The sequence below is a fragment of the Paenibacillus massiliensis 2301065 = DSM 16942 genome, from assembly GCF_000377505.1.
In the GTDB taxonomy this organism is placed as follows: Bacteria; Bacillota; Bacilli; order Paenibacillales; family Paenibacillaceae; genus Paenibacillus; species Paenibacillus massiliensis.
On the sequence record NZ_KB898192.1, the window covers coordinates 230,685 to 288,355 of the forward strand.

Annotated in this window: 65 protein-coding genes and 1 pseudogene (2 of these 66 cut by a window edge); 10 read left to right on the forward strand and 56 right to left on the reverse strand. The window is 47.3% G+C overall.

From position 1 onward, the window contains the following. The 3 genes in view from D328_RS0117530 to D328_RS0117540 are tightly spaced (at most 26 nt apart) and all read left to right on the forward strand, a layout consistent with a single transcriptional unit that may run on beyond the window. On the forward strand, positions 1-770 hold the 3' portion of the coding sequence (locus tag D328_RS0117530) for a carbohydrate ABC transporter permease (protein ID WP_018886336.1). The gene continues 67 nt to the left of window position 1, outside the view; only the last 770 of its 837 coding nucleotides appear in the window; the start codon falls outside the window, past its left edge; it ends in the stop codon at positions 768-770. A gap of 20 nt (positions 771-790) precedes the next feature. Continuing rightward, positions 791-1,621: a glycoside hydrolase family 43 protein gene (locus D328_RS0117535; RefSeq protein ID WP_018886337.1), complete on the forward strand. Its 831-nt coding sequence runs from the start codon at positions 791-793 to the stop codon at positions 1,619-1,621. Between the two features lie 26 nt (positions 1,622-1,647). Then, positions 1,648-2,946 carry a Gfo/Idh/MocA family protein gene (locus tag D328_RS0117540; protein WP_018886338.1) on the forward strand — a complete coding sequence of 433 codons (1,299 nt, stop codon included), beginning with the start codon at positions 1,648-1,650 and terminating at the stop codon, positions 2,944-2,946. An 84-nt stretch (positions 2,947-3,030) separates the two neighbouring features. On the opposite strand, the gene D328_RS0117545 is transcribed toward D328_RS0117540, so the two are convergent. The 8 genes and pseudogenes from D328_RS0117545 to D328_RS31055 form a co-directional block, all read right to left on the reverse strand. Beyond that, the gene (locus D328_RS0117545; RefSeq protein WP_018886339.1) at positions 3,031-3,966 is read right to left on the reverse strand and encodes a VOC family protein; all 936 of its coding nucleotides are present in this window, start codon (positions 3,964-3,966) and stop codon (positions 3,031-3,033) included. Positions 3,967-4,012: 46 nt separating this feature from the next. Continuing rightward, complete coding sequence (locus D328_RS0117550) at positions 4,013-5,119, reverse strand: GerAB/ArcD/ProY family transporter (protein ID WP_026281244.1); 1,107 nt, start codon at positions 5,117-5,119, stop codon at positions 4,013-4,015. A 34-nt stretch (positions 5,120-5,153) separates the two neighbouring features. Beyond that, on the reverse strand, positions 5,154-6,332 hold the full coding sequence (locus D328_RS0117555; RefSeq protein ID WP_018886341.1) for a Ger(x)C family spore germination protein: 1,179 nt from the start codon (positions 6,330-6,332) through the stop codon (positions 5,154-5,156). A 12-nt stretch (positions 6,333-6,344) separates the two neighbouring features. Next, positions 6,345-7,856, reverse strand: coding sequence for a spore germination protein (locus tag D328_RS0117560; RefSeq protein ID WP_018886342.1), 1,512 nt, complete (start codon positions 7,854-7,856; stop codon positions 6,345-6,347). Positions 7,857-8,199: 343 nt separating this feature from the next. Further along, positions 8,200-9,924 carry a GMC family oxidoreductase N-terminal domain-containing protein gene (locus D328_RS0117570; protein ID WP_018886344.1) on the reverse strand — a complete coding sequence of 575 codons (1,725 nt, stop codon included), beginning with the start codon at positions 9,922-9,924 and terminating at the stop codon, positions 8,200-8,202. After that, complete coding sequence (locus D328_RS0117575) at positions 9,911-10,582, reverse strand: hypothetical protein (protein WP_018886345.1); 672 nt, start codon at positions 10,580-10,582, stop codon at positions 9,911-9,913. The genes D328_RS0117570 and D328_RS0117575 overlap by 14 nt, the downstream gene beginning before the upstream one ends. A 136-nt stretch (positions 10,583-10,718) precedes the next feature. Beyond that, positions 10,719-11,279 carry an SMI1/KNR4 family protein gene (locus D328_RS0117580; RefSeq protein WP_018886346.1) on the reverse strand — a complete coding sequence of 187 codons (561 nt, stop codon included), beginning with the start codon at positions 11,277-11,279 and terminating at the stop codon, positions 10,719-10,721. A 197-nt stretch (positions 11,280-11,476) separates the two neighbouring features. Continuing rightward, a pseudogene (locus D328_RS31055) lies at positions 11,477-11,611 on the reverse strand (DNA-binding response regulator); the annotation flags it as partial. Positions 11,612-11,892: 281 nt separating this feature from the next. On the opposite strand from D328_RS31055, the gene D328_RS0117590 reads away from it, so the two are divergent. After that, the gene (locus tag D328_RS0117590) at positions 11,893-12,861 is read left to right on the forward strand and encodes a cation diffusion facilitator family transporter (protein ID WP_018886348.1); all 969 of its coding nucleotides are present in this window, start codon (positions 11,893-11,895) and stop codon (positions 12,859-12,861) included. Between the two features lie 168 nt (positions 12,862-13,029). Here D328_RS0117590 and D328_RS0117595 read toward each other — a convergent pair whose 3' ends face one another. Continuing rightward, positions 13,030-13,851: a DUF2785 domain-containing protein gene (locus D328_RS0117595; protein ID WP_018886349.1), complete on the reverse strand. Its 822-nt coding sequence runs from the start codon at positions 13,849-13,851 to the stop codon at positions 13,030-13,032. Positions 13,852-14,030: 179 nt separating this feature from the next. Here D328_RS0117595 and D328_RS30730 point away from each other — a divergent pair, with 179 nt between their 5' ends. Together D328_RS30730 and D328_RS0117605 are read left to right on the forward strand one after the other, a co-directional pair. Beyond that, a complete protein-coding gene (locus D328_RS30730; protein WP_018886350.1) occupies positions 14,031-14,201 on the forward strand; it encodes a type II toxin-antitoxin system HicA family toxin in 171 nt (56 codons plus the stop codon). A gap of 21 nt (positions 14,202-14,222) precedes the next feature. After that, on the forward strand, positions 14,223-14,606 hold the full coding sequence (locus D328_RS0117605) for a type II toxin-antitoxin system HicB family antitoxin (protein ID WP_018886351.1): 384 nt from the start codon (positions 14,223-14,225) through the stop codon (positions 14,604-14,606). Between the two features lie 414 nt (positions 14,607-15,020). Here D328_RS0117605 and D328_RS30360 read toward each other — a convergent pair whose 3' ends face one another. The 13 genes from D328_RS30360 to D328_RS0117675 form a co-directional block, all read right to left on the reverse strand. Beyond that, positions 15,021-15,482: a hypothetical protein gene (locus D328_RS30360; protein ID WP_018886353.1), complete on the reverse strand. Its 462-nt coding sequence runs from the start codon at positions 15,480-15,482 to the stop codon at positions 15,021-15,023. A gap of 139 nt (positions 15,483-15,621) precedes the next feature. After that, on the reverse strand, positions 15,622-15,999 hold the full coding sequence (locus D328_RS0117620) for a GNAT family N-acetyltransferase (protein WP_154659157.1): 378 nt from the start codon (positions 15,997-15,999) through the stop codon (positions 15,622-15,624). A 16-nt stretch (positions 16,000-16,015) separates the two neighbouring features. Further along, a complete protein-coding gene (locus tag D328_RS0117625; RefSeq protein ID WP_018886355.1) occupies positions 16,016-16,282 on the reverse strand; it encodes a hypothetical protein in 267 nt (88 codons plus the stop codon). A 74-nt stretch (positions 16,283-16,356) separates the two neighbouring features. After that, the gene (locus D328_RS0117630; protein WP_018886356.1) at positions 16,357-16,908 is read right to left on the reverse strand and encodes a hypothetical protein; all 552 of its coding nucleotides are present in this window, start codon (positions 16,906-16,908) and stop codon (positions 16,357-16,359) included. Next, positions 16,905-17,357, reverse strand: coding sequence for an ATP-binding protein (locus D328_RS0117635; protein ID WP_018886357.1), 453 nt, complete (start codon positions 17,355-17,357; stop codon positions 16,905-16,907). Before D328_RS0117635 ends, D328_RS0117630 begins: the two co-directional genes overlap by 4 nt. Positions 17,358-17,359: 2 nt before the next feature. Beyond that, the gene (locus tag D328_RS0117640) at positions 17,360-18,097 is read right to left on the reverse strand and encodes a tRNA(His) guanylyltransferase Thg1 family protein (RefSeq protein WP_018886358.1); all 738 of its coding nucleotides are present in this window, start codon (positions 18,095-18,097) and stop codon (positions 17,360-17,362) included. Positions 18,098-18,197: 100 nt separating this feature from the next. After that, positions 18,198-18,656, reverse strand: a complete 459-nt coding sequence (locus D328_RS0117645) for a GNAT family N-acetyltransferase (RefSeq protein ID WP_018886359.1) — start codon at positions 18,654-18,656, stop codon at positions 18,198-18,200. 76 nt (positions 18,657-18,732) lie between these two features. Next, the gene (locus D328_RS0117650) at positions 18,733-19,077 is read right to left on the reverse strand and encodes a hypothetical protein (RefSeq protein ID WP_154659159.1); all 345 of its coding nucleotides are present in this window, start codon (positions 19,075-19,077) and stop codon (positions 18,733-18,735) included. 377 nt (positions 19,078-19,454) lie between these two features. Further along, a complete protein-coding gene (locus D328_RS31905) occupies positions 19,455-19,826 on the reverse strand; it encodes a ribosomal-processing cysteine protease Prp (RefSeq protein ID WP_018886361.1) in 372 nt (123 codons plus the stop codon). A 53-nt stretch (positions 19,827-19,879) separates the two neighbouring features. Then, entirely contained in the window at positions 19,880-20,326 is a 447-nt protein-coding gene (locus tag D328_RS0117660) for a hypothetical protein (RefSeq protein WP_018886362.1), read from the reverse strand. A 49-nt stretch (positions 20,327-20,375) separates the two neighbouring features. Beyond that, on the reverse strand, positions 20,376-20,939 hold the full coding sequence (locus D328_RS0117665; protein ID WP_018886363.1) for a GNAT family N-acetyltransferase: 564 nt from the start codon (positions 20,937-20,939) through the stop codon (positions 20,376-20,378). Between the two features lie 155 nt (positions 20,940-21,094). Continuing rightward, positions 21,095-21,541, reverse strand: a complete 447-nt coding sequence (locus D328_RS0117670) for a hypothetical protein (RefSeq protein ID WP_018886364.1) — start codon at positions 21,539-21,541, stop codon at positions 21,095-21,097. A 135-nt stretch (positions 21,542-21,676) separates the two neighbouring features. Beyond that, positions 21,677-22,198 (reverse strand): GNAT family N-acetyltransferase, encoded by a 522-nt coding sequence (locus tag D328_RS0117675; protein ID WP_018886365.1) that lies wholly within the window; start codon positions 22,196-22,198, stop codon positions 21,677-21,679. Between the two features lie 749 nt (positions 22,199-22,947). On the opposite strand from D328_RS0117675, the gene D328_RS0117680 reads away from it, so the two are divergent. Together D328_RS0117680 and D328_RS0117685 are read left to right on the forward strand one after the other, a co-directional pair. Continuing rightward, positions 22,948-23,847 carry a hypothetical protein gene (locus D328_RS0117680; protein WP_018886366.1) on the forward strand — a complete coding sequence of 300 codons (900 nt, stop codon included), beginning with the start codon at positions 22,948-22,950 and terminating at the stop codon, positions 23,845-23,847. 98 nt (positions 23,848-23,945) lie between these two features. Beyond that, complete coding sequence (locus D328_RS0117685; RefSeq protein WP_018886367.1) at positions 23,946-24,731, forward strand: GNAT family N-acetyltransferase; 786 nt, start codon at positions 23,946-23,948, stop codon at positions 24,729-24,731. Between the two features lie 136 nt (positions 24,732-24,867). Here D328_RS0117685 and spo0A read toward each other — a convergent pair whose 3' ends face one another. The 29 genes from spo0A to D328_RS0117830 all read right to left on the reverse strand — a co-directional run bounded on the left by spo0A (position 24,868) and on the right by D328_RS0117830 (position 51,249). Continuing rightward, positions 24,868-25,671 carry a sporulation transcription factor Spo0A gene (gene spo0A / locus D328_RS0117690; protein WP_018886368.1) on the reverse strand — a complete coding sequence of 268 codons (804 nt, stop codon included), beginning with the start codon at positions 25,669-25,671 and terminating at the stop codon, positions 24,868-24,870. A gap of 202 nt (positions 25,672-25,873) precedes the next feature. Next, positions 25,874-27,055 (reverse strand): SpoIVB peptidase, encoded by a 1,182-nt coding sequence (spoIVB, locus tag D328_RS0117695; RefSeq protein ID WP_025681658.1) that lies wholly within the window; start codon positions 27,053-27,055, stop codon positions 25,874-25,876. Between the two features lie 98 nt (positions 27,056-27,153). Then, positions 27,154-28,893 (reverse strand): DNA repair protein RecN, encoded by a 1,740-nt coding sequence (gene recN / locus D328_RS0117700; protein ID WP_018886370.1) that lies wholly within the window; start codon positions 28,891-28,893, stop codon positions 27,154-27,156. 22 nt (positions 28,894-28,915) lie between these two features. After that, positions 28,916-29,365 carry a transcriptional regulator AhrC/ArgR gene (gene ahrC / locus D328_RS0117705; protein ID WP_018886371.1) on the reverse strand — a complete coding sequence of 150 codons (450 nt, stop codon included), beginning with the start codon at positions 29,363-29,365 and terminating at the stop codon, positions 28,916-28,918. Positions 29,366-29,391: 26 nt separating this feature from the next. Beyond that, positions 29,392-29,871, reverse strand: coding sequence for a hypothetical protein (locus D328_RS0117710; RefSeq protein ID WP_018886372.1), 480 nt, complete (start codon positions 29,869-29,871; stop codon positions 29,392-29,394). Positions 29,872-30,251: 380 nt separating this feature from the next. Next, a complete protein-coding gene (locus tag D328_RS0117715) occupies positions 30,252-31,181 on the reverse strand; it encodes a TlyA family RNA methyltransferase (protein WP_018886373.1) in 930 nt (309 codons plus the stop codon). Positions 31,182-31,200: 19 nt separating this feature from the next. Further along, positions 31,201-33,099, reverse strand: a complete 1,899-nt coding sequence (dxs, locus tag D328_RS0117720; protein ID WP_018886374.1) for a 1-deoxy-D-xylulose-5-phosphate synthase — start codon at positions 33,097-33,099, stop codon at positions 31,201-31,203. 137 nt (positions 33,100-33,236) lie between these two features. Continuing rightward, a complete protein-coding gene (locus tag D328_RS0117725) occupies positions 33,237-34,142 on the reverse strand; it encodes a polyprenyl synthetase family protein (protein WP_018886375.1) in 906 nt (301 codons plus the stop codon). Beyond that, on the reverse strand, positions 34,139-34,396 hold the full coding sequence (xseB, locus tag D328_RS0117730) for an exodeoxyribonuclease VII small subunit (RefSeq protein WP_018886376.1): 258 nt from the start codon (positions 34,394-34,396) through the stop codon (positions 34,139-34,141). The genes D328_RS0117725 and xseB overlap by 4 nt, the downstream gene beginning before the upstream one ends. After that, positions 34,374-35,750 carry an exodeoxyribonuclease VII large subunit gene (gene xseA / locus D328_RS0117735; RefSeq protein ID WP_018886377.1) on the reverse strand — a complete coding sequence of 459 codons (1,377 nt, stop codon included), beginning with the start codon at positions 35,748-35,750 and terminating at the stop codon, positions 34,374-34,376. The genes xseB and xseA overlap by 23 nt, the downstream gene beginning before the upstream one ends. 10 nt (positions 35,751-35,760) lie before the next feature. After that, positions 35,761-36,618 carry a bifunctional methylenetetrahydrofolate dehydrogenase/methenyltetrahydrofolate cyclohydrolase FolD gene (folD, locus tag D328_RS0117740; protein ID WP_018886378.1) on the reverse strand — a complete coding sequence of 286 codons (858 nt, stop codon included), beginning with the start codon at positions 36,616-36,618 and terminating at the stop codon, positions 35,761-35,763. A gap of 146 nt (positions 36,619-36,764) precedes the next feature. Continuing rightward, positions 36,765-37,217, reverse strand: coding sequence for a transcription antitermination factor NusB (nusB, locus tag D328_RS0117745; RefSeq protein ID WP_018886379.1), 453 nt, complete (start codon positions 37,215-37,217; stop codon positions 36,765-36,767). Positions 37,218-37,425: 208 nt separating this feature from the next. Continuing rightward, complete coding sequence (locus tag D328_RS0117750) at positions 37,426-37,659, reverse strand: DUF2273 domain-containing protein (RefSeq protein WP_026281248.1); 234 nt, start codon at positions 37,657-37,659, stop codon at positions 37,426-37,428. A 14-nt stretch (positions 37,660-37,673) separates the two neighbouring features. Next, on the reverse strand, positions 37,674-38,216 hold the full coding sequence (gene amaP / locus D328_RS0117755; RefSeq protein WP_018886381.1) for an alkaline shock response membrane anchor protein AmaP: 543 nt from the start codon (positions 38,214-38,216) through the stop codon (positions 37,674-37,676). Between the two features lie 69 nt (positions 38,217-38,285). Further along, positions 38,286-38,696 (reverse strand): Asp23/Gls24 family envelope stress response protein, encoded by a 411-nt coding sequence (locus D328_RS0117760; RefSeq protein ID WP_018886382.1) that lies wholly within the window; start codon positions 38,694-38,696, stop codon positions 38,286-38,288. 216 nt (positions 38,697-38,912) lie between these two features. Then, a complete protein-coding gene (accC, locus tag D328_RS0117765; protein WP_018886383.1) occupies positions 38,913-40,256 on the reverse strand; it encodes an acetyl-CoA carboxylase biotin carboxylase subunit in 1,344 nt (447 codons plus the stop codon). A gap of 48 nt (positions 40,257-40,304) precedes the next feature. Continuing rightward, entirely contained in the window at positions 40,305-40,784 is a 480-nt protein-coding gene (accB, locus tag D328_RS0117770; RefSeq protein WP_018886384.1) for an acetyl-CoA carboxylase biotin carboxyl carrier protein, read from the reverse strand. Between the two features lie 255 nt (positions 40,785-41,039). Further along, positions 41,040-41,840, reverse strand: coding sequence for a SpoIIIAH-like family protein (locus D328_RS0117775; RefSeq protein WP_018886385.1), 801 nt, complete (start codon positions 41,838-41,840; stop codon positions 41,040-41,042). A gap of 210 nt (positions 41,841-42,050) precedes the next feature. Further along, positions 42,051-42,701 (reverse strand): stage III sporulation protein AG, encoded by a 651-nt coding sequence (spoIIIAG, locus tag D328_RS0117780; RefSeq protein WP_018886386.1) that lies wholly within the window; start codon positions 42,699-42,701, stop codon positions 42,051-42,053. A gap of 28 nt (positions 42,702-42,729) precedes the next feature. Continuing rightward, the gene (spoIIIAF, locus tag D328_RS30365; protein ID WP_018886387.1) at positions 42,730-43,641 is read right to left on the reverse strand and encodes a stage III sporulation protein AF; all 912 of its coding nucleotides are present in this window, start codon (positions 43,639-43,641) and stop codon (positions 42,730-42,732) included. A 4-nt stretch (positions 43,642-43,645) separates the two neighbouring features. Then, complete coding sequence (spoIIIAE, locus tag D328_RS0117790; RefSeq protein WP_018886388.1) at positions 43,646-44,836, reverse strand: stage III sporulation protein AE; 1,191 nt, start codon at positions 44,834-44,836, stop codon at positions 43,646-43,648. Between the two features lie 27 nt (positions 44,837-44,863). Further along, entirely contained in the window at positions 44,864-45,253 is a 390-nt protein-coding gene (gene spoIIIAD / locus D328_RS0117795; protein ID WP_025681649.1) for a stage III sporulation protein AD, read from the reverse strand. Between the two features lie 9 nt (positions 45,254-45,262). Further along, positions 45,263-45,466 (reverse strand): stage III sporulation protein AC, encoded by a 204-nt coding sequence (spoIIIAC, locus tag D328_RS0117800; protein ID WP_018886390.1) that lies wholly within the window; start codon positions 45,464-45,466, stop codon positions 45,263-45,265. A gap of 137 nt (positions 45,467-45,603) precedes the next feature. Next, the gene (gene spoIIIAB / locus D328_RS0117805) at positions 45,604-46,122 is read right to left on the reverse strand and encodes a stage III sporulation protein SpoIIIAB (protein ID WP_018886391.1); all 519 of its coding nucleotides are present in this window, start codon (positions 46,120-46,122) and stop codon (positions 45,604-45,606) included. Then, positions 46,115-47,104, reverse strand: coding sequence for a stage III sporulation protein AA (spoIIIAA, locus tag D328_RS0117810; RefSeq protein ID WP_154659178.1), 990 nt, complete (start codon positions 47,102-47,104; stop codon positions 46,115-46,117). The genes spoIIIAB and spoIIIAA overlap by 8 nt, the downstream gene beginning before the upstream one ends. A 233-nt stretch (positions 47,105-47,337) precedes the next feature. Then, entirely contained in the window at positions 47,338-48,591 is a 1,254-nt protein-coding gene (locus D328_RS0117815) for an aspartate kinase (RefSeq protein WP_018886393.1), read from the reverse strand. Between the two features lie 249 nt (positions 48,592-48,840). Further along, a complete protein-coding gene (gene efp / locus D328_RS0117820) occupies positions 48,841-49,398 on the reverse strand; it encodes an elongation factor P (protein ID WP_018886394.1) in 558 nt (185 codons plus the stop codon). A 72-nt stretch (positions 49,399-49,470) separates the two neighbouring features. Further along, complete coding sequence (locus D328_RS0117825) at positions 49,471-50,541, reverse strand: M24 family metallopeptidase (RefSeq protein ID WP_026281249.1); 1,071 nt, start codon at positions 50,539-50,541, stop codon at positions 49,471-49,473. Positions 50,542-50,694: 153 nt separating this feature from the next. Next, entirely contained in the window at positions 50,695-51,249 is a 555-nt protein-coding gene (locus tag D328_RS0117830) for a YqhR family membrane protein (protein WP_018886396.1), read from the reverse strand. Between the two features lie 190 nt (positions 51,250-51,439). Here D328_RS0117830 and D328_RS0117835 point away from each other — a divergent pair, with 190 nt between their 5' ends. Then, positions 51,440-52,432, forward strand: coding sequence for a DUF1385 domain-containing protein (locus D328_RS0117835; protein WP_018886397.1), 993 nt, complete (start codon positions 51,440-51,442; stop codon positions 52,430-52,432). 4 nt (positions 52,433-52,436) lie between these two features. Further along, entirely contained in the window at positions 52,437-52,766 is a 330-nt protein-coding gene (locus D328_RS0117840) for a hypothetical protein (RefSeq protein WP_407667802.1), read from the forward strand. A 246-nt stretch (positions 52,767-53,012) separates the two neighbouring features. On the opposite strand, the gene D328_RS0117845 is transcribed toward D328_RS0117840, so the two are convergent. The 5 genes from D328_RS0117845 to murB form a co-directional block, all read right to left on the reverse strand. Then, complete coding sequence (locus D328_RS0117845) at positions 53,013-54,002, reverse strand: patatin-like phospholipase family protein (RefSeq protein ID WP_018886399.1); 990 nt, start codon at positions 54,000-54,002, stop codon at positions 53,013-53,015. Between the two features lie 108 nt (positions 54,003-54,110). Then, the gene (locus tag D328_RS29370; RefSeq protein ID WP_018886400.1) at positions 54,111-54,629 is read right to left on the reverse strand and encodes an RDD family protein; all 519 of its coding nucleotides are present in this window, start codon (positions 54,627-54,629) and stop codon (positions 54,111-54,113) included. A gap of 315 nt (positions 54,630-54,944) precedes the next feature. Beyond that, complete coding sequence (locus D328_RS0117855; RefSeq protein WP_051091166.1) at positions 54,945-56,429, reverse strand: DHA2 family efflux MFS transporter permease subunit; 1,485 nt, start codon at positions 56,427-56,429, stop codon at positions 54,945-54,947. A 108-nt stretch (positions 56,430-56,537) separates the two neighbouring features. Then, the gene (locus D328_RS0117860) at positions 56,538-57,122 is read right to left on the reverse strand and encodes a TetR/AcrR family transcriptional regulator (protein WP_018886402.1); all 585 of its coding nucleotides are present in this window, start codon (positions 57,120-57,122) and stop codon (positions 56,538-56,540) included. Between the two features lie 164 nt (positions 57,123-57,286). Next, positions 57,287-57,671, reverse strand: partial view of a UDP-N-acetylmuramate dehydrogenase gene (murB, locus tag D328_RS0117865; RefSeq protein WP_018886403.1) — the 3' end only. Its footprint extends 527 nt past the window's final position; 385 of the gene's 912 nt are visible here — the last part of the coding sequence; its start codon lies beyond the right edge, outside the window; the stop codon is at positions 57,287-57,289.

The following is a 57,671-nucleotide window of genomic DNA, read 5'->3' on the forward strand; positions in this document are numbered from 1 at the left end:
TCTATCCCATCATTTGGCTATTGCTCGGCAGTTTTAAAGCCAATAATGAAATTTTCACAGTAACAAGCCTTTGGCCAACTCAGTTCCATTTCAGTAATTATGCAAAGGGCTGGGATGCTGTTCCGGGTTACACCTTTGGCAATTTCATCATCAATTCGCTAACCATCTCACTTTTATCAGTAGTTGGGTGTATTCTCTCCAGCTCACTCGTTGCCTTCCCTTTCGCAAGGATGAATTTCCCGTTGAAGAAACTATGGTTCTCCATTCTGCTTGGAACCTTGATGTTGCCTACGCAGGTGCTGCTGATTCCGCGTTATGTCATGTTTTCTAATCTGGGTTGGATTAATACGATTCTCCCACTTGTTTTGCCATACTTTCTGGCCAGCAATGCCTTTTTTGTATATCTGATGATTCAGTTTTTAAGAGGGCTGCCCCGGGATTTGGACGAGGCCGCTCTGATGGATGGCTGTGGTCCCTTTCGTACATTCTTTAGCATTCTGTTACCGAACTGTAAGCCAGTACTCTACACCATGGGAATTTTTTCATTCCTATGGAGCTGGGATGACTACTTCGACCAACTGCTCTATTTGAACGAAGTGCGTAAGTACACCGTGCCTTTGGCTTTGCAAATGTTTGTGGATAACGCTGCTCAGATCAACTGGGGATCTCTGTTCGCCATGTCCATCGTAGCTATTATTCCCCCAGTCATTATCTTCTTCATTGCGCAAAAACACTTTGTCGAAGGCGTTGCAACTAGCGGTATTAAATAAAAGAAAGACATGAGGATATTATGTACTTACTTAGTTACTTTAAAGAAGAAGCGGAAAGTCTATTTCTCGCAGAGAGTGTGGACGGCCTATCTTGGACAGAACGAAACGGCGGCCTTCCTATACTGACATCGTCGATTGGGACTGGACAAATCCGTGATCCCTTTATTCTTCAGGACAAAAGCGACAGGTTCCATGCGCTTTGGACGGATGGCTGGAACAGTCTTAGCATCGGCTATGCAACAAGCCTCGATTTGAACAACTGGGAGGACATGCGACTTATTCCGCTAATGCACCAGTGGCCAGATACTCAGAACGTGTGGGCGCCGGAAGCCTTCTATGACTCCGTTCATGACTTCTACCGGATTATTTGGTCCTCCACCGTAAAGCCAGGTCCACGAGATCATCGAATCTGGTCCACGACCACTCGTGATTTCAAATTATTTACGGAGCCAGCCCTGTTTTTCGACCCTGGATTTAACGTGATTGATGCTTCGGTTGTGACAGTAGATGGCGACCAGCTTCTACTATTTAAGGATGAGCGGGGACGGAATGAACCTGGCACCGACTTCAAAGCGATTCGTTCATGCCGAATGGAGATTACATCAGATAAAGTTGTTTTCGGTCCACTCTCGGATCTGCTAACTCCTCCCCTCTTGGAAGGACCGACGGCTTACATGCTTCCGGAAAATAATCAACTCCCGTGGAAATGGGTTCTCCTGGCTGATGGCTTTCATGAGGGATATTATGCTGCTTTCGGATCCAATGATCTAGCCAGCTGGAACCGGCTCTCTAAAGATATAATCCGACTTCCTGCCGGAATTAGACACGCTTCTGTACTCTGTCTGATGTAAATATGAAGAAAGAAGGCGCATAATCTATGAAAAAATATGCTATATGTGGAGTCAGCAACCGCGCATTAATCATGTTTATAGAACCCATGCTTACCACTTATGCGAAGGAACATCAGATCGTCGCCTTGCTGGATCGTGATCCCCTTCGTTTTGATGTAGCAGTAGCTCAGTTTCCAGCTTTGACCCAAGTGCCGACCTACGGCCCGGAGGAGTTTGAACGGATGCGGCAAGAGACGGGCGCAGATACGATCATCGTTACTAGCAGGGATGATACTCATATTGATTACATCCTTGCTGGTCTCAAGCATAACCTGGATGTATTGTCCGAAAAACCGATGGTCACAAACGCTGCGGATGCAGTAAAAGTGATGGAAGCCGAATCACGGAGTAAAGGAAAGGTAACGGTCTTGTTCAACTACCGTTACAATCCGATACATCTTCGGATCAAAGAAATGATTCGGGACGGTAAGCTTGGCCGGATTACCTCTGTCGATTTGAACTGGTACGTGGATACCTTTCATGGCTCCAGTTATTTCCGCAGATGGAACAGAAATCGAGAAATCTCGGGAGGTCTTTCCGTTCATAAATCAACGCATCATCTTGATCTTGTGAATTGGTGGCTAGACCAGCAGCCAGAGGAAGTGTTTGCCTTCGGAGCCTTGAACTATTACGGTGCAAATTCTGAATATAATCCTGCTCAAGTGGATGGACGCTACTGTGAAACGTGTGATGTCCGTGAAGACTGCGCTTATGTTATGCGTTGGTCGTCGGCAGATGTCCGTGACGACCACCTGCGTGCGGAAGACAACACCACACCTAAATACACCAATTACCGGACAGACGCATGTATCTTTGATTCTGAGATCGGGATTGAGGACACATACACAGCTACCATACGATATAACCAAGGTGCACTCCTGAGTTATTCCATTAATTTCTCGGCGCCTTATGAAGGATACCGGCTAGCAATCAATGGTACAAAAGGTCGAATTGAAAGTACTGAATACCACGAACCTAGCCGGATCTCTTTTCCTATTCCACAACAAACGATTGACTATTACCCTCTATTCGGAGCCAAGGAAATCATTTATGTGGTCCGTGGTGAAGGTGGGCATGGCGGCGGTGATCCAGTGTTGCTTAATGACCTGTTTGGGCGACCGGACAAGCACCGAGGTGACGATATCCTTGCTGGATCGCTAGCAGGAGCTTGCTCTATTGCTGCAGGTGAGGCAATGTGGCGGTCCATTCAGGAACATCGATCCGTTCCGATCCAAGAGTTGCTTGCTGGATCGACTGGAATACGTCCCATAATCCATTCTGTCTGACCCCTACTGATAGAAAGCATGTGGTACAGTTCGATAGATAATCCTCCCCCCAATACCCATAGAACTGGGTATTGGGGCTTTATTTTATTGTGGACCATCAAAGGCGGCTTGCAGTTCAGCCAGATTGAACTTCTTCATGCTCATGAATGCTTTCGTTACTCGCTCACGCTGCTCTGCCGTACCCTTGTTCATAAAGTCATCCATATTGGCAGGAACTACCTGCCACGAAATCCCGTACCGATCCTTGAGCCAGCCGCACTGCTCGGCTTCTGGTACAGCAGATAAAGCCTCCCAATAATGATCAATCTCCTCTTGAGATTCACAGCGAATCATAAAGGATATCGCTTCATTGAAGCTGAATGCGTGCTCCATGGCACTATCCATAGCCGCAAGCCAGGTTCCCTCCAGCATGAAGTCGGTGAACATGACCGTACCTGCTTGATTGGGCTCCTGACCAGGTCCATAGTGCTGCAAGGAGCCTGGGGTGGAATGCCGAAAGATGGAGAGGTAGAATTCGCGTGCTTCCTCTGCTCTGCCAACATTTTCACCAACGAACATAAATGAAGGGACAATCGGAGGACGGGGTTCGCCCGCGGGATTCGTCAGCATCAACTGCCAGGTAACACCATATTTATCCTGTATCCAGCCGAAGCGCTCACTGAACGGATACTTGTCCAGCGGCACTAGCGGCGTACCTCCATCGGACAGCTTGGACCATACCTCGTCCAGCATAGCGCTTGCGTTCGCTTCGCGGGATGGATCAAAATTGACAATGAAGGAGATGGACGGGTTGAGCTTGAAATAAGGCCCTGCCGAGATTGCCTGAAAAGGAAGTCCCCAGAGGGTGAAGGAGACGAGATCACAATCACCTGAGGGCGTATTCTGCAAGAGCGTTGTATGGGTGACCTCTGAATTCGGAAATATCGAACAATAGAACGCTGCAGCATCGGTCGCTTCTCGATCGAACCACAGATGTGGAATCAGTTTGTGACGCTGTGAATCGTTTCTAACATTGGACATGATCTTTCCTCCTCACGAATTGTATAAGCTGATTGTAGCATGATCATTATGCATGGCGAGAACGAGTCTTCCTCCTGCGTTGTCTCCACTTCCCAACTACCAGCAGCAGCAGGGGCAACCCGAGCATGTTGATTGGTAGCGCGATCGGCACCCAATAGTTGATCAGATAATTGGTGGAGGCTTGCGATACATCCTGTGGAATCAAGGCGAACGCAAACATCACCGGGGCAAGGATCCATATTAGATTTCTCCAGTTACGAATATTCAGGAACTTGGCTGTTCCATAGCAGGCAACGAAGAAATAGACGGACAATTTGATGAAGACACTCGCAATCCAGACCACGACAGGCACAGCATCAAAATTGTCAATAAAGCCGAAGAGTGAGATTTTTCGAGCCAACTCAAAAAAAGGGTACCACATCGTAGAGGCCAGCGTACTTCCAATGGTACAAATTATAGTTACGGTCGTAACGAGCACCATGAAGCTAGCCAATAGTACAGCCCAGAATACGTAGGAAGACTTATGCGGCTGCTGTTTCACGAACGAAGCCAGCATTAGATATTCTATGGAATGTCCCAGATAGGACGCAGGGGCAAAGGCTCCCTTCACAATCTTCAGCATGCCACTGTCTGCGTAGACCGGTAGGATCTGACTCCCATGAACATTAAAAATATTCGCAACTAGCACCACGGCTACCATGATCAATATGATGGGGCCCAAAAATTCGCTGCATCGTCCAACTCCCTCAATCCCCCCTATGTAGGTCACATATACAATCAGAAGCACCATCAAGGCAATGATCGCTTCTTTAGGTGTCTTTTGCAGCAGCATGACTTGAGCCAAATCAGAGAACTGACGGAGCACAATCGGGATGATGGTGTACCACTGAATAATGTACGTGACAATCACCAGCTTGCCGAGCCATGACCCCAGGATCTTCTGACTGGACTCTACGAGAGTTAGAGCGGGCTGCAGCTTGGATGCCTGGGTAGCTAGTAGGGCTACGAGCATGGCGATGCCACAAGCAACAATGATAGACATCCAAGCATCCTGAGAGTCGACTTGCAAAGCAGGTGTAATTGTCATCACCAGGCTCATCCCCAAGTTCATCGTCATGATCATCCAGAATACCTGAATACCTGTTAGCTCCATCTTCACTGTTCATTCACCGCCTCTGCTTCGTTAATCATTTCGAACTACCTGCATGTGCAGGCTTTTCAGTCTTCCCGGTACGTACAATCTTGATCTTACTCACCACTTGCACAGGGGTCGTCGGGTACACATCGATCCACTGAGACTTCAATTTTTTCCAGATGTAAGGCCGCCTGTGATGTACGATTTCACCTAATCCGAAGATATCGGATTTCAGTTCATTTTTGATATGCCGAAGCAACCCCTCCATGTCCTGCGTGATCTGTGTGGACAGCAGCATTTCAATCTTTCGCATATTCTCCTCCTGGGTTACGTCCAGACTGGAGTCGTTATCCACAGCTCGCACAGTTGACTTGAGTTCAATTCGGAATTCAGGCATACCGTCCCGGATATTCAAGTGTATTTTTTTCTTGCTGTCAACGAGCTCCACTCCGATAATGCCTTTATATCTTTGACTTTCCGGCTCGACTCTTACTGTAAATCTTGTCTTGTATTTCTGCTCAGACCACCAGCGTAGCAGCTTCGCTTCTTCCCCTTCGAGGAAGCCCACCAGCCTATTACCCTGGTACATTGCGATTTGGTCAATGATGAACGTCCTATTGGAGGGGTCCTGCTCCATCAACCGAATCCCACCTGTGGTAGCTGACCTTCCCTCGGTTGCAAGTGCAGATGCGTATTGATCAATTTTCACACCAAAGCTGATGTTGTTGGATTGAATCTTGGCCATTCCGATACCGGAAATCAGCTCAGGAAGGTACGGAGTTGACAGAACTTCTTTGGCAGTTGCCCCTTTTGCTGTCAGTACATAGCTGTTGTACCGGCTTTCAGGCAGTCGGGTAAAGGTATCTAGCACCTGATTCACCCCTTTTCGGGCGTATCGTTCCCCAAAGACAATGACGCTCCGGTGCCCAAAATGAATGGTACGCGACATTTGCAGTTGCATTTTACCTAGAATGTCAGATGAATTCCTTCCTTTGGAGGATAGGACAATAATGGGCTTTTTCTCTTGTCCACCAGACTTTACAGCACTGGGAATTCCTGTTGGCAATGCGATCTGAACAGTGATCTCCAACTGCCCATCCTCTGTCAGATCAACGCCGCTCGCCATGACAAGCGCTAATTCATCCATCTCTTTGCGGTCCCAGCAGCCCGTAATCATGCCCGGTATCAACAATATCAGTAAAAATCGCAGGACTAATGGTAATCGGGCCATCCCATCTCCTCCTTAATCCATTCGATGCTTACTGTAGTGATGTCGTTTGCGTAGCACTCTCCATGGGGCACGGATAATAGAGTCAGCCAAGCCCGCCCATTGAAATGGCGCAATCGGTGTCATATAAGCTGTCCCGAAGGAGCTCATGTTGACCAGATGAATGAGCACAGCTAGCAAGCCAACCGCCACCCCATATAAGCCAAGGGTTGCCCCCAGAATCATGAGCGGGAATCGGATCAGGCTAATGGCTTGACTCATGCCAGGATTGGGAATGAGAAATGAAGCAATCCCGGTCGTGGCAACCACAATGATCATAGGAGCAGATATGATGCCAGCCTGAACCGCAGCCTGTCCAATAACCAGTGCTCCAACGATACTGATCGTCTGACCGACCGGGCGTGGCAAGCGAATACCCGCCTCGCGAAGTGCCTCGAAGGTAATCTCCATTATGAGTGCCTCCGCCATAACGGGAAATGGTACGACCTCCCTGGCTGCTGCAAGGCTAAGCGCAAGAGAGGTCGGAATCATTTCCTGCTGAAAGCTGGTTATCCCTATATACATGGCAGGCAGTGCCATCGCTAAAAAAGCAAACATATAACGCAGCCAGCGAAGCATCGTTGCGAATATGAAGCTCATATAGTAGTCCTCGGCTGTCTGGAAGCCGAACCAAAAGGTGATGGGAAGCACAAGCGACATGGGTGTACCGTCGATCAGCACAGCGACCTTTCCTTCGATCAGAGAGCCTGCTACTACATCCGGCCTTTGGGTAGATTGAATGGTCGGAAAAGGAGAATTGGGATGGTCGTCAATGAACTCTTCCAGATATCCCGACTCCAGTACACTATCCATATCAACCTTGGAGATGCGCTTCTTTACTTCATCAACCACGCTCTGTTTTGCATAGCCTTCTATGTATACAATCGCGATATCGGAATGTGACAGACTACCCACACTCATTCTTTCCATCTTAAGCCTTGGGGTACGTAGTCGTTGGCGCAGTATGGCAATGTTGATGTCCAGCTTCTCAATGAAGCCGAAGCGAGGTCCGCGAATGATTGCTTCGGTCGTCGGCTCCTCCAGATTCCGGTGCAGTTTGTTTCCAATCTTGAAGGCATAGGCTTCTGAGAAGCTATCGACGAACAGGATAATTTCTCCCTTGACAATCCGTTGTATAATATTCCCCATATTGCGAATCATTTCTGGCTGTACCGTGGATGCCAGCTTGTGACCTAGCAGCTCATACAACTGGGCCGGACTCTCGACATGGGATCGGTCCTGTAGCATTAAAGGCTGCAAAAAACCGATATCCCACATTTCACTATCGACCAATACATCCAGATAGATGGCAACTCCAGGCATCGATCCAAGGACCTGCAATCGGCGTATGACTAGATCAGAGCAATTAGCAAATTGTTGCTTCAGCAGATCAATATTCTCATCCATCTGGGAGGAAATATCCACATGTATTGCAGATTCCAGTCCCTTCAACTTTTTTTCGAAAGGATCTTTTTTACCCCGTCTCATCCTTCTCACCCCCTGTACTCCAAGCTTAAGCTTAAAATGTCCTTTTTTTACTAATTTATGCAGAGGCAAAAATCAACTTAACTTCAAATAGCCCCACCAAAGGGTGAGGCTGCCGCTTAACTTCTATCGTATGCTTTTCCTTGGCTGAACATTATTCATGATGATGGAGTCAGAGTATGGATGAAGGGCAAGCATGTGTATACTGAAATACTGATATATTTCTGTTTCTGTTCAATCTCCTAGAGAGTGGTGAGCTGATGCGAACGGTTGGGAAGGCGATCGTCCTGGGGCTTTTGCTGGTGCTCGCAGGCATGGTCATGTATTTTGTCGTTGGTGCAGGCAATTAGGAAAAATATTTGTGTGCAATGGCCTCGGCTGTTCTGGTGGCTAATGCTTGTGTGGTTAATGTCGGGTTTGGGCCACCAATGCCATTAAAATGCACACTATTATCCGCAATGAATAGCCGTTTGACCTGGTAAGCTTCACATTGACTATCCGTCACAAATCCCATTCGCATCGTGCTCTCCAGATGTAGCATGAAGGAGAAAGGAGTGTCGGATCGAATAATCGTTCTCGCTCCCGCCTTCCGCAAGGTCTCTGAAGCGTACTTGGCCAGCTGGTCTCGTCGTTGTAATGTCTTGATGCTCGGCCTGTAATGAATGACCGGAATCGGGCCATGCTCGTCTTTCAGAATGGGGTCAATGCCTACTCTGTTATGGTACTGTGTCTCGTCATCGGTGAGCAGTAGCATCGTCATCGTCCGGTTGTAATTCATCATCAATTCCTTCAATTGCGGACCGACAACTCTGCCCCGAATATCCCATGGCTCTCCCTGCACAGGTGGATTCAAAGCATCATAGCCCGCTTCACTAAAACCATAGGTCAAATAAGACATTAAGCCTGGACTCAGACAGGACACTTGGAAAATACCCGTTCCCGGAATGTCCACTCTGGCGCCCGAGGTGTGTCCAGCATACGGATAGACATCATTCGTGCCGAGGATCTTCATCAGATCCTGTTCATCGAAGACGCCTCCTACCCAGTCAAAGCAGTGATTCGTAAGTCCCCTACCTACCCATTCATTATGCGGCAGTTCCGAATTGAGCCATAGACGCGGCGATTCGATGCAGCCTGCTGCCATGACGACCGTCCTGGCTGTCAGCTCCCCTATCTCACCCGTCCACGTATCCCGAAACTGTACACCTGTGGCCCGAACTCCACCTTGTGCATCATGTCCGGTCAGAATCTTGAAGACATACGAATTGGGACGAATAGCTACATTTCCGGTCTTCAATGCAAGAGGAACGTAACTGACCAAGGTGCCACGCTTGGCAATTCGATCTACGGAGGGGCCAACACTACAGCCATTCACACAATTCCCCTTCAAAGTGCAGCCTTCCATATGGGATAATTGCTCCAATGAATAGTTCGGGTCCATGAGATGCTCATTGACCGGCAATATAGCATTAGGGTTGGGACGATAGCCAGGTGTAGTCACATTCAGGGTGGGATTCAGCGTCCAGCCTGCTTTTTTCGCTCCATAATAGAATAGCTCTTCCTTGGGAGTCGTTGGTGAAAATTGTACTGGCAGCGTTGCCTCCACACGCTCATAGTAGGGCATTAGCTCACGATAGCTGATGGGCCATATTCCATCAACCGCCGCCGGAAATGCACGAGGGGATTGACTCCAGTAATGCTGAGTCGTCCCACCAACTCCAGCAATTTGCCAGATCGCTCCCTTTTGCGGCGTCACCCGATTCCAGGGAACACGACTTCGATCAGCTGGGCCAAAGCGAAATACGCCAGAGATCAGATCGTTCATATTGTTCTCATAGGCGTTATAGATGTCCTTATAGATGCCTACATCCAGATCTTGATAACTGGAGCTCCATTCACCGCCACGGTCACTATTGGGATGCGGCCATTTCTTGTTACCAATCCAGGGGCCTGCTTCAAGCACGAGCACCTTTAGTCCCAGTTCCCCAAGCTCCTTGGCAACTACGCCTCCTCCGCCTCCAGAGCCAATAACAATAACGTCCGTATCGAAAGCCGAATCAGTTGGATACAACTGTGGATGTCCCCCCTTCCCGAACGATCGTTAGCTCATACCCCATGAACACGCGGTAGCCCGGCTGTACACCAGGGTATTTCACCTGCCTCCAGCTTATCGGAAAGTATTCCAGTCTTCGCTTGGTAGGCGTCAACAATCGAGTACTTCCATAGGCGTTCCACTCCGAATAGTTGCCGAACATCAGTTGTCTGTTCAGGATACTCACCATGAACCTGACCCAGCCACCATTGTAGGTGTACGGTAGCGGTAAGTCACCCAGGTCGATCTGCACCTCTTCCAGCATAGAAAGCACACGAATACGATCCATTGGTGTTAACGATGCAAACGGGCTAATACCCCAAATCTGTGGATTCGGTGGGCACTCTGTCTGCTGCGCTTGCGTAAACTGTACAGCTCCGGAATTGAGCAGATGAGCCGTTGGTCTTGATAGCGGTATAACCGATGGCCCGAGGCCAATCACTACCGAGAAGGCATGATCCAGCTCCCAGATCATATATTCGTGAATGCATAATTCAGCTGCCCCAGGCACCTGTTCAGCCCCATAGACGGCGAGCGCTGGCGTGTTCGGAATAAGTGCTTCGGCCAGTGCCCAAAAGGTTGTGACAGTACAGACATCGACGCTGGTAGCATAAGCTTGAGCCGGATGCATATTCATCCTTTTCCCCTCCCTAACGGTCCAAGCATAGACGAGCCGATTATGAAATAGCGTGATTAGTAATAACTATTCCAGGGAAGAAGGATTATGCTTCGTACTATGTCCCCCATCTCTACTCCTAACTCTACTTCTGGTGCTATTCTTCTACCAGCTCTGTCCAAAACGGAATACGCTTGATTCTATCAAATTCGATGAGGTTGTATGGCTTTTCCCCGAACTCTACCTTCAAGTATTCCTCAAGATTCTCTCCATAGTAGATGATGTCTGTCTGATACACAGAAAATACTGGGTTCCCTGCCTCCGTGGGAGTGGAAGGAATGTAGCGGTGAGAGTAGATCGGTATGAGTCTCGGCACGCTCCTGCATTCATGGATGCAGATTTCCTTTGCAGCAGCTACATTGTCTGGTCTGCTTCCCCATGATGGATGCCAAAAATTATTATGCTCGACATCAAACAGCATGCCATCTAACGGCCACTTCAAGCGGGTACGAAGGCTATGAACATTCGACTCCGAAAAGTCCCGCCAGTTGGGGAATTTATCGCCACTAGGCAATGCATGCTGCAATAGCTCCTTCAAATCTGGGGGGAAATCTATCTGGTATGTAGTCTCAATCAGCTGAATTTCATCCTGTGTCAGACCCTCTGTCAGTTGAACTCCATGTTCTCGTAGTCTGTTGCATATCTTCTTTACATTCATTTTCGTATGTCTCCTAATATGGATATAACTAAATTAATCCCAATCCATGAATAATCGCACATCCCAACAAATACATCCTTCTGATAGGTACAGTGTCCACAGCTCAAGTACATGATGTGAATTTCCAATACCCTGAAGGACCATTCCTCCATGCTATCCAAGCCTTGGAGCATGGGATCCAGCAGGATCACATCCTATTCGGATGAGGTCGCAAGCTCTAGCCCCGTTAATCCATCATAGGCTACCGTCACCTCAAATGACTCATGCTGGAGCTCCAGCTCGATAAAGCGGGACAAAGGTTTTTCGTCTTCTATTACAAGTACTCTCTTCATCAGTATGCTAGCCCTCTCCTGCTCCAAATTCCGCGTATTCTCTACCTTTTACCGTAGTACACAGTATAGCGTATGAACTCCTAAGTGAAAATCCTCTCAATTAGATTCTATTCTCTATATTTTTTATAGATGCGTTGACACTGCGAGTAGAGCGTCATATAATGTGGATATCAAAAACATATGAACAATTGCTCATGTGTTATTTTATTATTTAAATTCTACTTATAACTTTCCACATTATGACTCATGTTACACCTACATACTAAAGGAGATGAATCTCTATGTCTGGACAGCACCACGGGCACGACCATGCACACAGTCATAATCACAGCAGTAACAAGAAAATACTTCTCTTCTCATTCATCATCATCACGGGTTACATGTTCATTGAGGCTGTTGGAGGATTTATAACGAACAGTCTGGCCCTGATCTCGGATGCTGGTCACATGCTGTCCGATTCCATTGCACTTGGAGTTGCCCTATTGGCCTTCACCTTCGGGGGTAAAGCTGCAGATGCCACGAAGACCTTCGGCTACAGACGATTTGAGATTCTGGCTGCCGTACTAAACGGTGTCACACTGATTGGCATCGCATTGTACATTTTCTATGAAGCAATTCAAAGATTCGCCAACCCGCCAGAAGTCGCAACCGTTGGCATGCTGATCATTAGTGTTATTGGGCTGCTCATTAACATTGTGGTGGCCTGGATGATGATGAGTAAGAGTGATACCGAGAAAAACTTGAATATGCGTGGCGCCTACCTACATGTCATCAGCGATATGCTGGGGTCCATTGGTGCGATTGCGGCAGCGTTATTGATGATGTTCTTTGGCTGGGGCTGGGCTGATCCGCTTGCAAGCGTGATTGTTGCGGTGCTTGTGTTACGCAGTGGCTTCTTTGTCACCAAATCATCCCTGCACGTACTGATGGAAGGTACACCGAAAAGTGTAAATATGGAGGAAATTGTGCAGACGATCCTGCAGGTGGATGGGGTCCAAGACGTGCATGATGTACACATCTGGTCTATTACCAGCAACTACAATGCTTTGACGGCACATATCGTCGTTGATGGAAGCATGGATGTGTATGGAACGGAAGCTCTGATCCACAAGATTGAGCATATGCTGGAGCACAAGGACATTAAGCACGTCACGCTCCAGGTGGAATCCGAGAAGCACATGCATGATAGCTCTGTTCTATGCACCCTCAAAGCCGATGCCCCGGATGCGCATGCCCATCATAATCATTAAGAGAATACAAGAAAGCCAGTGACACACGAGGTGCTCGCATAATCAAGCGACCGCTCGTACTGTACACTGGCTTTTCCTTTAAGAGAAACAGTCTTCTGCATGGTACTGTTTGCCTTTATTGTATTTGGAGTAGAGACAGGCAAGTAAGAGTACTTTCCCCGTACTTAATTAGGAATAGTATACTTGTTCTGCTTTATATAAAGTATGCTCGATAATTGGGCAGAGATCAGCATCCACTTTGTAAAATTTAATTCGAAAATATAAACTTTTCAAAAAGTTCTTTATATTATTTTTTTGCTTAAAGGCAAGCAGAAACTCTGAGGGCTTTTCCACATCACCAAAGCTTTGAATCCACTCTTCTACAGCAGTCTGACTAAGCATTTTTCTATTTAAAACACTGATTATAGATCTTACCATTCTTTCATCTTCCCCGTCGGAATACACTCGATCTGTTATGGTCATCTTTTCGTAAACCAAATCGAGGATGGCTAGGAGGTCATTCTCATTCAATTCAGAACATTGGGCCAAATCGTCTAAAGCGTCTGCTGCATGGGCTATCGCATGAGCCCAGCCTTTTTCTTCGTCATACCCACGGTAATCTCGCTCTTGCTGTATATTGTAAAATACCTTCTCCTTTATCAGATGAATACGCTCACCTGAGAGAAATGGAAATTTTTTATGCCTCATCAAGAGGAGTGGTATCACTAGCATAGAGAATGATCGGGTAAAGACTGAATCTGTATTTGTTTCACCAAGCCTATACAGCAAATGGTCATCATCCAAAACAATGGATAAGAGTTGTTCGAGTTCATAGGTTGTTAGCATATTACCCGGAATCCAGTTGGATAAGGTTGTATAAATGAGCTCATCACGTAGCTGGGCATCCAAAGAACCGATATGCTCCATCATTTCTTGTATCAATTGGAAAGTGTCTTGGGGTGGTTGATAGCTATTTTCTTTGATTTCAATTAACTTTTCCTTCAAATTCATTTTTCACACTCCTACTATAATCCATTCACTTGGTAGAACACTACACAAGCAACTATTTAATATTCCCTAAGTACAGTCAGGAATAATCATTCTGCCCAGTTGTTACTCATAACTGTGCATAAAACAATTGAAACGCGCATCAATGCGCGTTATAATATTTACAGAGGTGAGTAACAGGAATGAAGGGTTATTCTTCAAGAGAGATAATTAAAATCTTGAAAGCTAGTGGATGGTACCTTGTACATACTGTGGGCGATCACTTCCAATTTAAACACCCTACAATTAAAGGAAAAGTTACAATAACCCATCCAGTTAAGGATGTTGCAATACACATGGAAATTAATTGCTAATACAGAAAGGATGATTAGTGAATGAAGAAGAACTACACCTATCCTGCGATTTTAAGTTTCTCAGGAGAACATATTGAAATTTCTTTTCCCGACTTAGAGGAAGCTTTATCACAAGCTGATACTATTGAGGAAGCTGTCAAACGAGCAAATGAAGTATTAAAACTCACTATTGAAAGTCGGCTAGAAGATAAAGAAGAAATTCCCTCTGCTACACCTCTTAATGAACTGGAGCTCACTACTGGCCAGCGTACAATCGTAGCTACTGTTAATCTAAACGAAAAAATTAGATACGTGAGCAAAAACCTAACGATCCCAGAAGACCTGAATACAGCTGCAATGGATGCTGGCCTTAACTTCTCCCAAGTACTGCAGCGTGCACTTCGTGAAGAACTTAGTAACAAGTGATAAGTCACACAATAGACCCATCGACTATTTGTTAGTGGGTCTAATTTTACTATAAACAACATTTTAGTTCCTCGCATAAGCTCATATAAAATCTATAAGACTTTCTAGCAGTCTAACAACCACACTTGCACAAAACCACGGTTTCGTTAGTATACATCCTGTTCAACACGCTTTATCTCACAATTGTAATAAATTCTTTAATCCTTCTCTTGTATTATTACTACTCACTAGGCTCTTCCCATTCCGTATCCAGCACTAGGGCGCCACTTCCTTCATGGGAATCAACCGCTTAACGATCTGATCCGCAGATAGATGGAAGCTCTTACCACTCTTGTTGTCAGCCATATGATCACTCCCATGTGCACTTAAAAAGGATTATCTTACCTAATCTATTTATGAAGAAAATTCTGCAATTCAACCATTTCTTTCGAGCATATCCGTCAGATGCCGTAGCTCCTCCCCATATTGCCGCCTATCGAATTCCAGCGGAGCAAGCTTCGAATAATCCCAGTGCCCGCCCGCTGATTCCTCATTTCTATATGGCTGCTCATAGTCGCTCCAGACAATAGTATCTTCATGTACAGTGATCTTGACCAAGAAGGGCCAGCAGCTCGGTATTCCGCAATTGCAGCCCAGAAGCTGTATCTTGCCTTCCATGTTGAATCGATCGTCCTCTGTAAGTCTGCCTAGGAAATGTCCTTCAATATCTACCAAATCCTCTATGTCTAATCCCTCGTACCCGCCAGCAATATCCGGTTCAAACTGCATTTCGTAGCTTTTTACCCATTCAATGAACGGTTGTTGATTCACGTAGATATTTAAGACGGTATAATCCGACTCCTGTGAGGGCTCTATTTTAAATTGTATTACGTCCATCTGCTCAGCTCCATTAGGATATTAGGCCGCATACTGGCCAATCCAACTCTATCTGCAAATACTATAGCAAGTACTGTCCCCTTATACATTTCCCAGTACTTAAATCTCGTGGCACCTGCAATTCCTCATATTAATAACTTTAGAGGTCATGAATGGGGATCACATAATATTGATACTCTGCTACAATCTCGAATCCAACCGTCTGATATAGCTGTAGGGCATGTCTATTCTCTGTGACTACCCCGAGCCGAATTGGGGTCTTTTTTTGCTCCAGTAGTAGTGTCACAACCTTCATCAGTATTTCACGACCATACCCTTGACCCTGACAAGCTGGCAGTACGCAGAAGTCATGAATAACTGCCGTGGCGGGATTAAGATGATTGACTCGAATCATGCCGATCAGCGAGATGCCCTTCATAGCTATGTATGTCACACGTGTAGCTTCCGAAGTGCGACTGAGATAGTTCCTCGTCCAGATTTCCGTATCTCCAAAGGCATCGGCCAAACACCTAACCATAAATTCCGTATCGCGCTCATTCGCAATCCGCAAAGTTATATGCCGGGACCATAGCGTTCACATTGGCTTCTGTACCATCCGAGCTATACCAGCTGAGAAAACCAATCAGCTCATCATTGAGATGACATAGATAAGCCTCATCGCCATCCTTCTCCTTAAGACTATCAATGCCTACTCTTAGGCTAGACTGGTCTAATGTCTTACAATGCTGCTCTAGCTCACGAATAGGTTGAATGTGCTGGTCTGTGAAATCATTCATTTTGGTAAATTTATAATTATACATGGATATCAGTTGTCCTCATTCAAAGTCATGCTTGTCGCTCGATAATAGATTCAATAATTCGCTCATGATATGTTCTATTTACCCCACAGACTTTCATTGCTTTCACCGAGGTAATCATAGACATACAACAGCTCTTCTCCATTGTTCTGTAAGTACAGCTTGCTCGTGAACTCGACTTTGTCAATCTCCTCATCATAGGAGATCTCTTGCGAATATCCGTGGATGACGATCCATTGCTCCTCAGCATTGATCTCAGTAACTGAAAAATCAGCAACAGTTAACATTTGTCCATTCTTCACGCCGATCTCTTCCTTGCCATCCACTAGTCGCAAAGAAACATCCTCTTGCTCCTTACTGGTCCAATCGCCATAGAAGCGCTGAATGAATTCCTTCTCCTCTTCCGTTGCAGCAATATTTGTAGCTTGGCCTGCCTCAGCTTCCTCTTGTTCTGTATCCGCCATACCTTCATCGACCTGTTCTTGTTCACTCTCTAATGCTGGACTGGACAAGGTCGCATCATTTACCTTTACTTGCTCTGTGTTGTTAGCATTGTCAGGGTTAGCATCTTTAGTACAGCCAGCTAGCAGTAGGCACAGCAACGATATTCCTATTAACAACAATCTCACTCTAGGTCCTCCTGAATCATGTCTGTGACTTCAAATCCATTATCCAATGATCTTACCATATATAGTTCGTCAAACGCTTCAGCATAAGAAGGAATCTGCAAGTTCTTCAAAGTGCTCTTGATACCGATCTCAGGGATTTTCGCCTTCCCTTGTCTCTGTTCATTTCGGTGTATAGATAGCTCATAATCCGGCTGAAAGTAGTAACCAACCACTTGAAAATCATGCTCCTTGGCAGCAGCGATATATTTTTGTCGATCAGCCACTGCTGGATTGGTATTATCCACTACAAATGCCTGCTTCCCCTTCAAGGCTGCATCGACAAATATGTGCTCACGATACCTCGTCCTCAGCATATCCAGATTGATCCTCATATGTGTGGTGAAGAATCGTTCTTTATAGAACGTGGACTTTCCCGAAGCCTGGATCCCAATGAAAATAACGCATTCCATAATCATTCATCCTTCGTGATATAGATGTGTTGATCAATATAGTCCCGTTGCTGGCTAAAAATTGGTGTATCCAGGTCAACCTCCCACTTGCGGCGGATGGCTCCACCTTTATTATAGTCTTGCTTGGTAATGCATACTCCGCGCTTCTGCCAGATCGGTAGGTCATTCCAGTTAATACCCTTTTCGACGAATAATTTGTCCTGCAGTTGCTTCCCATTCAGACCCTGAAGCTCCTCATGCGCGAAATGAGCCTGCGCAACCATGGAAATGCTATTCTTGGTAGCATCCTGTTGTCTCCACAGAAAGTAATTGGCGACCTCATCCTGAGGCAGCACCCACGCCCTGCTATCAAAGGTAGCCAGTGGCTTATCTGGATGGGTCTTCGTGATCACCTCATTGAACTTGGCTGTCGCCATTGAGGCTGATATGGATACGATTTTTTGCAGATTATTCTCGAACCATGATTGCGTGGTTAACTTATCATAATTGGTCAGCAGGATCGAGATTTCATCACTTTGGTGGTAGATCAATTTACAGCCCATAATGTTCTGCCCTAAATATTTGCACGTCTCCCAGAACGCCTGCATAAGTCCTTCATCAAATGGCTTGTTCATCCCACGAGTATAAGTGTGGAAGTGCGAGCCGTCGATGCGGATTATTACCGGAAGTCTTTGCGGTAGAGTCTGTCTGAAAATATTCTCATAGCCCTTCATTCGATTGCCAAAATCATCTTTATGCATGTGGATCTCCTTTTTTTGCTTGGATAACTAGATTCTAATACCTGGACCATTCAAATATGAGTATAAAGCTGCTGCGAGCTGCTTATGATTGACTCGTTACTCACAGATCCATGCTCAATCTGATCATATCTCGACAGTGAATTCCGTTCTCGTAGATTTCTTCATCATAATGTCTTACGAAAAAATCCCGATCTATTCCCGTAATCCGGAATCCACACTTCTGATAGAGAGCTAGCTGCTGTATACTAGAATTCCCGGTTCCGATCTCTAAGGTTGTGGCTTCTTGCTCCTTCGCCTTGGCTATTGCCTGCTCCACAAGCTGTCTACCTATCCCTTTTCCCTGATAATCTTCTCGCACGGCAATATTTACAATTTCAACGGTCTCCGGTCTGGTTCTAAGCAGTACAAATACTCCAATGATCTCCTCCAACCATGTGGCGACATAGCAAGTACCTCTACCGACATATTCTCTTACAATCTTCTCCGATGGATCTGCCAGAAGTAATAAATCTAATGGGAGCTCCTCGTTATCCTCTACTACATGAATTTTAACATTCATATTGATCTCCCCTTGGTTTGTAATCGCAATGCCTAATGGCAATCATGCATAGTCATTGCTCCATCGCTTCATTGCTTCATTGCTTTTGTGCCCAGCCCTCGTTACTTCTGTGTTTGTCCAGTCCCACTGTAGCAAATTCATCTTGAGGCTCAGCCTTTACAACTCCCAAGCCTAGCAGCACTTTATTAATAGCGTCTTGCTCCTGTACATACTGTAGAGTCATCGCTGAATTTCGATACAGCAATCCATTCTGATACCCGGTTCCACCAAAATATTCAGCTTCAATATAGCCAATATCAATCTCACGGGAGAGCTCACTCAGCAACTTTAGCAGTGTATCTGTTAAGCAGTCGAAGCCTTCAATGTCGTTAGCTGCGCACACATGAATCTCATCATATAGCTCATCGGTCAGCGGGATCAATAGCATCCCTTCCTTTAATGTTGCTAAGCATATATTTTTATAGGGTAGCATTGCTTGAATACTTGGGAAGCTAGACTCCCTTAATATGAATCCTTGTATCGTATAAGCCATGTATGAAGCTCCTTTTTGTATTCTATGAGGACTACAGTGCCTTACACAGATCAAATGAGTATAGAGCCGCTGCAAGCAGGGAGCCCTGTCGACCGCTGTTAAGCTTGTTGTTTCTTTGATCTTTGATGTAAAGTAGTTGAACAACAAACTTAAAGGCGAGCACTTCGTTTCTCTAGGGCTTCCCTGCTTTCCGCTGACCTCTGCGCTCCTCATACATTTAACCTCAAATAATATTCGGTCATGGTGCTTGCTAAATATGAAATGGTTCATTTAAACAATTTGAACAACCCTGCTTTTTGTTTTTCGTATATTTTTTCAATAGTTATTAACTTCTCTCCATATGTATTTTGCAGACTATGGATTCCAATTTCGAGTGACTGTAACAAGACAGTAGCTTCTTTACTCCCCCGATTTTTGGTCTGTAGGTCAGGCAGAATACATTTACAATAGTTTTTTTGGAGATCTGCCTCCATAAGCTCTTCTGTCAAGTACTCCAGACTATGCATAGTATTGATAATCAGCGCTGAGACTCCTGCAGCGATAATATCTAAGCCATACTGGGTAAAACCCGTCTCCCCACTTGCATTTGGCTGCTTCTTATCTTCTGCTGCGAATACCCCAAATTTCCTTCTATGCAAAATTTTAGGAGCAAGGCTTAGAAGATTTCGAGCAACTTACCCTTCCAAATATATTATTGATTATCGCCCATCCCGAGCGTATCACGAATGGCCTTCTGATATGGCTCCCATTCAAAATAGAAGGGCCCTACATGGATCTGCTTCGTATCTGGCTCTAACCTGAAATCCTTCCAGATGACAAGGTCACCTTCTCGATCAATTTTCACTGAGATGTAACCACACTCTTCGTCACCGCACCAAGGACATACAAGGATGGGATATCTGTAATACATTTGCGGATGTGGCTTTTCCAGCAAAAAATATTGAATTAGTAGCTTCTGATATTCTTCAACTCCCCATCCTAAGGACGGGACCATATCATGCTTTTTAAGTCTTTCATAAAGGGATTTTCCATCAATAATTATATCTGCAAATTTCGTATTCTTATTTCCTTCTTTTTCAGGATCAAGCTCCTCATAGCGACTGGACGGTTGGGTATGTAGATTATTTATGGTTATCATTGGATTCTCCTCGGTGAAATCTCTCTGCTCTTCATTTCCCCTGCTTGCGTTACTTCGTTCTACTCAGAGGCCTTCTCATATAAATAGCTACTTCATCGTCATGGTTACGATTATTCGAGTACAACGAGATGTCTATTCCTTCAATCTGATAACCACAGTGTCTGTAAAAATGAATGGCTGGAACGTTCGTATTCTGTGTCTCGATCGTTGTTGCCCTGAACCCTTTTTCCTGAGCCATATCATTTACTTGATCGATCAGTAGCTTACCGTATCCCTGTCGTTGGTACGTCTTATGCACCTGGACATGCCAGATCATCAGTGTGTTATTCCAGTGCTGCGGCTCTGCAATGACCAGGGCAATGAGACCTCCATCCCTATATGCACCGAATGAATATCCCAGCTGCAGCATTTCCTGATAGCGTGCCAGATCCTCCTCGTCGTTCATTTCTACTTTCTCATACACAGCTTCCAGGTCGATCAAGCTTAGATGCATGCTGAAGGAGCCTTGGGCTTCCTGTTTCGTAAGTTCATATTTCTGAATGGACCTATAGCCGAAATTACCGAGTTCAAGCCAATCCGCAGATGTCAATTCCTTGACTGCTCTAATCTCCATTCCCATCACTCCCATGCTGATGTTTGCGGGTCTCTTACCTTTTCAACACAGTTAATTCGTCATTAATGTTCCATCGTCATTTTCACTGAAGGGATGTATCCTTTCTCCAGAGCGATTCCAATCAAGATAATTAGAATGGAGATTCTTTAACCAATTTAAAATCTTTGATCGAACTTCCATTCTCCATCCATTTTAATAATAGAATATGAAGTTTGATCAGTCTCTCCATTTTCCCATGCCCTAGTGACATGGATATTTACATGGTCGGCACTGACCTTCTCAACTTCATCAAGTTTACATTCATTAAGCTGTAAGCTGTGTTTATTTATATCAGCAATAATAGCTTTCATTTCTTCAATTGTTTTGGTTTCGGTTGTATCTCCTGAGCACAACCAATACACTTGTTTGACAAAATCATCTGAAGAATATGCGCTCCACTCATTAATATGATTAAAGCTTTGGAAATACTTATGTATGGTAGTATCGAGTTCAGCAATTCCCGTATCTGGTTCTTGAACGACAACGACGGCTGCTTCACGAGTAGTGCACGAGCATAAAAGAATAACCATGATCACACTGAGAAATAATAACTTCAACTTCATCAACTTTCGTCTCCTTATCTATTCACTAACACGATTAAAAGTATCATCTGTGTAATAAAATAACCGAATCAAATTACGCTCCCTCATAGCCTGATCAACAGCCTCCTTGTAGGCCTCCTAATTGACCGTTCTGTTTCAATTGTCGATCCAATATCTCTTAATTACGTTCCCATCCTCTTCAATAAAATCCGTATCTGCAATTCCACCATTACTAATAATAATTCGTGCTGAAGCCACATTAGCCTCATCACACACAACAAGAACTTTTTCTATCCCTAAGGCTTTTGCTTCTTTCAAGGATAAATACAATAATTGAGTCGCATAGCCTTTTCTTCTCTCTGATGGACGTATTCCATATCCAATATGCCCGCCACTACTGATCAAAAATTCCGTCAACTCATGTCTTATGTTTACTGCACCTAAAATTCTATGGCTTGGCGCAACTAACCAATACGTCGAATTTGAAACCCAGCCTTCCTTAAGGTGTACCCCTCTTTCATTATCATTCAGCCATGTTATCATTTCTTCAAATGTAGATGGATCTCTACTAACAACCCAGGGAACTATCATTTCGCCACTTTGTATCCATTCCTGATAAAAGTCCAAATATTCATCCTTCAAATGCATTGAAGGTTTTGATAGATATATTCTCTCCATATATTAATCCTCCTACTATATTTGTTAGACGAAGTAATGGCAATGCAACTCTCTTACGCTAAGGATTGCTCCACCTCACGGCCCTGCCTTTTTCATCTTAAACCTGCCTTGGGTGTATCACGAATATGAATTTTGGCAAAAAGGTAACCATGTTCTCCACAGCACCTCCAGATCACGAATTAAGATTTTTCTGTTGTAGTGTGCTTCGTTGCTCTTTATGGTGTGGCTTAAGGAATCTGCTAAATAAAAATACTCTTCATCGTAGCCTACACCGGAACGAAATGTAAGTAGCGCTGTTCAGCAAATACACGAATCAAAAGGACAACTGGTTTAACTGTACCATCCAATAATTTCCCAGGGAATTTTTTGTATAATTCGATTACCATCAGCCTGTATTCCAAAGTGCCTCAGAACATATGCACTAGAGAATGTAGCACATTCATAATGATTTTGAAGCTCTACTTTGTCTTTCTTGGGCATGTGCCAATCCAAAAAAACGAGACTATACACAGCGATACCAATAAATAAATAAATAAATAAATAAATGTATCCGTTGTATTACTCTGGAAATAAGTTCTGCCTTACTTGGCACTTATAACATTACAATGGAAATATGAAATATAGATATAGATATAGTTAGATAGTATTGCAAAAATCAAAAAAATCCCAGTTTTTATATGATACACTAATACAACGGAATTCAACATCCACTTTATTCTACAATATCGCATTTTTTCAAGGAGAACTCTATGATTAAATCCATCTTCGCAACTGACACACTAGAGGAACTTACGAAGCAGATTCAAGCGGCTTCTGACGTGAACGAGCTTCGGACGCAGCTAATCGCAGAATACCACCGGCTCTTCCACTATACGAACATTATTGAATGGAATGAGCTTGTACGGGTGTGTGAGGCCTTGGCCATCATAGGCTGGGGTCAAGACCTGACACCTGTAGAAGCCATCGCGGAAAAATGGATCAACGGCGCTTATTATACGGAGCTGCGCACACGTACCTTCCAGGAGCTTGAGGGGTGTACTCGCGGCTGGAGCAAACACAAAGATAGCTATGTCATCTCTGATGGCAGTGATCGAACAGATTATGGAATGCCAAGTCTGGACTCCCAGAGAAACCGACTTCCGAAGAATCCGTTGCGATTAGTACGCTCAGGGAACTATCAGCGATCAGCCCAACCATTCATTGATCGTTTGAGTTCACTGCGAAGTCTGCTGGATGAGCATATGCGCCCAGAATTGTACGGGGATTCTTTTAGCTACCTCGGCATCTCCTGCTATTTTAGCCATCATGACGAAACAGAGCCTTCACTACGCTATGAGTATTTTCATGAATCAAGTGACGTTCCGGAAGGTTTTGAGCAAGGACACTTCATCAGGTCAAAATATGATGTTGGAAAGCTATCCACCCGTAAAGGGGAGCTCAAATTGGAGATCACACGTCATTTTACAAGAGCAGAGGGTGAGCTGCCTTTAGAGGAGCAACAGAAGCTGTTCCAGATAGATCTGCTTCACATCATTGATGTACTGGAGGAGAAGCTTCGCAAGAAAAAACTCAACTACCGCGTGGATCTACTAAAACAGGATGCGGAGCAGATTCTGGATCAATGGATACACCTCAGTGACATCAGGTAATTGTTGTACAGTTGTACATTTATAGCTTTGCCCAGTGCAATGAAGCTCCATAGAAAATGAATATTTAACGCTGCATCGTGAAAGAAAGCTTGTTGGATATGTTAGAGAACGTGGTTATGATCGGCAGGAATATAATTGAAGAAAATAAGGATCAGGTTCTCCCTACTTTTGCTTACTCTGTACTAGATAATTATATTGCTGGAAATATCGTTAGCGACGAGGGTTCCTTATTGATCGGGACTAATTCAGGTATATATGTAGCTGTGGGGGACGAACAAAATGATCACTTTTCTGACCTACTTGTACAAATATTTATGCAGAGAAAGAATTCTAACCAGAGATTCACTCTATTTTCTCCGACCCAGGCATGGGATGACAGGATTAATGAATTATTTGCGGGAGAACTAAGGTCACTACAAAGGTACTCTTTTCGTTTTAATGAGAGCGACTTTGTAAGGAGAAGCATTTCAAGGTTAGCGAGCGATTTTCAATGTAAACAGATCCATGAGGATACCCTCCGGCACAGTAGTGACTTTAATGAGTGTTATATAATCACATATTGGGGCTCAGTAGAACGTTTTTTGGAAAAAGGCTTCGGTTATTGTATAACTCAGAGTGACATTACTCAAAGCTTCGTACATGCCAGTGAATGTATCTCCATTTTCTCATCCACAGCCTTTGCAGAAGTAGATATTGCGACAAATGATCAGTTTAGAGGTAAAGGACTGGCTCAGCACAACGCAGAAGCTTTTATAATGGAGTGTCTACAGCGAGAGTTAACACCAAAGTGGGACTGCGATATTCATAATACGGCCTCTATTCGACTGGCTGGAAAAGTAGGTTTTGCAAATCCAGAAAGATACTCTGTGTTCGTAAGAAAGTAAGCCAGTACCCAACCTAAAAACCCGTCAATGATGCTTAGACATTCTAACCATCATTGACGGGTTCTATTGATGAGCAAAAAACTCAAATAAAAGACCGAAATATATATTTCAATGTTATGCGTTGAAGCTAATCCTTTCAGCTCACCTTATGCTCAATTCTCAGCTTGTCAGCAACCATCGCGATGAATTCGCTATTCGTAGGTTTGGACTTGCTGATGTTGATGGTGTAGCCAAACAGGTGGCTGATGGAGTCGATGTTACCACGTGTCCAGGCTACCTCAATGGCATGGCGGATGGCACGTTCAACGCGGCTTGGCGTTGTTTTGAACTTCTCTGCAATGGCTGGATACAAGGTCTTCGTGATGGCACCCAGGATCTCAATGTTGTTATACACCATCGTGATCGCTTCACGTAGATACTGATATCCTTTAATATGCGCAGGTACGCCGATTTCATGTATGATGGAGGTGATACTCGCATCCAAATTTTTGGTTTTGCCCATTGGAACCACATTCGACTTCAGATTGGAGATCGAAGCTGAAGCCGAGCTTACAGATTGCAGACCCACCAGCTGTCTTACGCGGTTCGCCAGTACCTCCATATCGAATGGCTTGAGGATATAATAAGATGCTCCTAGTTGGACAGCTCGCTGTGTAATATTCTCTTGCCCAAAAGCTGTCAGCATAATGATTTTGGGCTGAGGAGAAAGATTCATCTCGCGCAAGCGCTCGAGGACACCAAGTCCATCCAGATGAGGCATGATAATATCCAGAATCAGCACATCAGGAACCTTATGCAGCTCCTCAATCCGCTGTAGTACTTCTTCACCGTTAAAGGCGATACCCGTTACTTCCATATCTTCTTGATCCGATATATATTCAGCAAGCAAATTCGTGAACTCCCGGTTGTCATCAGCCAACAGAACTTCGATTTTTTGCAATGTGCTTCCTCCTTTATTCTCTGACAGGAATTTGGGTTATCATGTATTTTTCTTCGGAGTATATAGTTTCGACATTAGTTATTGAATTCCTTCTGTCGAAAATTATTTTTATTTATTTTTTTCGCTACTTGTTTTATAATAAATAATTTATTTGAAATTTCGATCTTATCTGTAGCATTTCGACAAAAAAAATCTTAAGGCATCAGCTCGCCTTAAGATTTTTGAGTGCTCCTTGCTTGTGAGTAACTACGCCTGCGTCCTGTAGCATCCATTCGATGAAGCATCCATAACCGGACTTAGGATCATTCACAAATACATGAGTCACAGCCCCGATGAGCTTGCCATTCTGAATAATAGGGCTACCGCTCATTCCCTGCACGATGCCACCAGTCTTTGCAATGAGATTGGAGTCAACAATGCGAACTACCAGACCCTTCGTTGCCGGTGAGCCTTGATTGGCTACATGAACGATTTCTGCCTTAAAGCGCTGAATGGACTGACCGTCAACAACCGTCAATATTTCAGCTGGACCTTCCTTTACTTCCTCCGCCCAACCTACCGGTATGGGTTGCTTATACAGGCTATGCTCAGGCTGAAGTGCCATTTTACCAAATATGCCGAATTGCGTATTACGTTCAATCGTGCCTAAGACCTTATTATTCTTCATAAAATGAGCTCGTTTTTCGCCTGGCTCTCCATTTTGGCTCTTGGAGATGGAGGTTACATTCGATTGTACAATTTGACCACTACCTACGACAATTGGGGTCTGCGTATTCATGTCTGTAATGACATGGCCAAGTGCCCCATATACACCGTGATCAGGAGCAAAAAAGGTCAGCGTTCCTACCCCTGCTGCAGAATCCCTGATGTACAAACCTAGGCGCCATGCCTTGTCCTCACGGTCATAAGCCGGCATCAGTTTAGTCTGTATACGTTCACTGCCACGTTGCAAAGTAATTTGAAGCGGGATATGCTGTTTTCCAGCCTGCTCTACTGCCTGAGATACCAACATCAGATTATCTGGAACTGTACCGTTAATACGTGTGATCCGATCTCCAAGTCGGATGCCAGCAGCTTCACCGGGAGATAATGGTTCTTTATCGCCTTTGACCAGATGATGTCCTACGACCAGGATGCCGTCAGATTTTACCTTGACACCAATTGTTTGTCCACCAGGATACACCTTTATTTCTGGCAGTCGGCTTAGCTCGGCTCTTCCACTGGAATGTTGTAATAATAATTTCGGAATGGTCCCCCACGTACTCGCACTATGAGAACTTGCTGCGGCAGATGCAGTACCGTGCTGGGACATGAGGATACCCACCATACATAATAGCAGGACAAGCAAAAGACCGGGCAGGTTGTTCCTGGAGTTGAAATTCAATGGCTGTCACGCTCCCTTTGCTTCTTTCGCTTGACGAGAAAAGGTCGTCGCCAATTGCGTACCTATAAGGTAACCTCGCCCCCAGGCTTTTATTACTGTCAATCATTGTCCCGGTGCCTGTTTTCCTCCTTTTTGGCTGCAGCCAAATTGAGCATTTCTTGCGCGTGATGTAAGGTTTTTTCAGTGATCTCGACACCGCCCAGCATTCGGGCCAACTCCTTGACTCTGCCCTGCTCAGACAGTTCCTCTACATGCGTCATGGTGCGATTATCGGATATGTTCTTCTCGATTAAATACTGACTGTCAGCCATGCAAGCTACCTGCGGCAAATGTGTGATGGAGAACACCTGACAGATCGAAGACAGACGGAACAGCTTTTCCGCAATGGACTGTGCCGCTCTTCCGCTGACTCCGGTATCAACTTCGTCGAAGATTAGTACTGGCACTTGATCGTGCCGAGCAAATATACTCTTCAGCGCCAACATAATTCTGGACATCTCGCCACCAGAAGCAATCTTGCTGAGCGGCCGCATCGGCTCACCCGGATTGGCCGAGATCAGGAACTCTGCATTATCAGTTCCCTGCTTGGTTGGACGCAATCTTCGTCCATTCCATTCATAGCCTCTCGGATCCTCCATAGGCTCAATGCGTACTTGCAGAGATGTTCGTCCCATTTGCAGATCCTTGAGCTCTTGCTCGACCTGTGCCGCTAATTCTCCAGCGATCATCTTTCTAGCCTGTGTAAGTTCATCAGCGGTGCTTAATAGCCCATGTAGCAATTCGTCGCGACGCTTAGTTAACTGGTCCAGCCGCTCATCTTTGTTTTCCAGCGTATCCGTCTCCTGCTCAATTTGCTGGTAATATTGCAATATATGCTCAACACTTTCGCCGTACTTACGCTTTAGTCCCATAATCATATTCAGTCGCTGTTCGATCTCCTGCAGTCGAATTGGATTGAATTCAATATTCTCCTGATAGGACCGGAGCTGAAAGGCTGCATCCTCCAGTTGGTAAAAAGCAGATTGAATCTGCTCCGCAATGGGCGCCAATTCCTTGCTGTCATACGAAGCAATATCCTGTATCATGATGGCTGCATGACTTGCCGCGTCTAATCCACGACTATGCAATAGATCGTACGCTCCTGCCACGGCTCCCATCATTTTCTCACTATGAGATAGCTTGACCCGTTCTTCGGTTAATAATTCATCCTCACCGGATTGTAGCTGAGCTGCAGCAATCTCCTCCAGTTGAAAACGATACATGTCAAGTAATTGAAATGACTTCTGGCTAGAAGCCTGCAGCTCCCTAAGCTCCCTCTCCGCCTGTACAAAGGACTGATATTGCTGTCTATAGCGCTGCTTCACGGGTCCGATGGTTGGCTCCCCGTATGTATCCAGCAGCGCCAGATGGCTGTCAGGCCGCAGCAGATTCTGGTGCTCATGTTGACCATGAATATTCACCAGCTGCTCGCCGACTTCACGAAGCATGCTCAGATTCACCATTTGTCCGTTAATCCGGGATGTGCTCTTGCCTTGGACGGTAACTTCCCTTCTTATAAGCAGATGCTCCTCGGGGGTGCCCTGTATACCAAGATGCTCGAGTGTATGCCAGACCGGATGATTGGAGGGCAGCTCGAACAGGGCCTCCATCTCCGCCTTCTCACAGCCGAAGCGAACCAGATCTGCAGTCGCCCGCCCGCCTGCGATTAAAGCTAGAGCATCTATAATAATGGATTTACCTGCGCCGGTCTCTCCGGTAAGGACATGAAAGCCCTGATGAAAATGAACATCTACCGATTCAACAACAGCCAAATTACGTATGGACAATAATACCAGCAAAGTCTAGTCCTCCTCTAGCGTGTCAGGAAATATAAGCCATAATCTGTTCCCGGACAGTTACACTATTCTCATCTGTACGGCAAATGATCAAAATCGTATCATCGCCACTGATCGTTCCCATGACCTCAGGCCATTCGATATTATCCAGCAGAGCTGCAATCGAATTTGCCGTACCAGGCAAGCATTTCATGACGATCAGATTCCCCGTAATATCAATATGCAGGAAGTTATCTACCAAGGCCCGCTTCAGCTTATGTACGGGATTGTAACGCTGGTCCGTCGGAAGCGAGTATTTATACCTGCCATCATCCATGGGGATTTTGATGAGCAGCAGTTCCTTGATATCTCTAGATACCGTTGCCTGCGTTACCTGAAATCCTGCAGCACGCAACGCATCCACCAGCTCGTCCTGTGTCTCAATCTCTTGATTCGTAATAATCTCTCGGATCTTGATATGTCGTTGGCCTTTCATATAATTCCTCCCGTGTTCATTCTGTTCTACTCCGTATCATACATATCGAGGTCATGGTCCTCCGCAAGGACTATTCGCTTGATGCTTTCCTGATCTGTATCGACATACAGGATTCCTGCACAGCTGGGATAGATCAGCATGAGCGATAGATACTTATCCCTCATCTCTGGTCCGCTCCATTCCATCGGCTGCTTGCGTCTTGAGGTCTTCACCATATATGTGTCGTCATCCATTACAGCTATGTAATCCATATATAGCCGACTGTGCACCGTCTCCTTGTCGATAAGAAAAGCGAGCGGAATCCTCATCTTGCCGCCTACCACTTCATAACCAGCCTTCTCCAGTATATCGACTGCAGGCCCGGGCTGAATCTCGTTATTAAGGGGAATCGCTTCCATCTGGCGTCGTCGTGGCTGCTCTAGCCAGTATCTCAGTCCAACATAGCCCCAGATTAGTAAGCCTGCTGCTATGCACACCATGAGTATTGAATCATAACCCGTGTCCATTCGACTGTATCCACCTTTTCAGCTTAGTTAGCAGTCGTGCTTGCTCATCTTAGTTGCCAATCTGCGACCTCGTCTTTCCAAGCGCTTCTATTCAAGCTATGTCCAGATGTGATAGAGAATATGTGAACGCATGACATCATTGGTATAATTATTCACCATTATGCACTGCGTTTTCTACCATATCCTTATACGGATGACTTCTTACTAATCTAGCTGCCCACCTAGTATTCATTCTAGGCAGTTCGTCCGAATTCCTTGTTCTCTTGAATCATATTATAAGCGAACATGCGTTCTTTTATCAACCACCAAACTGAATTGCTTTTTTCTTTACAAAAAAAGAGCTCTCAAGAGCCCATAACGAGAACCCTTGAGAACCCTTGTTACTTCGTGCGTGAACCACTTGCCTGAAAAGTCTCACTAGCTTGCCGGATAACCTGATCAATCAGTTCCTTCCGGTGATGAACTGCAGTATTCTGAATAATTGCTTCATCATTTTCTGTAATCATATCAACATCTGAATCAGAAGCAGTGTGAATCTCCGAACCCTCACCCTCCGTTATATCCTCCGGCTCCAATCTCCAATGAGCAAGGAATTCAATGTTACCTTCGCCGCCAGTAATCGGTGAGAAAGTAAGACCTTGAAGTGACAATCCAAGCTCCGAAGCATAGTTCAGAATCGTTGTCAGAACCTCGCGGTGCGTCGCTGAATCACGCACGACACCGGATTTTCCAACCTTCTCTCTGCCCGCCTCGAATTGTGGCTTGATGAGAGCCGCAATATCCGCCGGGCGCTTGAGCAGGTTCATGAGTGGAGGAAGTATGATTTTTAAGGAGATAAACGAGACATCAATACTCGCAAAATCAGGAGTGGGGCCCGTCAAATCCTGCGGCTGTGTATATCGGAAATTCGTTCGTTCCATGACGCAGACCTGCTCATGATTGCGCAATGACCAATCCAATTGATTGTATCCAACGTCAATGGCATACACATAGGATGCGCCGTGCTGAAGCGCGCAATCCGTGAAGCCACCAGTAGATGAACCGATATCCAGCATCACTCTTCCATCCATTTGAAGCTGGAACTCCCGAATGGCCTTCTCCAGCTTCAATCCCCCACGACTGACGTATGGGTGCACTGCACCCTTTACCTTCAGCTCACTATCGCGTGGAACCTTCATTCCTGCCTTCTCAATCCGTTCTCCTCCGGCCAGCACAAGCCCGGCCATAATTGCCGCCTTGGCTTTCTCACGGCTGTCATAGAAGCCTTGCTCAACTAACAGAATATCTATACGTTCTTTAGGAACTGACATATTTAACCCCTATTCTTGCTTATACTGACTGCCCGTAGCCGAAGGTCTGGGTTGTAGCAAGGGATCGTATTTCTGCACATACTGACTCTACTGTAAGTCCTGCTTCTGCCCTTTGCTCCTTGATGGAGCCATGCTCAACAAAGCAATCCGGTATGCCCAGCAAACGAATATGCATATCGAAGCTTGCCTGTCTTGCATAGAATTCCAGCACAGCGCTTCCCAGACTACCCGCCTCGGACGCTTCTTCGAGAACTACCAGCTTCGTTCCCTGGCGGGCAAGCTCCAGCAGAAGCTCCTCGTCGAGCGGCTTGAAGAAGCGGGCATTAATAATATGCACCTGTAGACCTTCACGCTTGAGAATATCTGCAGCTTCCGTCGCAACCTGCAGCATCGGCCCTGCGGCGATAATTGCATAACCTTCGCCTTGCCGCAGATACTCCCATGAACCGATTGGAATCGCCTTTAGCTCCTCATCCAGTGGGACGCCCAAGATATTGACACGAGGGTAGCGATATGCGATCGGTCCGTCATTATAATCCAGAGCTGTCTTCATCATGTGACGCAGCTCATTCTCATCCTTCGGCATCATCATGACCAGATTCGGAATATGACGCATGAAGGCCACGTCATAGACCCCGTGATGGGTCTCTCCGTCAGCACCGACGAAGCCTGCACGGTCAATCGCGAACATGACATTGGCATTGTGCCGACAAATGTCATGAACGATCTGATCGTAAGCGCGCTGCATGAAGGTAGAATACACCGCATAGACCGGCTTCATTCCCTCCATCGCCAGAGCTGCACACATCGTCGCAGCATGCTGCTCGGCAATTCCCACATCAATCATCCGGTCGGGAAACTCCTTCGAGAACGGCACCAGACCTGAACCGCCTGGCATTGCTGGCGTTACTGCGACAATGCGTTCATCCTGCTTCGCAAGCTCAATAAGTGTCTGACCAAATACCTCGGTATACATCGGGTTACCCACAGACTTGAGCACCTGACCAGACTCGATCTTGTAAGGCGAGATGCCGTGCCATTTATGCGAATCTGCTTCCGCTGGCTTGTAGCCCTTGCCCTTAGTTGTCAGCACATGTACCAGCACAGGGCCATTCACATTATCCGCTTGGTGGAAGGTCTCAATGAGCTTTGGCAGATCATGACCATCTACCGGACCTAGATAAGTGAAGCCCAGCTCCTCGAACAACACACCTGGTACCATCATGTATTTCAGACTATCCTTGACCCGTCCAGCGGACTTGGCGAGCTTGCCCCCGATCGCTGGAATACGCTTCAATAATAGCTCCAGCTCATCCTTCGCTCTTAGATAATGCCGGTCAGATCGAATCTTGCTCAAATAATTATGCATAGCCCCGACATTTGGGGCAATGGACATCTCATTATCGTTAAGAATGACCATGAGCTTCTTGCCTTCGTGACCAATATGATTCAGGGCCTCAAAGGCCATCCCCCCTGTCAAGGCTCCATCACCAATGACAGCTATGACCTTGTTGTCCTCACCTTTAAGGTCACGGGCCAAGGCCATCCCCATCGCAGCAGACAGGGAAGTACTGCTATGACCAGCCTCCCATACATCATGCTCACTTTCATTTCGCTTGACGAAGCCGCACAATCCTCCATGCTGGCGAAGGGTATCAAAACGGTCCATACGGCCCGTCAGTATCTTATGCACATAAGCTTGATGCCCGACATCATAGATCATTTTGTCCTGTGGACTGTCATAGCAATAATGCAGGGCGACCGTGAGCTCAACCACTCCCAGGTTCGATGCCAAGTGCCCTCCGGTGACAGACAGCTTCTCCACCAAAAATGTCCGGATTTCCTCCGAGAGAGAAGCCAACTCATCAACAGACAATGATTTCAAATCGCTTGGTTGCTTTATGTGTGGAAGCAGCACGCGAATCTCCCCGCTTTCCTTCAAGTAGTCGAATCTGTAAATGTTGCCTGATGTAATACATAGTCCATATTATATCACACAAAAATGTGCGACTCTAACAGCCACGACTCACGCTTAAGGCTACTCACTCCCCAAGCTTAATGATCGCGCTTCATCAGGTAGTCCGCAAGTTCCAGCAGGCGCGTCGGATCTGGGATGCCAGCCTCCACAATCGCTGTCTTGGCAGAGTGCGTAAGTCGCTCGACTTCCGCCGCCGAGGCATCCAGTCCAATAAAGTAAGGATAAGTTACCTTCTGCTGCTTTACATCGCTTTGTGTTGATTTGCCCAGCTTGTCCGTGCTTCCGGTCAGATCCAGGATATCATCCTGGATCTGGAAGGCCAGGCCGATATCACGCCCGAACGTTCGCAGCGCTTCCAGCTGTCGGTCATTCGCACCACCTATTCGCCCACCCGCGAGTAAAGAGAAGATAATGAGATCCGCCGTCTTATGCAGATGAATGTACTGAAGCTCTTCAAGGCTTGTAATCCCCTGGTCGCCAGACATATCTGCAACCTGACCGCCGACCATGCCACGAGCTCCGGCCATCTCAGACAGCTCCTCTACGATCGCGAGCAGCACATCGGCCGATACGCCAGCTTGCCTGCCTGCCTGAATAATGCAGTAGAATGCATGTGTAAGCAAGGCGTCACCAGCCAGAATAGCGGCAGCCTCTCCGTATACCTTATGGTTCGTAGGCTTGCCACGGCGCAGATCATCATCATCCATGGCAGGAAGATCATCGTGAATCAGCGAATAGGTGTGAACAACCTCCACAGCACAGGCTACTGGCATAGCTGCCTCCTGACTACCTCCAAAAGCTTCTGCTGCGGCTAATACCAGCACTGGACGCAAGCGTTTGCCGCCAGCCATTACGGAATAATGCATGGCTTCCTTGAGCAAGACAGGAATGTCCCAATGTGCAGGGAAAATATGCGGCAATGCGCCTTCGACCGCCTCTGCGGCCTGCTGTAAATAATGCTTAAAGGACAGCTGCGTACTCAAAGACTCTCACCCTCGCCCTCTTCGATGTTCCCACCGAACGGCTTCCTGCGCAGCTCGCCGTCCTCCTCTACGATCATTTCAATCTTGCGCTCAACTTGCTCCAGCTTGGTACTGCACACTTGAGATAATTTCATGCCCTGCTGAAAAAGCTCAATCGCTTGCTCCAGCGGTACATCCCCGTGTTCAAGTCTCCCGACAATATCCTCTAAGGCGGCCATCGCCTCTTCAAATTTAAGCTCCGTTTCCTTCGCCACTGCTCTTCACGTCCTCCTTCATTCCCCAGACCTGGCAGTCGAGCTGCCCGTCGCTCAGCTTAATTTTTACCATGTCTCCTGGTTGCACATCGGTAAGTGACTTGATGAGTGTACGTTCTTGCTCGTCATAGACCAGACTATATCCCCGGCCCATGACCTTGAGCGGGCTCAAGGCATCAAGATGCCGGATATGGGCCCCCAGTCTAGCTGTCTGCTCCTTGGTTCCGGAACGAATGGCCTGTTCCAGTTGGCGACGCAGGCCATCTAGCTGCCGTCTTGCTCCCTGCACCTGCTCGCGAGGGTTATGCCGCTCCAGCGCATGCCTCAGACGTGCATTCTGCTCTACATGAAGTCTCGCACGTCCTTGAACCGCACGACGTAGGCGTTCACGCAGACCATCGATCCGCTCAGCATGCTGCAGCATATATCTGCGCGGGAATACCAGCACAGGCGAACGCTGCAGTCGCTGCAGTCGTTCACGCTCAGACCTCGCTCGGCGCTGCACTGCCGTATTCATCCGCGACACGAACTGACGCACTTGATCAGATAGCTCACGAATGTCAGGAACAGCCAGCTCTGCTGCTGCTGTAGGTGTAGCAGCACGTAGATCTGCCGTAAAATCAGCTATTGTAAAATCCGTCTCATGTCCTACCGCAGAAATGACAGGAATTGTTGAGCTGTAGATTGCCCGAGCTACGATCTCCTCGTTGAATGCCCACAGTTCCTCAAGTGACCCACCTCCGCGTCCCACAATCATGACATCAGCTTCAGCCAGTCGATTCACCGTCTCAATTGCCTTGACAATGGATGGAGCCGCGCCCTTGCCCTGCACCAGAACAGGATAGAGATGCACCGCTGCCTGTGGATATCTGCGACGAAGTGTAATCAGAATATCACGTACTGCTGCTCCAGTAGGTGAGGTCACAACAGCAATAACAGCCGGAATACGCGGCAGAGGACGCTTTCTCTCAGGGGCGAATAGCCCGTCTTCCTGTAGCTTCTTCTTCAACTGCTCATAGGCAAGATACAGACTACCAATTCCGTCCGGCTGCATATGCGTTGCGTAGAACTGATACTGCCCGTCACGCTCATAGACCGATACGTTACCACGAGCGATGACTCGGGCACCTTCCTTCGGCACAAACGGCAGACGCTGATTGTGAGAAGCGAACATGATCGACTTGATCCGACTGCTCTCATCCTTCAGCGTAAAGTACATATGACCGCTGGAGTGGTGGGTAAAGTTGGATATCTCCCCGCGAATCCACACATCGGATAGCATGGAATCGGACTCCAGCTTCATGCGTATATATCGATTCAGATCCTTGATCGAGAAGATTCTCTGCTCTCCCATAGTCAGCTCCTTACTTCAGGCCGCTTGCACGGCGAGCCGCAATCAGAGTGTTCTGCATTAGCATGGTAATCGTCATAGGACCTACTCCACCTGGTACTGGGGTAATTGGACCAGATACCTCTTGTACGCTCTCGAAGTCTACATCGCCAGCAAGTTTGCCATTATCCAGGCGATTCACGCCCACATCAATGACAACCGCACCGGGCTTCACGAAGCTCGCATCGACAAATTTAGGACGACCGATCGCAACGACGAGAATATCCGCTTGCTTGCAAAGTTCCTTCATATTAGCTGTGCGGGAATGGCACATCGTAACAGTGGCATTCTCACGCTGGAGCAGCAGGGATACTGGCTTACCTACGATATTACTGCGTCCGATGACAACTGCATGCTTGCCAGCGCAATCAATACCTGCACGTTTGATCAGCTCAATGACCCCCGCCGGTGTACACGGCAACAGACTATCATCCCCAATGACCAGATTCCCGACATTAATTGGGTGGAAGCCGTCGACGTCCTTTTCCACAGCGATTGCATTAATGACCGCCTTCTCATCCATATGGGCAGGCAGCGGCAGCTGCACGAGAATCCCATGAACTTCCTGTTTGGCATTCAGCTCAGCGACCAGTGACAATAAATCCTCCTGGCTTGTCTCAGCTGGAAGACGATGAACCTCCGAATGATATCCCAGATCCAGACAAGTCTTCTCCTTGCTACGGACATAGACCTGAGATGCAGGGTCTTCTCCGACGAGCACTACAGCCAACCCCGGTTGCACGCCCTGCTCCTTCAGCTTTGCTGTTTCTTTGGCGATATCGCCAAGAATCTCCTGAGATACTTGTTTGCCATTAATAATCGGTGCTGCCATGGTGTACACTCTCCCTCGCAAGATATCATCTGATTGTAAATAGGATACTCTTGAATGCTTGAATGCCAGTTTACTCGTACCCAGATCAATGCATGTAGCTCTATGTGTCTACCTTGTACCTTGATTGCGTGATAACCATGCAACCATTAAGATCTTCTGCTCTTAAGCTGCTCCAGCTCTTGAATAATACGACCCAGGACTCCATTAACGAACTTTCCGGATTCCTCCGTGCCGAAATGCTTAGACAGTTCAATGGCCTCATTGACCGCTACTTTGGCAGGCACATCATCCATAAAGACCATCTCATAAGCCGCCAATCTGAGAATCTGGCGATCTACACGAGACAGACGGCTAACCTGCCAGCCCTTCAGGTATTCGGCCAACAGCTCATCAAGCGCCTTACGGTGCTCCCATGCGCCTTCGACCAGCTTCTGTACATAATCACGCAGCTTCGCTGTATCGCTTAGAACCACCTCGGACTCATTGTCCGCTGCAGCTTCCTGTAGTAGCATCTCGATGGCCTCTGCGGCGCTTACTTCGTTCATTTCCATATGGTACATGCTCTGTACCGTCAATTCCCTTGCCAAACGTCTCTTCATACATTGCCTCCTGAGCATCTGCTCTTGCATTGATATCTTGTCAACCTCTTGTGAAGCATAGTTACACATTTAGTATGTTCCAACTCACATGCCTGCTCCCATGATACCAAGCATGCTATACAAAAAAACCTGTAATAGCTCTCTCCATGGTTCAAGGGGTACAACGTAGCTGCGGCTCAAGCCTTCTGGAGAAAGCGTATTACAGGTCTCATTTGAACGGACGCCATCGGTCATTCAGCCATTCACCAATCGCTCTCCACGGTATGAGAGAGCCCAGATTGGTATCGCTTCGTCTGCCTAGCGTAAATCCTATGAACACCAATAGTACAAAGAACAGCATATCCCAAAAACCAAACCATAAATAAATAAAGCCGAAAAAAATTCCTGCTACAACGCCTATGATTCGGCCCTTGTATTGATCCCATACTTCCTTCCACTGTATCAGGGAGATCACCTCTATTCCACCCGGCTCTTGAAGCTTGGAGAAGCTGTGACATTAGCTATGTAGACAGACACACTAGATACGGGAATACCAGTAATCTCTTCTACATGGTCATGTACACCCTTCTGGATATCCGACGTCAATGCCGGAATAGACATGTCACCATCCACTACTGCACGCAATGTAATATCCAGACCAGATTCAACCACCCTGATGCGCGTCTTGAGATCACTTACCCCACGATGCTTCGCAGCTGCCTTCAGACACAGATTCTCAATCGTGTCCATAGAGATCTGGATATCTCCATGCTCTGTACGCTGATCGATCGAAGGGGTAGAGGACTTGTCTCGACGAATGGAGATGTAAAAGAAGCGAAGACTGATCAGCAGCAACACGCCTGCAATGACATACCCTACAATCTGGAGGTTGTACTCATCTATATAGCCTAGACTAAAGCCGATATTCGTTCCGCTTAGGAGGAAGATGGCTGCAATAGATATTACCCCGATGCTCAAGCTGTAGATGAACAGCAGGAGCCTGTCAATAATTTTAGCCACAAGAGCACAGCCTCCTTAAAATTAGAGTAAACCCTCGACCCATAGGTCGGGGGTTTTCAGTGACAATGCTTATTTGACCCGTCCAGTCAGATCAGTCTCTTCCACTTTCTCTACAGCCGATTTGAATTGAACGTCATGGATATGCACGTTGACCTCCACTACGTTCAATCCTGTCATGGTCTCAATCGAACGCTTGACGTTATGTTGAATCTGAGCAGCAACTTCTGGCAAACGGTTCCCGTATTCGATAATAACGGAGACGTCCACGGCTGCCTCACGCTGACCCACTTCCACTTTAACACCCTTGGACAGATTCTTCCGTCCCAGAAGCTCTGCGAATCCGCCTGCGAGTCCGCCACTCATCCCTGCTACACCTTTAACTTCTACCGTTGCCAGTCCTGCGATCACCTCAATGACCTCAGGGGCAATCTGAATCTCGCCAATCTCAGTACGTTCAAATTCAGTTGGCACAGTGCTCATTCGCTCAACACACCTTTCGGGAACATAAGTTCATCGTTCATGCGACGCATGTACTTATTATTCATACTATATCATTTGGTAAACATTATGACAAACCTTCGCACACAAGCAATCCCTGACTGCTTGCAGAGGCATAATACCGCCAAATTGCCAGCAAATTTTTTACAAATGTAGCTTTGCCAGCTATTCAGCGGATACTAGTTGGCGCGACGCAGCTTAGACCTCATTTTCCTCTAGGAATTTGATATCGAAGTCGCCCTTTTCAAAGGTTGGATGCTGTAATAAACGCTGATGGAACGAAATAGTCGTCGGTACACCTTCAATGATGAACTCGGACAAGGCCCGCTTCATCTTGGCTATAGCTTCATCTCTTGTGCTTCCCCATACGATCAGCTTCGCAATCATGGAATCATAGTAAGGAGGAATGCTATAGCCCGGATATGCCCCACTATCTACCCGTACACCTGGACCACCCGGTGCGAGGTAAAAGTTAACTTTACCAGGAGCCGGCATGAAGTTACGATCCGGGTCCTCCGCATTAATGCGGCATTCAATGGACCAGCCGTTCATAACGACATCCTCCTGACGGAAGGAGAGGACATTGCCTTCAGCGACCGCAATCATTTCCTTGATCAGATCGACACCAGTAATCATCTCCGTAACTGGATGCTCTACCTGGATGCGTGTATTCATTTCCATGAAGTAGAAGTTATTATCCGGACCGAGCAAGAATTCAAGTGTCCCTGCACCAGAGTAGTTAACAGCCTTGGCTGCACGAACAGCAGCCTCACCCATGCGTGCACGAGTCTCCTCATCTAGTACCGGACAAGGGGCTTCCTCAATCAGCTTTTGACGGCGACGCTGGATGGAGCAATCACGCTCTCCCAGATGTGCGACATTACCATGCTTGTCAGCGATAATCTGGATTTCGACGTGCTTCATGCCAGTCAGGAATTTCTCAAGATACACACCTGCGTTCCCGAAGGCCTTCTGGGCCTCTTGCTGAGCAGTCGTGATCTGCTGTATGAGCATTTCCTCATTATCAGCAATCCGGATCCCCTTACCGCCGCCACCTGCTGTAGCCTTGATAATAACTGGATAACCAATATCCTTTGCGATCATAATCGCTTCATTCATATCCTCTACCAAGCCATCAGAGCCAGGTATAACGGGTACCCCAGCGTCCTTCATGGTCTGCTTGGCTACCGCCTTATCCCCCATGCGAGTAATCGCGTCTGGAGATGGACCGATAAATGTAATATTGCAGGATTGGCAGATCTCAGCGAAATCCGCATTCTCGGCCAAAAATCCATAGCCTGGATGGATCGCGTCACATTCTGTCAATGTAGCCACACTCATCAGGTTGGTAAAATTCAAATAGCTGTCCTTGGACAAAACAGGTCCAATACAATAAGCTTCATCTGCGAGTCTGACATGCAGTGAATCCTTATCGGCTTCGGAATATACAGCTACTGTAGAAATGTTCATTTCGCGGCACGCACGAATAATGCGAACCGCGATCTCACCGCGGTTCGCTATCAGTATTTTATGAAAAGTCATGATATTTCCTCCTTAGAGCATTGATATCTCTCTGCCCGTTACAGACGCTTACTCAGGCTTGACCAGGAACAACGGCTGACCGTACTCTACCAGTTGACCGTTCTCCACCAGAATCTCAACGATCTCGCCCTTCACTTCAGCCTCGAGCTCGTTCATCAGCTTCATGGCCTCGATAATGCATACTGTAGTCTTCTCATTCACTTTGTCACCAGCACTCACGTAAGGAGCTGCTTCAGGGGAAGCAGAGCGGTAGAAGGTACCGACCATTGGCGATACGATCTTATGTAGGTTATCGTTCGACTCAGCTGCCGGGATAGAAGCACCAGTGGCTTGAGCAGGAGCCTGCTGCACAGGTGCTGCAGTCTGAACATAAGGTATAGCTGCAGGTGGAGCTTGCACAGTCACAACCTCGGAACGGCCAGGCTTGCGAATCGACAGACGTGTTCCTTCATTCTCAATCTCAAGCTCTTGCACAGAAGTCTCGTCAACCAGCTTGATCAACTCTTTAATCTCATTCAAATTAAACATATCAATTAATCACTCCTTCAGCATTCTGCTGGCTCTGTCACAGTCTTGTCCATTATGGCGTTATCCATATTGGAGCCATGCAACTGTGTCCCGGATCAACACCGGTATGTACAAATGGAGAACGGCCAATGACCGCTCATCGCGTAATGGTTGCCAGTATAACACGATAGCTTTATGTATTATATCACAATAGTTCAAAATGGAAAGAGCCCGGGGAAGAACCCGCCCCGGGCACCTCAATGGAGGCTGATCTGGTTACTCGGCCACATACTGTACACTGATTTTGTCCTGTGTTACATTCAATTCCTTCATCACCCGATCCACAATACCTACAGCCTGCTTCGCATCCATCTTGTCACTCAGGACAACGACCTTGTACTTGTCATTATCTTCCTCCCGTATGACAGCGCTGGCATATTGCTGCTGCAGTTCCTCTTCGATACCAGTAATCTTGGCTTGCTTATCCTCCAGAGCCTGAAGCTCACGTTGTGCTGCGGCTGCATCCTCTGAAGCCTTGTCATTCATTGCCGCTGTCAGTTCTTCATGCTTCTTCTGGTTATTCACATCTCGCTCAAGCAGGTAATCGTCAATGACAGCTGCGGCCGTCGGCTTGGCGTTCTGATCAGCTGCTACTTCTTTCAGCACCTGGTCATCTGTCTTGGCTGTCGCTTGCGGCTGCTCTGTTGTAGCGGTACTCTGCGGCGTAGTCTCCTTATCTGTTGTCGTTGTCTTATCTGGCGCGGTTGGATCCTGAGTCCCAGCCGTGCTTGGCGATTCGCCTGCTCCCTGAACTTCTGCTCCTGTTGTGCCATCAGCCTGAGTGGTAGGTGTAATTCCGTCCGTTACGACTTCATTGATAACAAGCCCATCCGGAGTGGATGTATCACCAGTTGTTGTCTCTTGTGCAGCCGAAGCATTCAGATCCGTCACCTGCTCGCTATCAGCCACGGGAGGGTTGTCAGGGGCAGGGCTTTCTGTAAAGAGATAATACGCAGAGAGCACCACCATGAGACTGAGCATGGACACCAACCATATTGTTTGTCTTTTATTATTCATTCCTTACTTCCTCCTGTCCTTGATTCGTTATCGATTCCAGTATTTCTAGAGCATTTTAGGTGTAATTGGCTTCCTTTACCGGACTTCTAATCACACCACATGACACAAAACTGTGCCTGCATGAACCACATGTCTTCTTAATCCCTAACATTCGTCAATCCTATTCAAGAAAAGTGCTCTTATCGATAGCCTATAGATCACCATGTTTGGTCAAGAACCTGGCTCCCCCTGCTTGCGAGGCACTACGGAGATTTTGTAAGTCGGTACGTTCAGTCCCTTTTGTACCGCATCCGTAATCAGTTGCTTGACGATCCGGTTCTCGGCTCCCTTCGCCACCACCAGAACGCCGCGCACCTGCGGCTTGATCTTCTTCGTAATGATCGGGGTATTCCCCCCTGTGCCTTCATAGGTCACGATCTCACCGTCTCTTGTGTACTGCGTCATATGTCGCTTGCCACCATTCGAATCCGTCTCCTCTGTCTGCTGCTGTGAATCCTTGACATTGCGCTGAACCACTAGCTCCTCAGTGGAGTCGACAGTGACCATGACATCTACGGCCCCTACACCTACAATCTGCTCCAACATGGACTTCATGTTATCTTCGAATGTCTTCTCCATCGCAGCGAAGGGATTCTCCTCCGTCACGGAAGGCTCCATCACCGCAGCAGACCCTGTCTGATTTGGGGGCTCACGGCCTACATTCTCCAGATCAATCGTCTTGACATTTACGAAGGAATAGAACAGCATGATCGCGACCCCGACCAGCCCCAGGATGAGCAGCCAGCGAAACGTGCTGGAGCGCTTGGCTCCGCCAGGCCCATCCCCAATCCATCGCTGCAGCCAATTCTGCCATTTCCCCACCTTCTTCACCTCCCGATTCGATCTACTGCTAGAGCTGTGATCCGCCTTGAATTTGTACCATCCCGCGCTTCAGTCCCCAGGTCCGTTCCAGCCAATCCGCGAGCCCCTTGAGGTCCTCATCATCTGAGGTAGCTGGAGTGGATTCCATCTTTTCTTGACGCCTATCCATTTGTACTCCCCTAGCATCCGAAGACTGGGCACCTGATGTGGTACTCTCCTGTGCTTGATCAGAGCCAATGGTCGAAGTGCTCACCTCAATCTTGATCTTCTCCACCGGAGCAATGGCGATGGCCGTATCCTCCTCGTTTGGGGCTAGGGATTCCGTCCCTCCTGCAAATACACTTGCATTGGGGGGTACACCAGAACCGTGCCAATTGGTCTCACTTGCAACGTTTGTGCCGGCATCAGAACTCACAGCTTGGGTGCCTTGTTTATCCAGGCTCCCCCTGGGTGCGCCGACTGATGATGTGTGATCCATTCGTACACGTACAGCGGTAATCTCCGTCCCGGTCCGAACGCCCGTCGCCTTGTCCTGCACTGGGGTGAAGGCTACCTCGACCGCTTGCACCCGCTGACCTGTGTGCTCCTCCACCTGCTCCTTCATCATGGCTGCGACCTGCTTGCCTGCCCAATCGAGCGCCTCCTTTTCCTGTGTCTGATACAGCTTCTCCCCCTCTGCTAGAATCTGCTCCAGCGAAGGCTGTGCACCTTGTTGGCGTTGCCCCCTGTCCAGCTGTGCACTTAGAACCTGCTTCAATTCCTGGGCACCCCGGAACTGTAGTAATTCAACAATCGGCGACAGCAGTGTGAATAAAATGAGCAAGCTAAGCACCAGCTTCACATAGCGCTCCATGGATCGGCTCGGCAGAATCAGATCTACAAAGGTAGCCAGCAACACAATCAGGATCACATGCTTCAACCATTCGCCGAGCCAGGACATCGCTTCACCTCATCATGACCGTCAGATTGCCTGCGGTCAGCATTATCGTAATGGCCAAAAAGCACATCAGACCTACGGCAGCTACAGCTGCGAATACGTGCATCATGCCTTTTCCAATAGACTGCAGACAGCTTACGATCGGGGTATTTCCGAGTGGCTGCATAATGGCCGCCGTAACACTGTAGATCAAGGCCAGCGTCAGAATCTTGATTGCCGGAAAGGCACACAGGAAGAGGATAATAATAACGCCCGCAAGGCCGATAGCATTCTTGACCAGCAGCGAAGCTGTAATTACGGTGTCTGTTGCATCTGCCAGAGCCTTACCGACCACAGGCACGAAGCTGCCAGTGATGAACTTGGCTGTACGCAATGTCATCCCATCCGTTACAGATGAGGTCCAGCCCTGCACAGAGATTACTCCAAGAAAGATGGTCAGCAGACCGCCGAGTAGACCAGCCCCGATCGTTCTCAGTAGACTCGCCAGCTGTGTCAGCTTGTACTTGTCTGTCAAGGAGCTAACCAGATACAACAAGGCCGAGAAAAAGAATAGCGGAAAAACAATCATATGAATGACATTGGCAATCGTATGGATCATGAACACAATCAACGGGTGCGTTACAGATACGGTTATGACATTGCCCATAGATGCCAACAGTGTGAATAACAATGGTAGCATGGCCAGCATAAAATCAGTCATCATGTCAATCGCTGATTTCGCATATTGAATGGCCACTGTGAAGCTGTTAATGGCAATGATCACAATGACCATATAGCATAGAGAGTAAGCTATTTTACTGACCTGATTTCGTTCGAACGCCGTCTGTAGTGTCTCAAGTACCATGCTCATAATACTGAGCATCACGATCGTAACTAGAAGCTTCGCATTCACCGCGATTTCTTGCCACAGAAATGCTCCTAGCGCTGACAGTGCACCCTCCAGCGTGAACTTCTCCTTGCCAGGCAACAGCATATCCATGAAGGAAGGCGTATGCTGCTGGGGGAAAAACCCTCCATACTGCTTCATGAGCTGGTCCCAGTATCGCTCGACCTCATCCTTGGGCAGGCTCTCTGCCTGGCTTCTGACCCATTCGTTCACAGCCGAATCCGCAGGACTGGCCTCCAGCACTGCCCCGGACCACAGCGACAGTAAGAAGACGCAGATGATCACCCGTACTCCTACAGCAGCGTATCTCACAATCAGCTCTCCCTTGGGTGCAGACAATCACACCGGCATAAGCTTCAGAATCGTCTCGATGATGATTCCGATGATCGGCAAGGCAAGCACCATAATCAACACTTTCCCCGCCAGCTCAATCTTCGAGGCAATGCTGTCCTGTCCCGCATCCCTCACAATCTGGGCACCAAATTCTGCTATATAAGCAATACCTATAATCTTTAAGACAGTCTTGAAATAGATCATGTCCATGCCTGAGGAGCGAGCCAATCGCTCCAGCATGGCAATCACGCTACCGATCTTCCCGATCAGCATGAGAAATATCAAGATTCCGGTCGCGGTGGCTATCAGAAATGCGAACATCGGTTTTTGCTCTTTAATTGTTAGAATGAGTACCGTAGCGATCAGTCCGAAGCCGACAACCTGAATGATTTCCACAGGCTTCACCTACTGAAACAAAAATATGGATTTAATCTCTTGCAGCAGCTCATCAAGCAGTCGGACCACCATAAACAGAACAACCACGAACCCGATTACAGTGACCCAATGAGCCATATCTTCCTTGCCCATCTGCTTGAGCACGGTATGGATCATCGCAATGATGATCCCGATTCCCGCGATTTGGAATATTGCGTTAACCTCCAGATTCATTCGAGCACCTCGCTAATACCAGCATTTTGCATCCTGGGAATAGTCCTGCTATCAGGTACAATATATAGGCGAACATACACGTTTCGATATATATTGAGGGATTGACGATCGCTTGATCTGTGAAGATGCAAAATACTCTAATACATCAAAATGACGATTAATGCTCCGATCAGCAGCCCCATATTTCTGCTCAGCTTCTCATACTTCATCTGCTCACTTTGCGCCGTCGCCTCCTCATGCTTGAGCTGCTGCACAGCTAAGGTGATATGTCTTAGTTGATCCTCTCGGTCACTAAGACCCAGGCTATAAGCGAGCTGCAGCATCGTATCGCGCTCTGGGTTCTTCATGCTGGTGCTTCCCCAGCTCTTGTGAATCGCCTGATGCAGACTGTCTCTGGCCGTCAGCCCTGAGGCGGGCTGCATGGCTTCTGCGGCCTGTTCGAAGAGCTCTCGCAAGGGCTTGCTCATCGGCATGGCGGCCTTCTTCAGCGCTTCCGGTAGAGGAGTAAGGCCATAACTAATCTCAGTGACCAGACGCTGTAGTCCGAGGATCATCTCCCGGATCTGTCTGGGCCGCTCAGCAAAATGCCTTGCCCGGTGCCAACCAGCGACCGTTGCCGCAAGCATGATCAGGATCGCTCCCAGCAGCTTACCCATACCCTCGGCCTCCTGACGGTGATTCAGCGATCGTCATCATTCGCTGCTTGGCATCCGCTATACGGAAGGACACTCCCCGGCTCGTCCGCTCAAGCTGGACATACATCTGAAATATCTGCTGAGTCGTCACGCTGGCAAGCCCTGGCCTTGCAGCTACCTCGGCTAGATCCCTACCGTGAACTGAGGCAATGACACTGATCCCTGCATAGAGCGCTTCACGTACAGCATCTGCATCCTCAGGACGACCGATCTCATCTACGATCAGCACGTCAGGAGACATGGAGCGAATCATCATCATCATGCCTTCTGCCTTGGGACATCCATCCAGCACATCCGTTCGGGGCCCGACATCGAATCCAGGAAGTCCCTTGTAGCTGCCTGCAATCTCGGATCGTTCGTCAATGATGCCTACCTTCATTCCCATAGGCACCCCTCCCTTACGGCTCTTCCAGCCTTGACTCAGCTGTCTTGCGAGATCACGCAGCAGTGTTGTCTTTCCTTGCTGTGGAGGCGAGATGATTAATGTATGCAGGACTCGCTTCGTCTTGGTATCGAGCAGGTACGGAAGGATTCTGTCGGCTACGCCCGGAACAGCACGTGCAATACGGATGTTAAAGCTATTGATATCTCGCAGATGTTCGACACGACCTCCACCTAGTACAGTCCTTCCAGCCAGCCCGACCCGGTGACCGCCAGGAAGTGTAATGAATCCTTTTCGCAGCTCCTCCTCCAGCGTATAGAGAGAATGGTTGCTGATCAGATCCAGTAGCCTGTGTGTATCCTCCCGTCCTGGCTTGTACGCCTCCGGTTCCTCGTGTGTTATTCGGCCATCCTCCGTAACAAAATAATGCTCACTCCCTGCATTTATTTCCAGTGGCCTCTGTTCCCTCACCCTGACTTCCTCCAGACGCTCAAAGAGCGTCGCTGGAAGCTTTCTCAGCATCATGTTCAGAGGCTCCGGGATAAAATCGAGCCATTGCATTACCATCTTGCTTCCTCCTAACCCAGTCTGCTCTAGCTGACTTCTATCTCTTAAGACAAGTCTATGCTTGGACGAAGCGATTATGACAGGATTCAAAAGAGAGAATATAAGTGCACGTAAAAAAACAACGGTAGCTCTGAATTGAATCAAAGCTACCGTTGCATAAGCACGAGATCATACCTTCTGGGGCATACTCCCAATCTCGTAAAATATTCAATTATCGTTGTAATCTACTATCTGCGTTCTTGTGGTCCGCCTACGCTAACTTGCTCTTCGGTATCGAGATTGTATGCTGTATGAAGCGCTCTGATCGCATCATGCAGCTTCTCTCCATCAATGACACAAGACACCTTGATCTCCGAAGTACTGACCATCTTAATGCTGACACCAAGCTTCGACAATACTTCGAACATACTAGCTGCTACACCAGGATGGCTTACCATGCCAGCACCTACGATAGAGATCTTCACAAGCCCGTCCTCCGTTGTCACCTCACGGTACGGTACCTCTTGACGAATACCTTCCAGAACCTTGACAGCTGCAGCCTGATCGGACAGTGCCACTGTGAAGGAGAAGTCTGCTTTCCCTTCCATTACACCGCTTTGGACAATGATATCCACGTCGATCTTGGCATCCGCCAGCGCTCCGAATACTTGAGCCAGCACACCAGGCACATCCACTACTCCCAGGATGCTGATGCGCGCTACATTTTTATCATATGCAATGCCGCTAACCACTACACCTTGCTCCATGACTGCTTCCTCCTTCACAACCGTTCCTTCATTATAATTGAAACTGGACCGCACTATCAGCGGTACCTTGCTGTGCTTGGCATATTCCACAGCACGAGGATGCAGGACTGCTGCTCCGAGGTGGGCCAGTTCAAGCATTTCATCATAAGAGATTTCCTGCAGCTTGCGCGCAACCTTTACGATCCGCGGATCTGTCGAATAGATGCCGTCTACATCTGTATAGATTTCACACGCGTCTGCCTTGATGGCACCGGCCAACGCAACGGCTGTCGTATCTGATCCGCCCCGTCCCAAGGTGGTAATCTCGCCACTCTCGGACTGACCCTGGAATCCAGCCACGATGACAATCTTGCCTGCTGCCAGCGCTTCAAGTACACGTGCTGGCTTAATATCCAGAATGCGCGCACGCCCATGCTCGGATTCAGTTACAAATCCAGCCTGCCAGCCAGTGAATGAGATCGCTTCTCTGCCCAACTGATGCAGGGCCATTGACAACATGGCAATGGAGATCTGTTCCCCGGTCGTCATCAGCATATCCATCTCTCTTGCAGGAGGATTCTCATTGAGCAGCTTGGCTTGATCGATGAGATCATCCGTCGTATCACCCATAGCAGACACAACCACTACGCACTTGTGCCCTTCATCTTGTTTTTCCGCAATGCGTTTGGCAACACGCTTCATTCGCTCCGTATCTCCTACAGAGCTGCCTCCAAACTTCATAACATACAAAGACAAAGCTATTTCACTCCCTCAAACTACACATTATGCAGTGTTTTCCAAGCTGTACCCCGAGCGAATAGACATCCACGGGCATAACTTTAATACAGTATAATACGAAAGTATTACCGTGTTCCATTGTTTTTTTACAGAAGTGTTTATCCGTATCATATTATCCATGAGGGTCATACATCTCTGTTCAAATAGGCCGAAAAGCTTATACTAAAAAACCTGCCTTGAAGAAGGCAGGTCTAGAGTAATAATCAACTATGCACGGGAGATGTATTTTCCGTCACGAGTATCAACGAGCAGAACATCGTCCTGGTTAATGAACAGTGGAACCTGTACATTCAGACCAGTTTCAACCTTAGCATTCTTGGTTGCACCAGTAGCTGTATTTCCTTTGATACCTGGCTCAGTCTCAACTACCTTCAGCTCCACGCTGGTAGGCAGGTTGATCCCGAGGATTTCGCCCTGGTAGCTGACAATATGAACGTTCATGTTTTCTTTGAGGAAGTTCAATTCCCATTCCAGCTGCTTGCTGTCCAGTGTGAATTGATCGTAAGTCTCGTTGTCCATGAAGGTATGCTCGTCTGCACTTGCATACAGATAGGATACACCACGATTCTCGATTTGAGCACGTCCGATTGTCTCACCTGCACGGAACGTACGCTCTACTGTATTACCATTACGCAGATTCTTCAGCTTGGAGCGGACAAAAGCTGCGCCTTTACCTGGCTTTACGTGTTGGAAATCCAGCACGGTAAAAATGTCGCCGTCTACCTCTACGGTAAGACCTGTCTTAAAATCGTTAACGTTAATCACTAAAATACCCCTCCTAAGGTGTCCATCAATACCCTCTGCACCACTTTATGTTGCTGAGGTTCACTGCCATATTTACACAATGGTAAATTCCTTGCTTGAGCTGGTCAATATGCGAATACCATTATCGGTAATGACAATGTCATCTTCAATCCGCACACCACCGAGTCCTGGCAAATAAATGCCTGGCTCCACTGTTACCACCATGCCTGGCTTTAATACATCATCACTCAGCTTGGACAGACGTGGGGATTCATGTACCTCCATACCCAAGCCATGTCCGGTACTATGTCCGAAATATTCCCCGTATCCATGTCTCGTAATGACATCACGGGCCAGAGCATCCGCTTCACGCCCTGTCATGCCTGCACGGATATGCTCCAGCGTGTGAAGCTGTGCCTCCAGCACGACATCATAGATCTCCCGCAGCTTAGGCGCAAGCTCACCTGTTGCCACTGTACGAGTCAGGTCAGAGCAATAGCCGTCCAGCAGCGCCCCGAAATCGAAGGTAATCAGCTCATTCTTCTGCACTGCCTTGCTGCTCGCTACGCCGTGGGGCAATGCCGAGCGCTCGCCTGAAGCAACAATGGTGTCGAAGGAGGAGGAAGTAGCCCCACGGCTTCTCATGAAGAATTCCATCTCGAGATCGAGCTCACGCTCCGTAATTCCCGGCTTGATCTTGGGAAGAATATGAGCAAATGCAGCATCAGCTAGATCAGCAGCACGCTGCATCAATTCAATCTCATTCGCATCCTTGTACAGACGCAATCCCTCGACCAGGCCCGATACCGGAACAAGCTCGATTGTCGCCAGCTTCTCGCCATATGCAGTGTAGCTGCTATAGCTTACGTGCTCCTGCTCGAATCCCAGCTTGGTAATACTACGTGCTGTAAGCAGCTCTCTTACCGTATCCATGACCTGCGGTGCATGCTCAACCACCTGAAAATCAGGGGCTTGTGCAGGAGCCTGTGTCATATAGCGGAAATCAGTAAGCAAAATACTGTCATGCTCCGTAACCAGCACATAGCCTGCTGATCCGGTAAAGCCGGTCAAATAGCGACGGTTCACAGGGCTTGCAACTAGCATAGCCTGTACATTTCGTTCACTCATAGCGTGACGAAGCTGATTCACACGATTGTTCATGATCGGTCAATCCTCTCTTTTCGGTCTTGCAAGACTTACAGATTCCCCAAATTACCAAAAGCTATTTTACCACACGATGCGTATGCTTGAGAAGTTTTTGTTCGTGCTACCGCTCGCTTCCTTTATACATACATCCTAGACAAGCTTTTCATCCCATCATTCAGAGCTTGTTGGTTTGTCCGTATCACGTACTCGATCATCTGTGAACTCCACTGAAATGGTGTAGCCAATGAATAATCCCCAGATTAACATTAGGCAAAAATCTGTAAATATCGAATCCCAGTTGGAGCGGTTAACGGGCGACATCATACCAAGCTTGGGTCCAGCCAGCACAAACAGGATTGCCCACCATACCACACCGTAAATCATGCCTGGATACGGCCCTTTCAAAGTCTTGATCGTTAGTGCATACAGGAGAGAGGCCAGCACCGAGAAGGCGATGAAGAACAACAGCCCCGTAATCTGTCCAGCGCCGCTGACAATAAAGGAGTGGCGAAAAAAAGGCTCAGCCAGAAACCCTGGCTCCACATGCGTAAAATGCATGTAGTGGCTTAACCAGCGTACACAACCCCAGATGACCCCGGCGAAAAAGCCCGTCAGCATGGAGAAGCTAACGACCGAGGTTTTTCCTTCCGACACCTGATTGGCAATACCCATGCGCCGCTTATTTCCATTATGCTGCCTGCTTCCGATCTGCTGTCTATGCTCCATTAGTTACCGTACCTCCTGAATTGTAGCGACATCGTTTTTTGTAGTATGTTCATCGGCTAGAAATGTTATTGAAAATTCGATACAATAAATGCAGACACAGCATTTTTACACACTGCTGATCGTAAGATAATCATTTCATAATCAGATAGGGAACGCTGTTAACAGCATCCCGGAATGGAAGGTGAACCGTTTGTCTCAGACATCCAAACCCGCCATCTACGGTGGTCAGGCGGTGATTGAAGGTGTGATGTTCGGCGGCAAGCGTGTCAACGTCACAGCCGTACGCCGCAAAAATGGCGAGATCACATATCTAGAGGTACCGCGTAAAGAGCAGCCCTTGCTGAACAAGCTTCGCAAGATTCCACTATTGCGTGGGATTGTCAGCATCATAGATTCCAGTGCCAAAGGAACACGACATCTGAATTACTCAGCAGACGCCTATGCAGATGATGAGCTTGATCCAGAGGAGCGCGCGGAGCAAAAAGCTAAAGAAGAATCCAAGTGGAGCCTGAGCATGATTATCGGAGTGGCTGCCGTCGGCATTCTATCTTTTCTATTTGGTAAAATTGTACTGACGCTCGTCCCAGTCATGGTTGAGGAATTTCTCTTCGGCAACCTGTTCACAAGCCAGGTGCTTCATAACATGTTGGAAGGTGTCATTAAGCTGATCTTGCTGCTCGCTTATCTGTGGGGAATTTCTCAGACTCCGATGATTAAGAGACTGTTCCAATATCACGGTGCAGAGCATAAAGTAATAAGTGCCTATGAAGCTGGCGAGGAGCTTACACCTGAGAAGGTGCAGAAGTACAGTCGACTTCACTATCGCTGCGGCAGTAGCTTCATTATGTTGACGGTCATTATCGGTGTTATTGTGTATTCCTTGTTCCCTTATGACAACATCTGGGAGCGGATGGGTCAGCGAATATTGCTGCTCCCGCTGGTGCTTGGTCTGTCCTTCGAGCTGCTGAGAATTACGAATGCTCTTAGAGACATTCCTGTGCTTCGTTATTTGGGATATCCCGGCCTGTGGCTGCAGCTGCTCACTACCAAGGAGCCTAGCAATGATCAGGTTGAGGTATCCATCGCTTCCTTCAAGCGTATGCTTGCCTTGGATGCGGAGCTTGAGAAGAATCCTGTGCAAGAACAGTGGAGTAGCTCATCTCTCGATCCTGTGAAAGGGTGAATCAATGATGATCAGACATGCGGTGATCTTCTATGTAAGTATTGCACTGGCAGCCTGGGGGATTGCAGACGTCCTGATTCGGGGTGATTTTGGTTCATTAATGATGCTAATGATTCCAATCGCCATTTTTGGTGTCGTATTTCTGCTGTATAAGTTCCCTCCAGGCAGTCGTAGACGTAAGAAGATGCCCAAGGTGAAGCCGTCCGCACGTACCATGGCTAAGGTAGCGAGCAGTCGCAAGGCTCAACCATCGAAGAAGCGCAAGGAATATCCTTTCTACGTCATTGAAGGCCAAAAAGGCAAAGAAGACGAGGACATCCCTAAATATCACTAGCATTCATACAAAACGGTCAAAGCCAGGCACTCTTAGAGTGCTGAGCTTTGACCGTTTTTTGTTAAATCATCGAATTTATATGGTTTCTGCGAAGCTGAACAATTCGATATTCGATGATCCAAGCAAAAGTTCAGCTAAACGCGGTCTGGCTTTTGTCCGTCGATAGACGTTTTTCTCATGCCTATAATGATGGCTATGCTTTAGCCGCCTCTATCACAATAGTAATTGTTATCGCGATGGCTATGGCTATTTCATTGCGAAAGCCGAGTCCTTCAGTCTTTGGAACTTCTTGAACTGCGTCTGGTAAGCGGCGACGCTCCAATTGCGGAAGAAATCATTGCCTGCGTGCAGGCCTGATGCGTACAGCTGCTCTCCCTGCTCAGGTGATAGATTGAACTGCGTCGTGCGCACACCCAAGGCAGGAATCTTGATCGTACGGTAGCGATTCTCCTGCTCGATATATCGCTCATCGTGTGCAGACAGCATCGTGTCCACAATCGCCTGTAGCATACTGAGTGGTCCACGAATGAAGGCAGTCTTGGTCTCGTTTTTCCCCACAATCTGAAAGCCTACTGTAGGTATATCCTCTGCTCGTTTCCCCTTCGCCGCTCGCTCCTGATCGAATAGCCACAGCGGCAGGTTGCTGAGAATGGCACCATCGACCACATAGACGAATTGATTAGAGAACTCCTGCCCTTTGGCCAGCTTCGTATTGAGCCGGATCATAACCGGATCGAAGAAATACGGAATACTTGTGCTCATCCGGATGGCCTTCGCTACCTCAAACGAATGCGGCTCTAGCCCAAAGCGATTCACATCATCAGGGAGTACTAGGATGCGTCCATTGGTAATATCGGATGCAATGACCCGCAGCTTGCCTGGTGGAAGATCTCCAAAGGTTCGAATGCCTTTAGCTCTAAGTAACTCACGGACCCAATGCTCTAGTGCCTCTCCAGAGTACAATCCCTTTTTCAACCAGATTCGCGCAGCGGGACCAACCCATTTTACATTGAACAAGGGAGAACGGTGCAGCAAGCTAACGAATGGCGTCTCCAGAATCAGCTCCTTCATTTCCTCTCCGGTGTACCCAGCGGCAATGAGGGCAGCGACAATCGCACCAGAGGAGGTACCGGCCAATCGATTGAATACAACTCCGTTCTGCTCAGCTGCCCGAACTGCACCAGCCAGCGAAATCCCTTTCATCCCTCCGCCTTGAAATACACCATTAATAAGCATGACAAATAACCCCCGTTCCCGTTGTGATACATGTATATGGGAACAGGGGTTGTTTATATGCGAATCATTTATATGCGTAATTATTAGTGCAATGGCGCAAGTATAACATTAGAAGCGACTAGGGTACTTGTGGAGATCAATACTCCCCGGGGTATCCATGTAGCTTACATCTGCTCTTACAACGATCGTGCCTGCAATCATATCATGGAGTGAACGCTTATCTTGCCTGAATATAACCATGAAGAGGCTAACAATATAACCAATACCAAATGTAAACACATATGCAATTCCCGCTACGAGCACCCGTAATAGCATGTTACCAATGTTAGGCGACTCAAGTGTCGTGTACTTGGCAATTCTAATACCACAGATGCGTTTTCCAATCGTTCTGCCATTCCAAAAAACAGGGAGCAACAAGGCATACAGGAAATACACCAGATTTACTATATTTTTAATAGTTTCATCTCTTCCACTGCTTTCCTCTATGACTGTTCCGGTGTATCCTTCCACAAATCCATTCATGAATCCGCCAAAAAAGCCCAGACCAAAGGACAAGGGAAGTACGATTATCAACATATCCAGAGCAAATGCCCCTAATCGTATCCAAAATCCAGCTTCTCTTTTCATCTCTATTAATCCTCCCCAATCTTTTCATCAAGTTCCACACTCAGGAAGCTGGAATCTGACCATCTCAATGTAGCCACTACGCCCAAGCAAGTCAAGGAATTTATTGTAAAATGAGCTTTGGAACTCATAAATCGCCTCAATCATTCAAAATCAGATATGTACAACGCACGTTATTGGCATCATGGATTGAGTTATTACTAGCCAAGTGTACACATAAAAAAACTGCGCTTCGCTGTAGGCAATACCTACACACGAAACGCAGTTCATTAGTTCTAACTTTTAGTATAGATCCACATGATTTTGATTACAAAAATCTTAATGCATAGGACCTTGCTGACCTTGTCCAGTCACCTTCACACGCTTGATGAAGAAAGCAACGATCAGACCGAGCACAGCAAGCAGAAGCGCGAACAAGAAGGCACTTTGAGCACCTGCTGTATAGGCCAGTTGTTCGGTTGCCATAGCAGGATCCGTTACACTATTCAAATAACGAGTCTGCCCTGCCGCCAGAATACTCACGGCCAGCGCTGTTCCGATCGCTCCAGCTACCTGCTGCAACGTGTTCATAATCGCTGTACCATGTGGGTAATATTCAATTGGCAATTGATTCAGACCATTCGTCTGAGCTGGCATCATAACCATCGAGATCCCGATCATCAGGAAGATGTGCAGTGCTACAATCAATCCGAATGGGGTTGTGTTATCAATACCCGACAATACGAACAGGACAATAGAAATTACAGCCATCCCGATAATAACAAGCCAACGTGGGCCGAATTTGTCAAACAATCTTCCCATAAATGGAGAGAGGAATCCATTCAGCAGACTTCCTGGTAGCATCACAAGACCGGCCGCGAGAGCTGTAGCCTGAAGTCCCTGTTGCAGGAACATCGGCAAGATCAGCATGGTGGACAGCATCATCATCATACAAATGAAAATCAGCACCAGACCAATTGTGAACATCGGATATTTGAAGGCGCGCAAATCCATCAACGGTTGTGGCATGCGAAGCTGACGAATCGCGAACCAGAGCAGCGAGATACCACCGATCACAATTGCTGCAATGACATTCGGACTTGTCCAGCCCGCAGCCCCATCACCGTGGCCGCCTGCACTACTGAAGCCATACACAATTCCACCAAAGCCCAGTGTAGACAGAACTAAGGAAAGCACATCAATCTTTGGCTTGGTCAACGTCGAGATATTCGGCATGAACAGCAGACCGAACAGCAGGGAAATAACAAAGAACGGCAGAGAAATCCAGAAAATCCAATGCCAGCTAAGATTCGCAAGAATAAGACCAGATACGGTAGGACCACTAGCTGGCGCGAACATAATCACGAGACCAATCAGCCCCATGGCGGCTCCCCTTTTCTCAATCGGGAAGATCACCAGAATCGTATTGAACAGCAGCGGTAGCAACAATGCTGTACCAGTCGCCTGCAGTACGCGTGCCACCATCAGCACTTCAAAGCTTGGGGCTATAGCAGCAACTATGGTGCCTGCAATAGAAAATATCAATGATGTCGTGAATAGCTGTCTGGTTGAGAACCATTGCAGCAATAGTCCAGATGTAGGAACCAGTATCCCCATGACCAGCAGATACCCTGTGGTCAGCCATTGAATAGTAGTAGGACCTACCTCAAGCAGCCTCATGAGTGGAGTCATGGCTACATTTAGCGCCGTCTCACTGAACAGTCCCATAAATCCACTGAGCAGCATGGCGAATAAAATGGGCAATACCTTATATTGTTTGTTATCTTTCTCTTGTTGTTGATCTTTAGTAAGATCGGCATTCATGGTCGCTTCCACGATCCATCCTCCTCTATCCAATGATAAGTCAAACCAAATAAATTACGCTTTAAGTTCAACCTATCTCTCTGTAAATATTCTGTGTAATGCCAAAAACTAAGCCTCTTGCTCAGGAGTCCTTGCCACTTTAACCAAGAATTCGGCCGCCGTGAGTAGCGGTGTCTTGTCCTGGCGAGTCAAGCTAATAATCAGGGCTCCCTCCATGAGGGAAATAATAAGCAAGGCAATCTCCTCAGCTTGTTGATCAGAGAAGCCGTCTTTGTGCAGACTTTCAGAAATAATCTCTTGCCAATCCACAAATACAGCCTGGGATGCCTCACGCAGGCGTGGGCTGACGCAGGCCGTCTCAACAGCGGCCCACAGGCTGAAGGGCATGAACCCGGTATAGCCGTTGCTCTCCGCTTCATCCGCCATGGAACGAATAAAAGCCTGAATCGCATCGGCAGTATTGTCGTACTTTGCAAAAAACTCCTCAAACCGGTTCTTTATGTGTAGATTGGTCTGATGAATGCATTCATGAGCTAGCTCTTCCTTGCCCTGAGGGAAATAATGATATAGGGAACCCTTTGGCGCCTGGCTTTCCTTCAGAATCTGGTTCAGACCTGTAGCATGATAGCCTTGTGAGAAGAATAATCTTGCGGCTGTATCAATGATTAAGTCCTTCGAGCTATTTTTTTTCACACACACACTCACACCCTTAAAATTTAATATAACAATCGGTCTACATAACTATATCATGACAAGCGGCTAAAAAGTCAAGGAAAAAGAAGGAACCGCCATACGACGAATCGTATAGCGGCTCTGAATCTTGCCACTGTAGGCAGCTGCAGAAGCAGCTATGCGCTCTATTCCCCGATGATAATTACCTCGGTCTCCAGCTCAACCTGGAATTTCTCACGGACACGCTGCTGCACCAAAGCGATCAGATCAATATAATCTTGGGCGGTAGCATGGTCCACGTTCACAATGAAGCCTGAATGCTTCGTAGACACCTCTGCACCACCAATTCGGGTTCCCTGAAGGTCACAATCCTGAATCAGCTTACCTGCAAAATATCCTGGCGGGCGCTTGAACACACTTCCGCATGACGGGTATTCCAACGGCTGCTTCGATTCTCTCGCCAGAGTTAGCTCCTCCATCTTGGCACGAATGAGCGCCGGGTCCCCAGGAGTCAACTGAAATGTCACGTCGACAATAATGTCTCTTGTCTGCATGAACCTGCTATGACGA

What these genes read in the sequence shown, in the direction of transcription:
- D328_RS0117595 (WP_018886349.1), bottom strand. Translation starts at nt 13,851, where the DNA reads ATGAATTTGAAGGAAAAGTTAATTGAAATCAAAGAAAATAGCTATCAA.
- folD (WP_018886378.1), bottom strand. Translation starts at nt 36,618, where the DNA reads ATGGCAGCACCGATTATTAATGGCAAACAAGTATCTCAGGAGATTCTT.
- D328_RS0117535 (WP_018886337.1), top strand. Translation starts at nt 791, where the DNA reads ATGTACTTACTTAGTTACTTTAAAGAAGAAGCGGAAAGTCTATTTCTC.
- accB (WP_018886384.1), bottom strand. Translation starts at nt 40,784, where the DNA reads ATGTTTAATTTGAATGAGATTAAAGAGTTGATCAAGCTGGTTGACGAG.
- D328_RS0117575 (WP_018886345.1), bottom strand. Translation starts at nt 10,582, where the DNA reads ATGAATATGCATCCGGCTCAAGCTTATGCTACCAGCGTCGATGTCTGT.
- nusB (WP_018886379.1), bottom strand. Translation starts at nt 37,217, where the DNA reads ATGAAGAGACGTTTGGCAAGGGAATTGACGGTACAGAGCATGTACCAT.
- D328_RS0117685 (WP_018886367.1), top strand. Translation starts at nt 23,946, where the DNA reads ATGTTAGAGAACGTGGTTATGATCGGCAGGAATATAATTGAAGAAAAT.
- spoIIIAC (WP_018886390.1), bottom strand. Translation starts at nt 45,466, where the DNA reads ATGAATCTGGAGGTTAACGCAATATTCCAAATCGCGGGAATCGGGATC.
- D328_RS0117605 (WP_018886351.1), top strand. Translation starts at nt 14,223, where the DNA reads ATGAAGAAGAACTACACCTATCCTGCGATTTTAAGTTTCTCAGGAGAA.
- D328_RS0117545 (WP_018886339.1), bottom strand. Translation starts at nt 3,966, where the DNA reads ATGTCCAATGTTAGAAACGATTCACAGCGTCACAAACTGATTCCACAT.
- D328_RS0117845 (WP_018886399.1), bottom strand. Translation starts at nt 54,002, where the DNA reads ATGCTTATTAATGGTGTATTTCAAGGCGGAGGGATGAAAGGGATTTCG.
- D328_RS0117550 (WP_026281244.1), bottom strand. Translation starts at nt 5,119, where the DNA reads ATGGAGCTAACAGGTATTCAGGTATTCTGGATGATCATGACGATGAAC.
- D328_RS0117640 (WP_018886358.1), bottom strand. Translation starts at nt 18,097, where the DNA reads ATGCATAAAGATGATTTTGGCAATCGAATGAAGGGCTATGAGAATATT.
- D328_RS0117855 (WP_051091166.1), bottom strand. Translation starts at nt 56,429, where the DNA reads ATGAATGCCGATCTTACTAAAGATCAACAACAAGAGAAAGATAACAAA.
- D328_RS0117840 (WP_407667802.1), top strand. Translation starts at nt 52,437, where the DNA reads ATGATGATCAGACATGCGGTGATCTTCTATGTAAGTATTGCACTGGCA.
- D328_RS0117670 (WP_018886364.1), bottom strand. Translation starts at nt 21,541, where the DNA reads ATGAAGTTGAAGTTATTATTTCTCAGTGTGATCATGGTTATTCTTTTA.
- spoIIIAB (WP_018886391.1), bottom strand. Translation starts at nt 46,122, where the DNA reads ATGGGTAAGCTGCTGGGAGCGATCCTGATCATGCTTGCGGCAACGGTC.
- D328_RS0117760 (WP_018886382.1), bottom strand. Translation starts at nt 38,696, where the DNA reads ATGAGCACTGTGCCAACTGAATTTGAACGTACTGAGATTGGCGAGATT.
- D328_RS0117675 (WP_018886365.1), bottom strand. Translation starts at nt 22,198, where the DNA reads ATGGAGAGAATATATCTATCAAAACCTTCAATGCATTTGAAGGATGAA.
- D328_RS0117625 (WP_018886355.1), bottom strand. Translation starts at nt 16,282, where the DNA reads ATGTATAATTATAAATTTACCAAAATGAATGATTTCACAGACCAGCAC.
- D328_RS0117680 (WP_018886366.1), top strand. Translation starts at nt 22,948, where the DNA reads ATGATTAAATCCATCTTCGCAACTGACACACTAGAGGAACTTACGAAG.
- D328_RS0117665 (WP_018886363.1), bottom strand. Translation starts at nt 20,939, where the DNA reads ATGGAGATTAGAGCAGTCAAGGAATTGACATCTGCGGATTGGCTTGAA.
- D328_RS0117540 (WP_018886338.1), top strand. Translation starts at nt 1,648, where the DNA reads ATGAAAAAATATGCTATATGTGGAGTCAGCAACCGCGCATTAATCATG.
- spoIIIAF (WP_018886387.1), bottom strand. Translation starts at nt 43,641, where the DNA reads ATGTCCTGGCTCGGCGAATGGTTGAAGCATGTGATCCTGATTGTGTTG.
- D328_RS0117635 (WP_018886357.1), bottom strand. Translation starts at nt 17,357, where the DNA reads ATGGAATGCGTTATTTTCATTGGGATCCAGGCTTCGGGAAAGTCCACG.
- D328_RS30360 (WP_018886353.1), bottom strand. Translation starts at nt 15,482, where the DNA reads ATGGACGTAATACAATTTAAAATAGAGCCCTCACAGGAGTCGGATTAT.
- ahrC (WP_018886371.1), bottom strand. Translation starts at nt 29,365, where the DNA reads ATGAAAGGCCAACGACATATCAAGATCCGAGAGATTATTACGAATCAA.
- D328_RS0117775 (WP_018886385.1), bottom strand. Translation starts at nt 41,840, where the DNA reads ATGAATAATAAAAGACAAACAATATGGTTGGTGTCCATGCTCAGTCTC.
- D328_RS30730 (WP_018886350.1), top strand. Translation starts at nt 14,031, where the DNA reads ATGAAGGGTTATTCTTCAAGAGAGATAATTAAAATCTTGAAAGCTAGT.
- D328_RS0117560 (WP_018886342.1), bottom strand. Translation starts at nt 7,856, where the DNA reads ATGAGACGGGGTAAAAAAGATCCTTTCGAAAAAAAGTTGAAGGGACTG.
- D328_RS0117580 (WP_018886346.1), bottom strand. Translation starts at nt 11,279, where the DNA reads ATGAATGTAAAGAAGATATGCAACAGACTACGAGAACATGGAGTTCAA.
- D328_RS29370 (WP_018886400.1), bottom strand. Translation starts at nt 54,629, where the DNA reads ATGAAAAGAGAAGCTGGATTTTGGATACGATTAGGGGCATTTGCTCTG.
- xseA (WP_018886377.1), bottom strand. Translation starts at nt 35,750, where the DNA reads ATGGGAGAGCAGAGAATCTTCTCGATCAAGGATCTGAATCGATATATA.
- spoIIIAA (WP_154659178.1), bottom strand. Translation starts at nt 47,104, where the DNA reads ATGCAATGGCTCGATTTTATCCCGGAGCCTCTGAACATGATGCTGAGA.
- D328_RS0117660 (WP_018886362.1), bottom strand. Translation starts at nt 20,326, where the DNA reads ATGATAACCATAAATAATCTACATACCCAACCGTCCAGTCGCTATGAG.
- accC (WP_018886383.1), bottom strand. Translation starts at nt 40,256, where the DNA reads ATGACTTTTCATAAAATACTGATAGCGAACCGCGGTGAGATCGCGGTT.
- D328_RS0117645 (WP_018886359.1), bottom strand. Translation starts at nt 18,656, where the DNA reads ATGAATGTTAAAATTCATGTAGTAGAGGATAACGAGGAGCTCCCATTA.
- D328_RS0117710 (WP_018886372.1), bottom strand. Translation starts at nt 29,871, where the DNA reads ATGGACACGGGTTATGATTCAATACTCATGGTGTGCATAGCAGCAGGC.
- D328_RS0117715 (WP_018886373.1), bottom strand. Translation starts at nt 31,181, where the DNA reads ATGTCAGTTCCTAAAGAACGTATAGATATTCTGTTAGTTGAGCAAGGC.
- D328_RS0117830 (WP_018886396.1), bottom strand. Translation starts at nt 51,249, where the DNA reads ATGGAGCATAGACAGCAGATCGGAAGCAGGCAGCATAATGGAAATAAG.
- D328_RS0117590 (WP_018886348.1), top strand. Translation starts at nt 11,893, where the DNA reads ATGTCTGGACAGCACCACGGGCACGACCATGCACACAGTCATAATCAC.
- D328_RS0117555 (WP_018886341.1), bottom strand. Translation starts at nt 6,332, where the DNA reads ATGGCCCGATTACCATTAGTCCTGCGATTTTTACTGATATTGTTGATA.
- D328_RS0117620 (WP_154659157.1), bottom strand. Translation starts at nt 15,999, where the DNA reads ATGGTTAGGTGTTTGGCCGATGCCTTTGGAGATACGGAAATCTGGACG.